The following is a 57,671-nucleotide window of genomic DNA, read 5'->3' as shown; positions in this document are numbered from 1 at the left end:
TGTTCGCTGAACCTCGACATCGGAGTTGTCAACAGACCCTTGGAAATAGGCTCTATACATAACAAAAACAAGACAGGTCGCGAGTTGTTCGCTGAACCTCGACATCGGAGTTGTCAACAGCCCCTTGGAAATAGGCTCTGTACATAACAAAAACAAGACAGGTCGCAAGTTGTTCGCTGAGCCTCGACATCGGAGTTGTCAACAGACCCTTGGAAATAGACTCTGTACCTAACAAAAAAAACTGTCTTGCCCGCGCAGGCGGGCAACTATCTGGCATTAGGCACTGCAGTCAGTTGAGATAACTCATTGACATGCGCCCAAATTATATCATCTTGAACGCCAAAGGGAGGGGATATGTTGTGTATCAGCAAGTTGAAAGAGATTTTAAGCGTGGAAAAAAATCCTCACATTCTCTTTGGCATCGGTTTATTTTGAACAATAGTTGCCCGTCTGCACGTGCATGACAGGTTTATTGTCATGTACAAAGGAAAAAAAATTAAAAAAATGATACCAGTGTTTAAAATATTTACAAAAAACAAAATATGTTCTATTATTCATCAAGTTCTTGCAGCAAAGGTAAAATCAATGACAAAAAGACGAGTTCCTGTTTATGGATTTGATTCAGATGAAAAAAACTTCATTCTGCAATTACTTGCCGAATCGGAACAGTACTCTTTTGAGAATAACTCTCCAGAACAAAAATTCAAATACCTGACTTCATTCACACCTCATTCCATACTTTCATTACAGATTTTCGTATTGAATTTAGCGGATAAGCGATTTAGACAACCTCCTGAAATGGTGAGGCCTTGTTTAGGTTGTTATTTTTCGCGATCTGTACTTTTAATTCTTCATGGTGACGATCCGGAAATTTTAGATAATTATGAACTGAGTTATCATGATAAAGACAACATTCAAATAATTCATAACAAAAATATTAAAGATCTAAATCCTGTGACTATCCATGACGCTCTGAATCAATTGGAAAAAAATGAAGAGATGATAGCTGAACCAACGATTTTTTCTGCATCTTATTAGGGTGTATTGGGAATTGTTCCTCACCCTCTAATAATGTATCCGTATATGTCGCCCCTGATACTCAAATCTCGCCAGGATATAAAAACATACATTTGATTTATATTCTGGTTAGTGCAATTAAGTGAACCATTTATTTATCCATTGCACTTTCTAATCATTTCGCTTTAGGATAGTTAGGTTTAAAGCTTGGTTTTTTTGAATTAATCTTTACCAAACGAAATCGGCTTTTGAACTAATTTCCTTTCCGTCAATTTGAAATGAAAGGGATAAACGAGTGATTAACTGATAAACAAGGAGCGTTTGTGAGTTTAACCAAAGCCAATGTGATTGATTATTTATTACAAGTTAATTCTTTAATGGCGATTAATAATCACCATGTCATTGATGAGAAGGGTAATAAGACGGGACAAACGCCACTGGCAATTCAAATTGGACAAGAATGGATTCAAGAAATTCTGGAAAAGGACAGTCTGTCGGGACACAAAATTATATCAAAGAAAGAACGGAATGCATTAATTGCTTTAGGGGAGGCTATAAACAGAGTCCCAACTTCAATGAGTATCTCATCATTGATGTCAATAATGGACTTGGATGGTATCCAAAATAATTTGTTTGAGTCCATTACTCTCTATATAGCAAGTATTACTCAATTAAATGAACACATGAATTTGCTTAAGGCCGTTGTCCTGGTACTTAAAATCATTGAATACGATTTGAGTAAAAAAGAAGGTCCAATAACTATAGGTTATCGATTTTTCAGCATGGTTGTTTTAACTAATGAACAAAGAATAATAAATCACCTTAAGATTAACACCATTTTAAACGAAATTCTCCAAAAATTTGACTCATGTTGTGAGCAAAATATGAACTACTCAACGAGTATCGATGTTTTGATAGGATAAGGGGATATTCTCTTTAACTGTAATGAAAGAGAATATCCCCCAAATTTAACATCAAGGTTTAAGTTGATGAGCGCTCGGTTTTATCTCTCTGGTTATTGGCGCTGATTTAAACATGCCATAATGATCAAGAGCAGGATATTGGGGACTTTGCATATAAGTTGAACTTGATGAATTCACTATGTCAGTTGCTGTAATTATGCTTCCATCTATCGTTAAAAGCGGGGGAGCAAGCGCCAGGATGCTTTTTCCATGGACTGCAATGCATCGATGCAATTCTTCAAAAAGTTCAGGACTTCCTATTTCAACAATCGATGAACGTGTCATCTTATGTCTAACGATTAAACCGCCTAGCAATGCATACGTCACAGCATCTGCAAACAAGTACTGACTTTTTGGAGAAAGTTGTTTGGTCCAGTGAATGTAATGGTTGGCTATGGCCCAAGTTAATCTCTCCACTACTTTCAAACTGTCAGCCGGCCTGAAGGAATTGAGCATTTCATACAAATAGGCCATACCATTGACATTGCTTGGCAATTTATAGCCCTTGTTTGAATCCCCGGTTGTGCACTGCTTGTAAAATTTAAGCAAGTCTGCAGCATAGGGGAAATGTTTTGACCAGTTACTGTTTTGATTGAGCCACTCCACATCAGCATCAATCAATTTCACTGAATCCGGAATTGATTTACCTGTCTCCTCATCGATTGGAACTTGTTCAAGTACTGGCTTTATAGACTCATCTATAGAACTTGATGCAACTCTTTCGGCAGTAGCTTTTACAGCCATAACTCCGTCCATTGCACCAGGGGACACGTAATTGATTAATTCCAATACATTTGAGTCAAAAGCCATGCCGAACAATAAACTGCTTGACTTTGAATTATGGCTACTGGTTAACATGATTGGTTGCCAAGGTTTTCGGAACTCGTCAAGCCAATTCAGTTTTTTTAAATTGTGTTTTATTGCAGTAATAATGAAACGCTCAACATGGAGGCCAAAAGCTTGTTTGAAAGTCATATTATATTTTTTTTCTAGCTGTATCTCAGTATTTATAAGGAAGTCAATACGATTGCTTAACGGAGTGAGCTTTGCTTTAATTAAGGGTTGTTCTTCTTCTAACGCATCCCTTGCCATAAACTCCAGGCTACGGAGCATTAGACTGGCAACATAAGCAGGAGAATCATCCTGATGTACTTTTAGATTGCCGATTTTACCCTCATGCAGATAGCGTAAAATGTGCTCTTTCATGCGTACCAATCCACCACTGGCACTTTGTGTGATTAACGGGTAAAACATTTGATGTAATTCAAGAGCAAAAGGTTTTTTTTGAAAACGGGCTATTTCAGATGTCCAACGAGTCAATGGCAGCAAACTGCTGCTTTTGACCCACTCAAAACGAGGATCATAAAACGGCTCAATTTTGATGAGGCATTCTTTTCGCGTCCTGACTGAGAGATGAGGATCACTCAGCAGTAATTTGAAATAGACTGAAAGTTGATAGGATTTAAGGCTTCTGGGAAATTCTGCAGGCAGCTCAGTTGACAACAGAAATCCTAGACTATCTACCCAAAAACCTGGAGGTGGGAATAAACCCTTTACATCGCTTTCATTCGAACTCGCATTGTTCAGAAAGTGTCGGTGATAAAATTCCAAGGGGATTAGCTCCTTGCCGCCTTTGTTTGTGCCAAGGGCTTGCTCAATAAATTTTAAGGGAGGATAAGAGGCAAGCTCCAGATTTTCGGCGATCCGCATCCAGTAAAAACCACTGCGACGATGAATTGGTTCCAATGCTTCTATCGTGAGTTTTCCTGCATCACTGTAATAAAAACTGTGAAAGAGAAATGCTGGCGTAGCGCTCTTTCCTAAAATTTTATCAAATGCTTTACTTTTGTGTCGTGGTTCCAGAGTGACATCCAGTGTAGCGTCAGCATGATAAGGCAGAGTGGTTAACCACAAACCGTAAAGGAACGCTCCTTCAGCCATGTAAGCACTGCGCAACTCAAAGGCAATCCTGCCGAGAAGGGCATAACCAAACCAGTTTTTTGTACTAAAGGATGGCATACTCCCTTTTTTGATTGAATTATTTACCGTTTTATAATGCTTTTTAATCTCAGATTCCAGGAACCCCAGATTTATTTTGTGGAGCTGAGATGTGTTTGTTTGTGAAGGTTTTGTTGTTTCTCCTTCAGATGCTACTTCTTGTGGAGGCGTTTGTGTTTGTTCTTCGGACGCACCAACTTGCGAAGACGATTGCGCTTTACTTTCAGCTACTACTTGCAGGTATTCATTCCATAATACACACTCGTAATTAAAAGAGTCCAATAGTTCTTTTGGATCGCACTGAGACAACACTGAATCCAGATGATACAGGTCGCCACATAAAATACGAGCTAGTAGACCCGACGATTGTTTCAAGGTATCTGGAGCCTCTTCTCCGAACAGGATGCAGTACAAGGATGGTGCCGATTCGGGATTGTGTTTTGCTTGCGCTAACAACTTTCGCGCTTCGCGAGTATCATTTTTCGTTTGACTGATAAATTCGTGATTGGAATACATTGTGTTCTACCTCAGTTCCAGTTGGGTTTGTATTTATTATTGGATTCAATCTCATAAAATCCGCGTTGGTCAGCATAAATTTTCTTTGGTGGTGTATACCACGCATGATGATTTTCACGATTTTTTTGTTCGTCTTCATACCATTGGCAGGTTTTTTTATACATATCAAATAAGGCGCCAAGCAGGTCTTGTCCACAATCAACAAAGTGGGTGTACTCCATGAGGAACAACAAGGCTTTGGCACTCTCGATTTTATCTTCTCGCTTATACCCCCCCGTTCCACAAGGTATACCCACACACGTTTAATTGCGTGAGGTACGACTCTTCATTTTGTCGTTTTATGATGTAGTTTTTAAGCTCTTGTTGCGAATAGGGTTCTGGAAGAGAAAATAGGGCACGAGCAGAATGAAAGTTCTGCGGCCAATTGATTAATCGGTTGATTTGTTCGGAAACGGCTTGATTATAGAGCGGGTTTGACGCGTCGTCTAAAGGAGGGCACATATTGATTTCCATTGGCATTATGTGCGCGCAATTTTATCATGACGATCCAAACAATGATAGCATGGTTCGTTTCGTTTCTTTTTGTGCAGAAAACGCACCCTTGGAAGGGGGCATTTTTTGAGTGATATTGCATCTTTTAGGGGCGCAGTTTAGCCCCTTTATAAAAGCTACAGTTTCTTGTTCACAACTCATTGAAATGCCATATTTGGCGCACTTTGAGCGAAAACATGCACGCAAATCTGACTTTTCTCTAAGACTCCCAATTTTGTGACCAAGAGTCAGTTATAAGTTATGAGCTGACAATCAGCGCACTATTTAATATCGGCTGGTGATACCTCCTGAGTCGTAAAAGGATAATAACGCAGGCTGGCAAAAACCATTTGATCATTAGTTTGATAACCAATGTATTGGGGGTTAGTCACATTAGTCTGTCCGCCATTGCCTGAAAAGAGTTTTCGCACGGTGTAGGAATACTGAAGGCCAGCACGTAAATCACCAAAATCTCCTTGATACACTTTATTCCATAAACCGGTTGTCACTTGCCATATTGCCTGATTGTTTCCTTCACAAATACCGTATTCAATGTTGCATCCAGTATTGTTGGCATTAGGGACTCCATAACCAAAGTAATTGTCGTTAACCCTGAAAAACTTGCGCTCTTCTTGTTCCTTGCCACCATAGACATAGAGGTCAAGTTTTGGCGTGGCATGCAATGTTGCACCAGCCATGAATATAACTTCAGGTATTGCTGTTAATGTGCCATTAGAATTTAGCGTCGCATCAGGAAGAAAACCGGAGGAGTAACTTCCTATACCGCGGCCAGCCAGGAAATTTCCTTGAAGATCAAGTAATTTTGGAAGTACTTCAATAACGCCGCTACCGCCAAAACCATAAGCACTTGTATCATGATTTTCATTATAATTAGGCGCGGTTCGAACGCGATTATAGAAATTGCGGTGCAAACCGAAACCTTCAATGTGCACTCTATGGTTATTAATAGTGTCTTCATAAGCCAGCTTTCCAATCACATCAGGAATGTTGTTCAAAGAAAAAATCGCAACATTGGGAAGAGTTTGAATTCCGGGGCTAGAACAAATCTGGTTTATAATTCCATTGCCTAAATTGGTTCCGCAGGGTGTGCCTCCAAAGGTCGTTTGAGCGTTTTCTATTGAGATCGCTGCGGTGAACAGATCGCCCAGATTCTTTACCAGACGCAATTGGGGTTGGCGTTTCCAAACAAAACCAACAACATATTGAGCATCAATGGTTAGTGGTACTAACTCATTGCGAGGAGTTATTCCTTTTAGATTCGTTGTTGCAAGCGACCAGGTTTGACCGGCCAGTACGTGAACTTCCCAATTATTCCAGTCGGTATTAAAATAAGCATGCCTTAATCTCAGATCGAAGGAGTTACTTTCTGTAGAGTTTGCTGAACCGTTACCTAAAAAATCGACCTCGAGATATCCGGATACCAAGGTTTCGGGATTGATTACTCCCTCAAACAGGCTGGATAAACGTGATTGGCGCGCAGAGAGTCTGGTTTCTCTCATATAATGCAAGGGGTTATTGCCAAGTGGAATACCACTGAAGAAGGATCCCACATCGGACTGTTGATAGAGTGAGCGAGTAAAACCTTCGAGAGCAAAAAATCCACCAGGAGTGATCGTCAGTCCTTTTAGATAAATCTTTTTATCTTTGGCAATGTAAGATCCCTTAGTAGAAGTAGAGGATACTGGATGTGCTACAGGTTTTTGCATTACGGGCTGTTTGACATGCGGTTTGTCCGATGTAATCACTTGCTTGGTCTTATGGAGTTGAGTACTGCCATTATTTTTTGATCCATGAGATATCTTGGTAGTTGCTTTGTGCTGCGCGATAAGCAATTGTTCCAATAAACGAACCCTGTTTTCCAATGCTTCAATCTGTTTTTGTTGTTCATTAGACGTAGACGCCGTATGAGCGGGCACGGAGACGCTGATGGTCAGAAGCGTTGCAAGAATAGAGGATGATGCAAGGGTAGAAACGGGGCGGCGTTTTTCTTCAGAGAGTAGTAACTTCATAAAACATGTCCTTATATTCGATTTCAACACTATTCTGATTTATCAGGGTATGTTGACGATGCATGGGTTCAATTCGTCACTCCTAATGTTCGAAATGTACGGATTGACCGCGAAATCAGCCTAATACATTGGAACCCGATGTTAATGCTTGAGCTATTCTCTTAAATAAGAGGGGCTCTCTGGGGCACGCCATGCCTTGTATTGGTTAGCATGCAATGGTTCATAGTTCATGGCTAATAAACAGAGCGTATAAACGGAGTCACCAGTAGCGTTATCAGGGAAGCGATTCTCTATGATTCATTGTTAAAAATCAATAAGATAACGCAAGATATGTATAAAAAGATGAGGGGTGGCTCAAGAGATTGAGTAGTTCGAAAGACGCCTGATGCTTTTGGTTGATTAGTAGTTGCCGGTGAAAGTAAAGGGATAATAGCGCAGGCTGGCAAAAACCATTTGATCATGGGTTTGATACCCAATGTATTGGGGATTAATCAGATTCGCCTGCCCTCCATTGCCTGAAAAGATTTTTCGCACAGTATAGGAATATTGAAGGCCGGCACGTACATCACCGTAATCTCCTTGATACAATTTATTCCACAAACCGGTCGTCACTTGCCATAAGGCTTGATTGTTCCCGTCACAAATACCGTATTCGATGTTGCATCCAGTATTGTTGGCGTTAGGAACTCCATACCCAAAGTAATTGTCATTCACTCTGAAATAAGTGCGATCTTCTTGTTCTTTGCCACCATAGACATAGATGTCGAGTTTTGAAGTGGCATGCAATGTTGCACCGGCCATGAATATAACTTCAGGTATTGCTGTTAATGTACCATTAGAATTTAGCGTTGCATCAGGAAGAAAACCGGAGGAATAACTTCCTACGCCGCGGCCAACCAGGAAATTCCCATGAAAATCAAGATATTTCGGAATAACTTCGAGCATTCCGCCTCCGCCAAAACCATAAGCACTTGTATCATGATTTTCATTATAATTAGGCGCGGTTCGAACGCGATTATAGAAATTGCGGTGCAAACCGAAACCTTCAATGTGCACTCTATGGTTATTAATAGTGTCTTCATAAGCCAGCTTTCCAATCACATCAGGAATGTTGTTCAAAGAAAAAAACACAATATTAGGAAGAGTTTGAATTCCAGGACTAGAACAAATTTGGTTTATAACTCCATTGCCTAAATTGGTTCCGCAGGGTGTGCCACCAAAGGTCGTTTGAGCGTTTTCTATTGAGATCGCTGCGGTAAACAGATCGCCCAGATTCTTTACCAGACGCAATTGGGGCTGGCGTTTCCAAACAAAACCAACGACAAATTGAGATTCAATGGTTAATGGAAGAAACTCATTGCGAGGAGTAATTCCTTTTAGATTAGTTGTTGCAAGCGAAAAGGTTTGACCCGCCAGTGCATGAACTCCCCAATTATTCCAGTCGGTAGTAAAATAAGCATGCCTTAATCTCATATCGAAGGAATTACTTTCAGTGGAGTTTGCTGAACCGTTACCAAAAAAATCGACTTCGACATATCCGGCTACCAAGGTTTCGGGATTGATTACTCCCTCAAACAGGCTGGATAAACGTGATGTACGTGCAGAGAATCTGGTTTCTCTCATATAATGCAAGGGGTTATTGCCAAGTGGAATTCCGCCGTACGAGGATCCCACATCAGATTGTTGATAGAGTGAGCGAGTAAAACCTTCGCCAGCCAAAAATCCGCCAGGTGTGATCGTCAATCCTTTTAGATAAATTTTTTTATCTTTTGTAGTGAATGGTTTCTTAAGAGAAACTGAGGATACTGGATGTGCTTCGGGTTTCTTTACTACAGGCTGTTTGACATGCAGTTTGTCCGATGTGATCGAAGGAGTGGGCTTAATAGTGTGAGTAGCTTTATTTTTTTTTGATCTATGGGATGAATTGGTCGATATTTTTTGTTGTGCAATAATCAATTTTTCCAGTAAACGAATCCTATGTTCCAGTGCTTGAATCCGTTTTTGTTGCTCATTAGAAGAAGATGTTGACGTTGCATGTGCTGGGGCAGAGACGTTAATGGTCAGTAGAGTTGCAAGAATGGAAGATGATGCAAAGGTGCAAACAGGGCGGATTTTTTCTTCAGAGAGCAGTAACTTCATAAAACATGTCCTTATATTACATTCAACACTATTCTGGTTTATCAGGGTATGTTGACAGTGCATAGGTTCAATTCGCCATTCCTAATGCTCAAATTGTACGTATTGACCGCCAAATCAGCGTAATGCATTGGAACCCGAGGTCAAGTCATGCCTCCAATTGGTTAGCATGCATTGGTTCATAGTTCCTGGCTGATTAATGGAGCATATTATATATAAAGTCAACAACAACGTTATCAGTGGAGCGATTTTCTATGATTAGTTTTTAAAAATCAATAAGATAAAGAAAGAGTGCAATTAAAAATGAAGGAGAGCATAAGAGATTGAGTGATGTAGATACATTCTTATTGACTATAAGGATGTTAGTAAATAAATTCCTGACTAAAGCTTAGAGCAGCACTTTGTGTAAGTCCTCACCATTCAACTTTTATCCTTCATTTATGAGAAGACTAAGAGGCTATTCACAGAGATATCCACAGAAAGTGTGGATAAGTAATTCAATACAAATAAAAAATTAATAGTAGGAAAACTCATACAGGGCTTGGGGATACCATTAGATGAGAGTTATCAATTGGGAAATATGACAAGGAAACTGGAAAAAAATATCCACAGGAAAATTAGCAGTTGTTTGGATATTGGGAGGAACATCTTAACAACAAAAAAATAAAAAAAACAGTATTGACTGGAAAAAAATTACTAAATATTTTTCTATTAAAATTTATCTTGATTTATTCACTGAGCGGAGTTGTATTATAGAGGGGATGATTAAGAAAATCAGGCTCTGCTGAATAGTGCTTGATAATTCTGGCGTGGTGCGGTTGTCCGTGCTCACAATAAGATCTTTGGATGTCCAGTTTTTTGCTTTCATCTGTGTCTCAGGCCCGTGGACTTTCGAGGCTTCGATGGTAGATTTTCGCTATTTAGCAGAACAATCAAATGAATTACGTTGTGTTTTAAAATCAGCAAGAAGGAAGAATCAGATGCTTATCTTGGGATATATTTTAGCGCTATTTATGGGTTTGACTCTCGGAATGATTGGTGCTGGAGGAGCAATTCTTACAGTTCCTATTTTAGTTTATTTCCTTGGGGTTATGCCTGTAGTTGCGACCGCCTATTCATTATTAATTGTGGGTAGCACTGCTTTGTTAGGTTCCATTACATACTGGAAAAAAAAGCAAGTCTATTTAGCAATGGCTGTCATTTTTTCAATTCCTGCATTGTTGACTGTTTTTTTTACTCGTTTCTATATTGTGCCATCTCTGCCTGAGTTGATTGTAAACATACCCAAAAATAGTTTTATCATGATCATTTTTGCTGTTTTAATGCTGATAGCAGGGGGATTCATGCTAAAACCAATATCCGTTTCATCCATATCTGAACCTCCTGTTTTAAAGTGTATTGATTATTTTAAATTAATGCTCTGCAGTATCTGCATCGGGTTATTGTCCGGACTGGTGGGGGCTGGGGGTGGTTTTCTTATTATTCCCTCGCTTATTGCTTTTTTTGGTTTGGGCATGAAGGATGCAATAGGAACATCGCTAACCATCATTGCCATTAACTCTATAGCTGGTTTTCAGGGGGATAGGATAGCAGGAACTGCATTTAACTGGCCATTATTGACAGGGTTTATCTTACTTACACTTGTAGGCATGATGTTGGGCATCTTAATTGGAAGTAAACTAAACGATAAAAAACTCAGGACAGTGTTTGGTTTATTTACTTTAACTGTTGGCGTTTTGATTATGATCAAAGAAATTGGTTCTTTGATAAGCTATTAAGCAAGGAGACTATTATGTTAATTCACCATTTCTTTGATAATGATACGGCAACATTTACCTATGTTGTAGCAGACAGTAAAACAAAAAAATGTGCCATCATCGATGCTGTTCTCGATTTTGATATGCCTTCCGGGCGAATTGTGACACACTCAGCAGACAAAGTGCTTGAGTTTATTCAGCTCAATCACTTGGAAGTTGAATGGATATTGGAGACTCATGCCCATGCAGATCATCTCACTGCTGCTCAATACTTAAAAAATAAAGTCGGTGGGCGGATAGCTATTGGAGAGCATATTAAAGACGTGCAGCAATTCTGGATGCCACTTTTTAATTGTTCAGGTGAATCATCATTTGATGGATCTCAATTTGATCATCTGTTTAAGGACGAGGAAACTTTTTATATTGGCACGCTTCCGGTTCGAGTAATGCATACTCCAGGTCATACTCCGGCCTGTGTTACCTATTTAATTGAAGATGCTGCTTTTGTTGGTGATACTCTCTTTATGCCCTATGTGGGCACTGCCAGAACCGACTTTCCCGGAGGAAGTGCCAATCAACTCTATCGCTCCATTCAAAAGATTCTTTCATTACCAGAAAATACTCGCCTGTTTACTTGCCATGATTATCCGCCTTCAGGCCAGGATCCTGATTGCCTATCTACAGTTGGGGCACAAAAAAAACATAATATTATGGTCAAGGGAGATGTTTCAGAAGAAGCTTATGTGATTCAGCGCTTGGCTAAAGATAAAGGGAAACCAGTCCCCAGATTATTACTTCCATCCATACAGGTCAATATTCTGGCTGGAAAGCTGAGTGAGCCTGAGGCCAATGGAATACGTTACTTAAAAATACCGTTAAACAGCTTATAAGGTCTTATTAAATATCACTTATTAAAAGTAGTGGATTTAACGTATTTCTAAAAGTCAGCGATCTTGATACTCTTATATTTAATTAGTGCTCTGATCAGGGATTGATTATGGTTTTGTATAGTGCTTCTTCTTCATATTATTCGATGATTGGTCGTTACGCTTTACTCGAGGCAGGTGTGCCTTTTCAACTCCGGCGTATGGATATTCATTTAGCTAAAGAGCAATTATCTCCCTGGTATATGAAGATAAACCCTTCCATGACGGTACCTACTCTGGTTGATAACGAGCAGATTTGGACAGACAGTCAGGATATTTTAAAGTTTGCGGCTGATAAGGCTGGCGAGCTCTGGATGGATGCAGATGCCGAATGTGCCGTAAGAATCGAGGAACTGGTCCGCGATCAATATTCCATTACAATTGAACGACTGACTTTTGGTAAAGCCTTGAGCAGTATCGCTCCACTTAGATTTTTTGCTCTCAAAATGTTGCGAAAAGCAATTCGCTCTCTGGAAGCCGAGCTGCCGACGTCGTCGGATAAGGCTGCAATTGAAGCCAAAATCAGTCTGAATAAACAGCGTTTGGCTTATTTTACAGAAGGATCTCTTGTTGAAAAACTGGAGATTGAGCGTAACAATATTCGTTGTTACCTCAAAAAATTACCAGTTCCACAAACATTTTTATTGGGTGAGAAAATCAGTTCGGTTGATATTCTTATCGTAGTTTTATTAGGACGTTTAAAAATGATAGGTGAGTATCCGTTAGTGGAATCTGTTGATTTAAAGAGTTGGTTTAAACGAATGCAGTCACGTCCTGCTTATAAAGAAGCAGACATCTGGACCTATTTTCAACCATGGAGAATTCTGTTAAAGCGTTAAGTTATAAGACAGTATCCATTTACATAAACCCTGAAATTCCCTTTGGTGTAGCAGTTCAATGCCTGTGTTAATTGAATCATCTGGAATTGAGTTAAAGATTTTAAACGCCAGGCATATCATAGAGGTTGCTGGGGGAAATTCTTTATTTCATTTTCTGCAATTAAAGGACGTTAATTAATTAGTTCCTAACTTATTGACTTATAAGATTTAATACGTATGATTAATTTTCCTAAAATTCTTTCTGCGCTTTGAAACTTTATTGCTCAGCAAATTGAATTAATAATAATAAACAAGCGATAATGAAAAAAAATTCAATTCTATCTTCATTGACAGCTGCTGCTGTGATGTTACCCGCTTTAAACTTTGCCGCTGTATCAACGAATCAGGCGGAATCGACTAATCAGCTGGGTGTTACCAAAATTGAGCCGCCTGTGTTAAAAAAAACAGCGAGTCTTTCTTTTGGCGCGGACAACGGTAGTCCTGTCCTCTGCGTTGCTCCTTATCTCAAAAAACTTCTTGATTTGAAGCCCATTCAAATATTTTATCTGAATGATTGCCCTGACAAGGTCGTTGACCCTGAAGGAGGGGATGCTGCTCTACTGAACAGTGTAAGTAACTCAGAAAAATTGGATGGGGATACTGGTTCTACGTCTGAAAAGCTGGATGAGGACACCGGCTCTTCCAGTGAAAAGCTTGAGGAAGATGGCGGGACTTCCAGCGACGCTGGTGCGAATTCATCTGATGCTGCGGCCAACGATTCACAATCGGATACGGCCACGGATTCGGAGTACGACCCTCATGCCATTTTTGGCGCGGATTCCAAGGTCTTTACCCGAATCATGCATCCTGTCAAAAATCTTTTTGCTGATGTCGCATTGGCTTTAACCAAAATTACTCACAACAACCAACAATATAATCTGGTACCGTATAGTCCCGACCCTATGATTGATGTTAATGCCATCAATGCGTATTTAGAAATTCCGTTTACAGAAAAGATGGATTTCAAGGTGGCTGTTGGTCGTGATGCTTTAACCAGTGCTTCTCCTGTATATTATACAGTAACCGGCGCATCGCCCGGAGTGGTTGCTCCCGATACCGGAGTTGCCAAACAGGCAGTAACTGGCGCATCCGTTCGTGATCAACGTAATGAAGGGGCGGTCAGTTTAAATTATTATGGAGAAAAAGCGACCACCAAAGTGGAAGTTGGCGCATCGAGAGAATACGATTACAAATCAAATTTTCTCGGAGCAGAAACAAGCATCGATTTAAATAATAAAAATACAGCTTTAAATATTGGAACGAGCTATACATTCAATGACATTATACCCAATCAGCTTGGCGCGATAAACCCTCGGGTGGGCGGAACGAATAATAATTGGCAAATGATGGGCGGGATAACTCAAGTCATCAATACTACCACTCTGGCTCAATTTGCAGTAACGTATTTTTTGGACAGAGGATTTATGAACGATCCTTATAAACCGGATTATATGCCAGACAGGAGAGTCGGTTGGTCATTTGCGGGTAAGTATCTACATTATATACAATCGTTTCATGAAGCTGGGTTCAATTTGGAGTATCGTTATTATACAGATGATTGGGGCGTTAGCTCCTCGACGGTGAAATCCACTTTGCGTATGGATTTGGTGAATGGTTGGGGTTTGGAGCCTGGTATTCGTTATTATTCACAAACGGGTACTAAGTACTATAATCTGTTAACGCCTCCAAACGTTACGCCACAAAGTACGTTTCTATTCTATACCAGTGACTATCGTTTTGCTTCTTATGGTCAGTTGTCTGGTTTGTTGGAGGTGGATAAACAGTTATCTGCCAGTAATACCGCGTATATTGGAGGCTCGTATGGAGTCAGAAATGCCTCCATGCGTTTAGGTGGTACCAAAGTAACGTATCCGACAGAACCTGAATTTACCAAAATCAGGATGGCGGTGGTGTATGTCGGAATTAAAGGCGTTTATTAGTGCATTAACCATTAACAAGGAGAGAGTGATGAGAACATGTGCGTTGGTCAGTTTATTTATCTGTGCCCTGATGCCATCTGTGTTGTTTGCAGTAGGTGCAGGAAGTCCCGTTCCTGCAATATCGTTACCGCTAATGTCTAATCCTGCTACCAAGGTGAATATTGCCAACATCAAGGCAAAATATATTCTAGTTGATTTCTGGGCTTCCTGGTGTGCTTCCTGTCGCCAGTCGATGTCTGAATTATCCAGTTTATCAAAAAGTCTTAATGCAAAGGGTTTTAAAGTGGTGGGAATTAATACTGATAAAGATCCGGCCGCAGCAAAACAGTTTTTGAAAATGTATCCTTCTTCTTTTTCTCATTTGTCTGATCCGGATGGCTCGGCTGCTAAACAATTTGGATTATCAAAAATGCCGACCTCCTATCTCATCGGGCCAGATAAAAAGATAATTCGTGTATTTCCTGGATATGATGCAGGCAATAGTGCAATCATTAAAGGACTGGTTAAATAAAGGGTAACTATGATGCGTGATGTTGCAAGCAAGTATAAACGAATTAAGTTGAATAATAGGCAATGTACGGCAGGTGTTGTGTTGTTACTTGCTTTAATCGATGTTACTTGCATCACAGGGTGCACCAAGGTTGAACCCTGGGAAAAAGGCAACTTCACCAAACCGAGCATGTCACTAGAACCTTGGTCCATTCCAGCATACATGAACAATAAAACCATGGAAAAAGCTCTTGAATCCTCCCGAGGTAGTGTCAGTTTGGGAGGTGGGGGTTGCGGTTGTGGCTAAATCTTCAGCAGTCAGGAAGTTAAAGCCTTTGGCGGTTCGCTTTGTCTCTATGGGATCGCCATGTGAAGTTCGTCTTATGAGTAAAAACAAAGAGCATGCGACCAAGGTCTTGAAACTGGCAGTTCAAGAAGTTAATCGGCTGAATGATAAATATTCCCGATACAAAGCAGACAGTGTTATCAGCAGAATAAATCAATCAGCAGGTAGTGATCGGTTGCTTACCCTGGACGAAGAAACGAGTGCCATACTTAATTATGCCGATGTTTGTTTTCATGAAAGCGATGGGTTGTTTGATATTACTTCCGGAGTATTACGTAAAGCCTGGAATTTTAAAACAGGAAATATAACGACAAAAGCGCCCTCTCAAACCCTACTGGATGAACTCCTGGACCTGGTGGGTTGGCAGAAGGTGTACCGTCAGGGCCAGCAATTTGCCTTACCTCAAAAAAATATGGAAATTGATTTTGGTGGTATTGTTAAGGAATACGCCGCTGACGCCGTTGCCAGTTTATGTCAACAGCAAGGGATTAACAGTGGTCTGGTTGATTTGGGTGGAGACATTCGCATCATAGGGCCATATCCTGACGATGATTACTGGTCTATACACATTCAAAATCCTCAAAAAAAAGGGGCGTCACTCAGGGAATTGCATGTGAAACAAGGTGGGATTGCCACTTCGGGTGTTTATGAGCGTTTTATAGAGCTTGACGGCAAGCGTTATTCCCATCTTCTGAATCCTAAAACAGGCTGGCCAGTGGAAGATTGTCCTGTCTCTCTTACAGTGCTGGCTGCGCAATGCATCATCGCAGGAAGCATCACCACCATGGCCATGCTCAAGGGAAGGGAATGCGCTAAGTGGCTGCAGGAGCACATTGAGTTACCTTATTGGTGCTATCTTTCTAATGGTCAATTGTTAACAAACAGTAAATAAATACCCATATTTGTATACAATATTTGCAAACCGCATTTTGTAGTCTAGAATCTAGACATAACCATGAGAGAATCTCCATGCATCGATTAGTGCAAATATGCAGTGTTTTATTTGTTCTTCTTCTCCTACCCCTGCTCAATTCTGTGTCCGCTTATGCCTCTGATACTCCGGAAGCACATTCTTCTCTTCTGAGTAATAGTGACAGTATAAAAAAAGGACATGATATTTTTGTAGGTGTACAGGTGAAGCTCCCTAAAGGGTGGGAAACTTTTTGGCGTACTCCTGGAGAGGTAGGGTACGGGGCGAAGTTTTCATGGGAAGGCAGTCAGAATTTAAAGCAAGCTGAAGTATGGTGGCCATGGCCAATGCGAATAAAAAGCAATGACTTTATTGCCAATGTTTACAAAAATGAAGTGATGTTTCCAGTAAAGATCGTTCCGATAGATCCCACCAAAACTTTGTCTTTGAATCTAAAACTGGATTATTTATTATGCAACCCTACCGCCTGTGTACCTCAACAGACACAATTAGGATTAATTTTGCCTCCAGGTGATGCTGCGTTATCGCCCAATGCAAAATTAATCGACAAAGCGATAGAAGCCATTCCGAAATCTGGCAATACCGATAATTTGGGAATCCATGATGTGGCTGTAACCCATCAGGATGATACATCGGCCAATTTGAAGGTTAGTGTTAGGTCTGCAGAAGATCTTAAAGACGCACAATTATTTATTGAAGGTGCTGACGGGTTATTGTTTAATGTTCCCACGTTAACACAAATTGATAAGAATCAAGGCTACTATTCTATTCAAGTTAAAAAAAATGCAGCCTCTGAATCTGACCAGACTTTGGCACTCTTGCTAAAACAACCGTTTCAGCTAACCTTGGTGAATAACCAACACGCCGTTTCATTATCGAAACAAGTATACGACTCTCAGGCTTTATCTAAGCTCAATGGGACTAATCAGACTGAGCCAGTGACAAATGATCAGAATGATAGCTATTGGTTAGGAACGATTGTGCTTTTTGCTTTCCTGGGGGGATTGATTTTAAATCTGATGCCTTGTGTGTTTCCTATTTTATCACTCAAAATACTGACGCTTCATTCATTTAAAAATAAACGTATGCACGGTGTTTTTTATACACTGGGTGTACTGGTTTTCTTTTTTATCATTGCTCTGGTAACACTTCTCTTGCAAAATCTGGGTAGTCAGGTGGGGTGGGGATTTCAAATGCAGTCCCCATTCGTTCTAATCCTGCTGATTTTTTTGTTCGCGCTTATTACGCTTAATTTATTTGGCTTTTTTGATATTCCATTTTCGTTAAGCACCAATCTAAGATGGCAAAAAACACATGAATTGCTTTATGCCTTTGGTACGGGTGTTTTGGCTGCAGTGGTCACCACACCTTGCTCAGCCCCATTTATGGCAACGGCGGTCGGTGTGGCCATAAGTCAGGGAAGCTGGGTGGCTTTCTTGATATTTCTGTCTCTTGGATTTGGATTTGCCTTGCCTTATCTGTTCTTGTGTATGCTTCCGAACAACAAGGTTATTTTGCCCAAGCCGGGTGCATGGATGGAGAAATTGAAACAATTTCTTGGATTTCCCATGCTACTGTCGGTTATCTGGTTGTTATGGGTGGCCGGTTTTCAAATGAGTAATGACAGCGTCATGATGTTATTGGTCAGTTTGTGTTTTCTGTTGCTGTTTTTTTGGTTTTTACGCACTGTTCGGCATGGAACATTGCGTTGGATAGCCTTATTGGTCAGTTTTGCTCTTGTGATGTACCCATTGTATTGGATAAATCAGGAGTTGACTCAGAAACATCAACACATACAAACTTATGAATATTCCTCTGGAAAACTGGATGAACTGTTAAAGAACCATCAGAAAGTCTTTGTCTATGCGACAGCGGCCTGGTGCATTACTTGTAAATTCAATGAAAAAATAGCAATAGATACTAGTGAAGTACACAGTTTCTTTAACAAGGAACAAATTATCGTAATAAAGGCAGATTGGACCAATAAAAACGATGCCATTTTAAAGTATTTGCAACAATTTGATCGTGCCGGTGTACCACTCTATGTGTATTACCCTAAATCAGGTAATCCGGTTGTATTGCCTCAGATTCTAACACCATCAACGATTATAGACCAAATTAATAAAAATCCCTGAGCAATTAAAAGGGATGCATTTTGATAGACTCTAAAGAACAGGATAAATTATATTGTGGCAATCAAATAGGAAATTCATCAATCCAGTGTGAAGTTCATATCGAGCTAAGAATAGCTTAAGCCTCTCGCTGTATAATGATCTTATACCAGGAGCATTTAATGGCAATAGAGCGTAGAAATTTTTGGTCTAAACTTTTTGATCTTCCCCGGAACAACGAGTCTTATGTACCTTATGTATTAAGCTTGAAATTTATTTGGGCCCCTGTAACCTATGCTTTATTCTCTTTTATAAACAATGTACGCAGTTTGTTTGTGGATGTAGTCCACACTGATGATGATCTGGATCATGACAATCCGTCAACTTTGATTAGCAATGCGCCTGTATTATACAAGCATACTCAATTAATTCGTGGGCTATCATCTACCACAGAGAGGGATGTTCTTCATTACATGGTGCGATCCTTTAAGTCGAACTCCTATTCTAAAGACGATTTGGGCAATACTCCATTGACTGCTTTTCTGGCACAACATGTTTTTACCAAGCAAAAAGAGTATCTTGAAGTAGGTCACAAGGAAGTTATGTCCGTATTAAGTAAACTAGCTGAGTTAGCTCAAAGATCCGACTCGGCAAAACGGCTTTTACTAACGCCTAATCAACCCTATAGAGAAATAACTGCTGAAGCAGCAACTCTTGGAGTACCGGTAAACACACCATTGATGTTATTGGTCAAGGCAGGCGATATTGAGGGCGTTAATCTATTGCTACCGTTTTATTCAGCTGCAGATTTGATGAAATCAACTCCCCGGGGAAACAGTGTATTTCATATTGCTTCAATTACCGGACAAGAAGAAATGCTGAATTTATTAAAAGGCAGGGCAACTGAACTTGGCATCTGGAATCAGTATCAAGAGAATAAAAACAATGCTGGGTACACTGCTTTTGACCTGTTAGGTGCCTTGATTACTACAAAAGATTTTTTTAAAAATCTGCTCGATTTTTCCGATGCGTATCTAGGCGGGGAGGAAATTAATAAGGTTGCCATTACTAATCAGGGAACACATAGTGTCTGGATGGCTCGAAAAGGCGCTATTAATTTTAATCAGGGTTTAACCAGCGACAATGACTCTGCGGAAATGAATCAAGATGTCTCTGTTACCTTGCCACGGTATTGAATGCCCAGAGCGATGATGTAGTTTCTATTTCCTAAACCAGCGGAACCTCTTGGAAAGTACTCTAGAGCCCCAGTACTGTTATCAATCTTTTCAGTCTCGGCTATAGTATTGGGGAAATAGGTTAGTGAACCTTCTACGAACAGTTTGATCTGCGGCTTTATAAAATAGCCTGCGTTGAGCACGGCATTATAGTATTTGGAGTGATTACTTTGATCATGAAAGGTCAGAGTGCGTAAATAATGCTGATCGACGTCTTTTGCATTGACTCTGTTACTGAACTTGAACAGGCCATTAAACTCAAAGGATCGAACCAGATAGGCTCCAGCAAGCCCAATATAAGGCGATTTATAGACCTGCTTATATCCTATAACGCTTTCGCCAGGAACAAAACAGCCAATATCGCTTCCATTATCATAGGTAAAGCAACCGCCTTTAGCCAGAAAACTAAATAGAGTACGTTGATAGCCTGCCATTCCAGCCACTTGATAGGATGGTTTTTGAATAAACCATGATCTTAAATTCAAATCAAACTCGTTCGCTTGACGTAAATTCGTATCTTCATGATGGGACCAATGAGTCCAGAAGATTTGATTAGGGTTAAACCAGTCATAATCATCCATTACCGCTCGGCCTTGCTGTATAGTGATCCATCCCTGTGCATTAAAATCCAGCCATCGGAACAGATGAACATTAGCTTCTCCACGGATGATGGGTTCCCCACTAATTTTCCAGTCTAACTCACTTACTTTTCGTCCTGTTGGCGCATCATAAACAAACTCTTTTGATTTTCCTGATAAATAGCCTATTGATGCGTTCAAAGTAAAGCTGCCAACGTCATAGGGGTTTAGTTGATCTGGATTGGCTTGTAAGACAGTGGGAATAGAAAGTAAGGGCAATAGCATTAATCGAGAGAATCTTGATGTATTCATTTTGATTTTAAGTCCTTTTAGAAGTAAGAAATATGATGTAAGAAAAGTTGATATTATGTCAATGATTCGAATAGGCAATTCTATTTGATATTAACTGGAATATTGGACTTATTTATTAGTTCATCAACAGTGCATGAATTATGTTCACCAATATGGGAGATAATTTTATTCAGCTCAATGCTGATTTTATCTTTACATTCTTGTGTTAATGGGCCGTTGATTGACAGTTGATATTCCCCATGTTGATTTTTTGAGAAATAAACCCATAAGGTTTTGTTACTGATAGGGCGATCCATGCAGCTGAAATGACTGGGATAAGAATAATTCAGATGGCCAAAATTCATGTCCTGTTGTTCTTTAGTAAATAAACTGGGTGTAATACTGATGAGTACTCTAAGTCTGTCGGGTTTTTGGATCGGCAAGTTCAAATTAAACAATTCATTGATTTTTTGTTTAATCAACAGGCTGTTTTTAAAGGTTTTTGTCCTGCTTAAATATTTGAGATAATATTTGATTACAAGAGAATTGATTTTACTTTCTTTAAATTGCTTTGTGAGAAGCAGTTTGTTTATTGCATAGGAAAGATATTGGCTAAAGGTCAATTTTGAATTTTTAAATCCCAGATCTTTGATGAAATGAGAACATTGTTGATAGGGTGCCGTTTTAAGAATGTGTTCTTCTATGGTATGTATGCAATCAATAAATCGACTTTTTTCATCCAAAGCCAGATTAATGCGTTTGTATTCAGAAAAAAGACCCACAACGGATTTATATCGGCTGCCTTCTCTTCCGCTACGAATCAAAATTACAGGAATTTTACTCTGGTGGCTGATTGTGTAAAACGCGATTTGGCAAGCGGCAATCAAGCCAGAAGTTACGTTGATATTCTTTTTTTTATGCCACTCAAAAAATGAATCCATGATGCGATTGGGAATAGGGTAGTGGCATAAAAACTGTGATTGAATGGCTGCATCAGGCAAATGATTTCCATGTCCAAAGCTTAATAATTCAAATCCGCGATTGTAGTGTTTCCAAAAATCAATTTTAGCAGTCAGATTATTTTCATAATGTTCATTGTTGTGTTTCACATAATTAAAGAACGATTCTCTTTCTGGAGAGGGCAGTAATTTTTTTCCCTGGACAAGCTGCTCATAGCTGTTTTTAAATTGGCTCCAAACCAGTTCACAAGAGGTATCATCTACAATGATGTGAGGGATTAACAGATGCAATTCATGCAGATCGTTATTTATTTTATACAGATATACTCTGATTAAGGGTTGTTCTGATAAGGGAATAAGACGCATCAGGTTTCTGTAAAATTCCATATGAAGTACATCTCGCTCATTATTCAAAGAGATGTCATGAAATATTAATTGAAAATGACCGTGTCGATTAATGGTTTGTATGGGGTCCTCTTTGTTAAATTGAATCCAGAATGCGCTGTTTTGTTCTACAACATAATGAAAGGCCTGGGCCAGATAATCTTTATTAAGGGGACCATGTATTTGCACTTGCATGCCAATATTAAAGCTGTAATTGAGTTTATTCATCACCCAAAAAATGTACTGAAAATCACACAATGGAACGGTTTGTTCGGATATTGGTGCACTTGTCGAATCAATAGTTTCAGAGTGGAGCAAAGGATATAGATTATTGGCAATTTCGGTCGCAATTTTTTCAATAGTCGGACTATTGATGAAGTACTCTATGGGTAAACTCAGTTTGGGAAAGTGCAGCAAATCGTGAATACGATTTCTTACTTCTATAGACATGAGTGAGTCCATTCCGATGGAAAATAGATTATCTTTTGTAGTGATTTGATTGCCGCTGTCCAGCCTCAGAACTTCAGCGGTGATGGAACATAAAGCCTGACTTAGTTTTGCAATGATCTCTTCTTTAGTAACCTGTTTCAAAGAATTTAAAAAGTGATTATCCGGTGTTGTGGGCATTTTGACACGCTCTTCAAACAGGGCTTGTTTGGGCGAGTGTTTGAAATAGACAGTCCAATCCATAGGGCATGGAGCAATTTGGGTTAATTGACTGGTTAATAACACATCGAGTATCTCAATGTTGTCTGGTTCCATGGGCATAAAACCATGTTGTTGCATGGCTTGGGTCAGGTTTGATGTCATTCCGGTGTTTTGAAAAGGTCCCCAGTTTATTGCAATTGCGGGCAAACCTTCATGGTGTCGCCGATGCGCTAATCCGTCCAAAAATCCATTTGCTGCTGCATAGTTTGCTTGTCCTTTTGCTCCCAGAATGGATGCCGAAGAAGAAAAAAGAACAAACAGTTCAAGAGGAATAGTTTTTGTTAACTGATGAAGAATCAGGGCGCTCTCCATCTTTGCGGTGAGTACGTTTTCTATTTGTTCTTTGGTTAAATTGATTATCAAGCCATCCTGAACGATTCCAGCCAGATGGAATACTCCCTTAAGGGGTAAAGAATCTTGAGTAAGGGATTTGATCAATTGCTCCATGTGTTGATAATTGCTGGCATTGATTTGATGATGTTTTATGTGGATCTGTTTTTGTTTTGCACTTTCAATTAAGGATTGAATGGAAGCTGATGGTTCTGAACGACTGGTCAGATGGAGGTTTCGTGCACCTCTTGAGATTAGATAGTGTATTAATGGTGTTGCTAAACCACCTGTTCCGCCAATAATCAGATAACTGGCCTGAGAATCAAATATTGATTTTTGTTGTGACTGATTTATGTGCAGATGTTTGTTTTTCAATCTGGATACATAGAGTGCCTTTCTCTGAGCGCATTGTGTTTCGGCATTATTGGCATTAAATAAATAATGAAATGCATCTTCCAGGTTGCTCTTGGCATCACAATCCACGGTGTAATTTTGTTTTAAATCGAGTTCGTTTCTAAAACTGTTCCAGAAAGAAGTGGCCATGGTGTGGTAGGGATTGACTGCCTCATTCTCGTCCAGGGCAAAAGCCTGTTCTGTTACCAAGGTAAAGCTTTCCGGGCGTGATTTAAAGAGCATTTTGCAGCAATGTACCAATTCATAAAATTGACTTTGATCATAGAGAAACACGATATGTTTATGCTCTATATCGGCCAGAGATCTGACTTCTTTTATGAGTTGGTAACGGAGCGTTCCTAATCGTATTTTAGCTTTTTCGGGATCGCTTGAAATGACCAATAGTTCGGGTAATCTCTGATCGACTGGTTGTTGGTGTTCAACCTGCTTCCATTGAATTTGATACAGATGGTTCAGAACGGATTCATAGGAAATAAATTGATTGGGTGTGACTTTTCTTAATTTCAGCTCTTTGATAGACGCAATCAATAACCCTGAGTCATCGTAGATTTTTAAGTCAAAGCACAGATCGCGTTCGTCTTTCGTTCTTCTTTTGAGCAAGTGCACCCAAATAGTTCGCGGCGCATGGTGAAAGGTGGTCATCTGATCCAGAGAATAGGGAACGTAAGTTGAATGCTCCACTGAATTCATACTGAGCAGAACAATGCTTTGAATGGCACCGTCAAGTAGTATGGGGTGATAATGATAATCAGTCGTCTGAGTTGCCTGGGTTAAGGTTATTTTAGATAGTATGCTGTCCGTGCCAATATATCCTTCCTGCATCACCTGAAATTCTTTGCCATAAAATAATGAGCGATTTTTAAAGTGATCATAAATTTGCGACAGATCCAGCTTTTTATCAAAGGATGATTTGAGCTCGTTAATGTTGATGTATACGGGGGTAGAACTGGTTTTGGGGCAACATTCCATTTCGGCATATTTCTGCCAACTTGAATCATGCTGTGCGAAAAAGTTGATTTTGTATCGTCCATTTTGGATTGGTTTTGCCAGAAGTTGAATCTCTTGACCTTGTCGAGGATATAATGGACGTTCGACATGAACGTGTTCAATACTCAGCTCATTGCTCTTGAGTAATTCCTTTGCAGCGGTTAATCCACACTCAAGATAGGCCGTCGCCGGAACAACCACTTTATCAAATACCATGTGGTGTTTTATATAACTTAGATTATTCAAATCCAGTTTGTTTCTGAACAGGAATTCATTTCCTGGCATGGAGAGCATTTGTCCTAAAAGAGGATGGATTAGGCTTTCTGGCGGTGCGTATTCACTTTTTTTATCCGGCCAGAATTCAACGCGGTCAAAAGTATAATGAGGTAGCACAACGGTGTGAAACTCAGTGCCTAGTGATTTATAATACTGTTTCCAGTCGATTGATTCGCCATTTAGGTACTTTATCAATAAGTCATTAAGCAATGGTTTGTGTGTGCGTTCGAAGCTTTTTCCTGGAGCAGAGGATAAGGTAAAATGCCCTGAATTAAGAAGTTGCGCGGCTTCGGTGGTACTTTTTGCTGAGAGAACCAAACGATAAGAATAATGATCGCGGCATGTTGCGGCAGTAAAACATACATCGCTGAAATCCTCTTTGGTGTGTTCCAGATACTGTTGATACGCCTTGGATAATTGAATGAGTGCTGTACTGGATTTTGCTGATAAAACAAGCACATGAAGCTGGTCTGTGTGTGTTGATCTGCTCATGTCCTGCTGAGGAAATTCTTGAAGAATGACATGAGCATTGGTGCCGCTAAATCCGAAGGCATTGATGCCTGCGCATCGTGGTTTAATACTGCTTTTCCAGTCCATATTCTGCAAGGCTATGCGGGTATTATTTAAGCTAATGTTAGGGTTTAAATGATTAAAATTGAGTATCTTATAAATTTTTTGATTTTTTAAACTGATAATTGTTTTTATAATGCCGGCAATCCCTGAAGCACTTTCAAGATGACCTATATTGGTTTTAACAGTACCCACATACAACGGATTTTCCTTGGTGTGATGGGGCCCATACACCTGATTAATGGCATGAATCTCTATCGGATCACCCAGTGGGGTACCTGTGCCATGCGCTTCAATATAGCTGATATCCTCGCTTGACAGATTGGATTGGCTCAGCGCCGTTTTCATCACTTCTTCCTGGCTTGTACCATTAGGAACAGTTAAACCTGCTGACTTTCCATCATTATTGACTGCTGTTGCCTTGATTACCGCTAAAATGGAATCTTTATCACGCAGGGCATCGGATAATCTTTTGAGCAAGACAACACCACATCCTTCGGCTCGGGCATATCCGTCTGCTCGTTCATCAAAGGTTTTGCATTGACCATCGGGTGCCAGGGCTTTGGCCTTGCAAAGGGTTACGTTGGATTCAGGCATCAACAGGATGTTCACGCCACCAGCAAGTGCATAATCCGTTTCATGATTTTTTAAACTTTGGCAGGCGTAATGAAGTGCGACCATAGAAGAGGAACAGGCGGTATCTATGCTTAATGAAGGGCCTTTAAAATCAAAAAAATAGGCGACTCGACCTGGGATCAAATTCAATACATTTCCGGTAATCGAGTATGCGCTCAATTCTTCATTGGAAAATCCTGATTTTTCCAATAGGGCATAATACTCATTAGGCCCTACACCTGCAAAAACTCCAGTCAAGCTGCCGCGCAATGAATCAGGAGGGTAGTTTGCATATTCCAGAGCTTTATAACACTGCTCTAAAAAAAGGCGCTGCTGTGGTTCTATTAATTTGGCTTCGCGTGGACTAATGCCAAAAAAATTCGCATCAAAATCTTTGATGTGCTCTATAAATCCCATTTTAGTGACGTAGGATTTGCCCGGGGCATCCATATCGGGATCATAATATTTGCTGTTATCCCAACGCTCAATGGGAATATCCTTAATACCGCTGAGTCCTTGTTCGAGCAACGTTTCGAACGCTGCAATATCGGAGGCATCAGGAAGGTTGCAGCTCATTCCTATAATCGCTATGGCTTCTTCATTTTTGGGCGTTGATGGTTGTTCTGCCTGTTTTTGAATGAAATTCGCATCCAGCTCTGATTCAATATGACCTGCCAATTTATTAATGGTGGGATAATTAAAGCCAATATTGACCATGATCTTCATGGCAGGATCTAATTTTTTCTTTAGCTCGTTCGCCAGTTCGGCAATCATGAGCGAGTCCAGGCCAATTTCAAAAAAACCTTCGTCTTCATCCAGATCGTCAGTTGAGGACAGCTCCAATATCTCTTTGCAGATCCCTGACACCATGTCTTTACAGGCTTTAAATCGATTTTCTTTATTAATATTGAGGTAATGACTTAACCACTGGGACCAATCTTTATTAGCTGTTTGATTGGTCAGACGGTGCTCATCCAGCAGAAGATCGTCAGAAAGCACTTTATAAAATCCGGTCAAGGGATTTGGAACAAAATCCAGCATGAACTTGAGATAATCTGGCGAGATGATGCTTGCTTGAGACAGCTGACCATTGAGCACTACTTTAATAAAGGAATGACCTTGTTCATTGGTGATCAATGCCTCTTTAAGCCCCTGATCTCGAGAACGTTTATTAGCCATTCCAACCTCGCCCCAAGGCCCCCATTGGATGGCTGTTCCCGGAAGCCCCAAGCGTTGACGCTCGGCAATCAGCAAATCAAGAAAACTGTTGGCGGCACTGTATACGGATTCTTTGTTGCTTCCGAATACTGAGGAGATGGACGAATAAACGACAAAGAAATCCAAATCACAGTGTTGACTTAGTTCATGTAAATGCCATGCTCCTTTGACTTTTGCAGAAAATAAATAATCCACATCTTCGTCTTTATGATCTATTAACGGAGCTTTTATTGCTGCTCCTGCTGCATGAATAATGCCTTTTAACAGATTATCTGCATTAAGATCCGCTATGAGTTTTTGTACTTGCTCTCTATTGCTGACATCCACACTTCTCGTTTGTATGGTCTGTTCCGGGAAGTCGATTAGAATTTTTTTTATGGCTGCTTTCAGTTCAGGCTTATCTGTTACTCTGGAGATTATCACTACTTCCCTGGCTCCTGCTGAAAGCAGTGCCTGCGCGGTTACCAGACCTAGTCCTCCTGTGCCTCCTGAAATCAGGTATCGTCCTTTGCCTGAAATTAGAATTTTCTCGTCAGCTAAGGTGGCTCTTTTTAATCGAGACACCATTCTAACCCCATTGCGATAAGATACCACATGCTCATGCAATGGACCGTGGTTATGGCTCATCTCATCAAATACCTGATTGGTGATAATGGTTGATTCTGATGGCTCCAAATCAATCAGAGTGGTATTAAATTGGGGTAACTCCAGACCAAGGGTTTTGCACAGTCCAATGAGCGGGCTATTGCTCAGATTAAGTTTGCCTAAGGGAAGTTCAGCTATAGCATTAGTTGTAAGAACTACTAACTGGGGGGCAAGCGCTTTTTTATTGAACTCTTGAATTAAATGCACCAGTTTTTTGGTAAGGTGCTTTTGGAAGTCGATGTTGGCGCCAGTGTCTTTAGTCGCAGTTGAATCCAGGCCTTCAGCAAAAATTATCCCATACAATCGATCTAAAGCAATGCCATCTTCCTCAACGAAAATCCTCAATCCTTTCGCTTTAAAATCAGATGCCAGATGCTCAGCACCAAGGAGCAGCCAATTCATCCCCTGAATTTTACGGTTTTTTTTGTCACAGGGTTGAATTTGCCACTGTAATTGGAAACACCAATGATCAGGAATTGGAATGTCATTCAATTTGTCTTTGGATTTTGTCCAATATTCTTTTCTGTCAAACTCATATAAAGGTAATTTAACCTTTTCAAAAGGGCTATTTAAAGACTGATAAAAATTAGTCCAGTTAAGAATAAACCCGTCCTCATAAGCTCTTTGCAACTGCTCCAGAGCAAGTCCTTGTTGCGCTGTTTCTCGGGATTTTTTTAATGTATGAATGGTGTATTCTTTTCTTTCAATTTGTTCCGCTGCTTGTTGGGCTGATTTGGCTCTAATGACAACACGGTGGAGGAAATGGCTGCGGCAGGTTGCGGCAGTAAAGCATATGTCTGCAAATCGTTCATTGGTATTCGTTAAATACTTTTGGTAACTTGCCAGCAATAATTCAAGAGAAAGTTTGCTCTTTGCTGACAACACCAGCAGAAAATCTTGCTGGGGAAGGGCTGGGAGCTCTTTACGCTGCTGTGGCGCTTCTTGCAGAATAATGTGCGCGTTGGCGCCACTGAATCCAAAAGAACTGACTCCGGCACAGCGTAACTTTGTATGTTCAGACCAATCGATAGTTTTTAGTGGAATTACTGCATTTTTTAATTCGATTTCAGGGTTCAGTTTTTTAAAATTGAGATGTTTAAATAATTTGTGAGTTTTCAGGCTTAAAATGGCTTTGATTATTCCAGCCACACCGGATGCACTTTCGCAGTGACCAATATTGGTTTTTACTGAGCTAATATAGAGTGGTTGTTTCATGCTATGGCTGTCACTGAATATTTTAGTCAGCGTATTGGCTTCTATTGGATCTGCTAACGGGGTACCTGTTCCATGCGCCTCGATATAATCAATATCTCCAGGCGATAATTTTGACTTGGCCAAGGCACTACGGATCAGTTCTTCCTGAGCAGTGCCATTGGGTACAGTGAAACCGCCACTTTTACCATCGCTGTTAATGGCGGTTCCTTTAATTACGGCAAGGATGTTATCTTTATCCTTTAATGCGGTACTTAACCGTTTTAACACAATAGCCCCACAGCCTTCACTTCGCGCGTAACCATCCGCGTCTTCGCTAAATGTTTTACAGCGACTTTCGGGTGATAACATTCGGGCTTTGGATAAGGTGATGTTCGACTCAGGAGCTAACAAAGTGTTTACCCCTCCTGCCAAAGCCATGTCGCAGTCACCTGCTTGCAGGCTGAGACAGGCATTGTGAATGGCTGTCATCGATGAGGAACAGGCGGTGTCGATGACCTGGATTGGGCCGTGAAAATCAAAGGCATAGGCTACCCGGCCAGCCAAGGCATTTAGGACATTTCCAGTGGCAAGGTAAATACTCAGATCTTCTAATTTGAGGCCATTATCAATCAGTACGCGTGGGTATTCATTCGTTCCAACGCCAACAAATACTCCGGTATTGCTGTCTTTAATAGAATCCAGAGAAAGATTTGCGTCCTCTAATGCGTGATAACATACCTCCATAAACACGCGAAGTTGTGGCGACATGAATTTGGCTTCTCTGGGGCTGACATTAAAAAAATCGGCATCGAACTTTTTAATATGATCCATGAACCCTAATTGTTTGATGTACAGTTTGCCCAAGGTATTTAAATCGGGGTCATAATATTTATCGTTATCCCAACGTTCCAGAGGGATATCACTAATACCGCTTTCCCCTTGGTCTAATAAGGATAAAAACGCATCAATATTTTCGGCTTTGGGAAAACGGCAGCTCATGCCGATAATTGCGATTGGTTCAATGTTGAGTACATTAATAGATGGCTGTCGTTGTACGGTTTCCGGAACGATAATGGAGCGAAGATGACGAGCCAGTTTTACCACATTTAATTGAAGAGACGTTAGGGTTGATGGCACTTTAAATCGAGGAGCAAAAGAATCCTGAATGAGTTGATCCAGAGCTGCCAATGATTCGGTGGTGAGGCCTAATGAATTAAAATCTTGGTATTCGTCTATACGTTCTTTATTAAGTAACGTTGCTATAAGACCAGCAATTTTTTCTTTGATGACCTCATCCTGTTGGGTTGGCGATTTTTGATAAAATCCATCCAGCCAATGATTATTGTCCGATTTATTTCTTGGTTCGTGCCAAAAGGATTTTCTATTAAATCGATAGAGTGGCAAATCGGTTTTATTAAACGGGGAGTCGTTGTCCTCAATTCGCACGTTATCACCAGACAAATAATATTCAACAAGATGTTTATCTGTAAAACTTAAATATTTAGGTGGGTGATTTATGCTGACTTTTATGATTTCATAATCTTCAGATTCAATTTTTTGAATTAATGAATCTTTATCTTTTGCGATGATGGCGCAGCGGTATTTAAAGTGATCTCGACAGTTGATTAGAGTCTGGCAAATATCACTCAGGTTAGCAGCGGTGTTCTTCAAATAAGAAACAAAATCTGTCAGCATCATTTTAAGGGATTCTGAGTTACCTGCTGAAAGCAAAAAACATAACTCGGTGTCTTTGTCGATAGGGGATGCATAAACTTCTGAGTCTGGAGATTCTTCAACGATAAGACTGACATTGGTACCACTAAAACCGAAATTGGAAACCTGGGCATACCTTTTTTTATTGTTTTGTTTCAAAAAATCGACGGCGTGAATCGGGAATAGGGCTGGTATGGCTTCTGGGGTAATGGTTGCATTAGGGATTGAATAATATAAGTTGGGTGGTATGGTTTTGTTTTTCAGAGCGCCGATTACTTTTATTAAGGAAGCGATACCTGATGAAGAAATGGTATGTCCAATAGTGCTTTTTAATGCCCCCAAGATGAGCGGTTTTTCAATGGAGTGTTGGCCTTGGTGTATGTGTTGAATGGCATTAAATTCAACAGAGTCGCCAATCACAGTACCTGTGCCATGTGTTTCAATATAATCAATGTCTTGTGGGGTGATGTTTGCTTGCTCCAGTAAGGCCTGATGCATAGCAATTTGCGCATTAACATTGGGAGCAACAAGACTTCCCTCGTCTCCATCGTGATTCATGACGATGCTTTTTACAAGGGCAAGTATATTATTTTTGTCTTTAATTGCGTCGCTTAACCGTTTGACAATAACTACAGCGCAACCTTCACTGCGCACAAAACCATCCGCTTCAATATCGAAACTGCTGCAATGTCCTTTTGCTGACAGCATATTTGCTTTACTCAAACCGATAAAGTTTTCAGGGCATAAATTGAGGTGGACTCCACCAACAATTGCCGTGTGGCATTGTCGTGTTCGCAGATCGGTTGCTGCAACGTAAAGGGCTGATAAGGAAGAGGAGCATGCTGTATCAACAGTCATGCTGGGACCTCTAAGGTTTAAAAAGTGACACAGTCTTCCTGGCGCTGCGCTATTGGCCGCACCAATTTGCGTGTATTCGTTAAACTGTATGTTGTCTTTATAGTTGAGGTGACTGTAATCCTGGGAGGAAATACCACAATATACACCAGTCTTGCTGCCATCGAGTGATTCATGAGTTATGTTTGCATGGTTTAAGGCTCGTATGGCTACTTCAAGGAACAGTCGATGTTGCGGGTCAATTTGTTTGGCTTCAGCTGGCGATATTCTAAAGAATTCGGAGTCAAATAAATGAGCATTACTTAAAAAACCACCCAATCGGCTGATGATTTTATCTGCTTTTCTTCTGTCTGGATCGTAGTATTGATCAATATTCCAGCGATTCTCCGGGACTTCTCTGATTGGACTTTGTCCGCTTAGCAATAGATTATAAAATGTGTCAACATGTTCTATATCCGAATCAATACCAGGGAATTGGCAATTCATTCCTATAATTGCCAGAGGTTCATTCATGTCGATAGCTTCGTCATGTTGCTGTTTCTTTAACACTTTTTGCTCCCTGTAATGCCTGAACACTCTAAATTACATGGTCGTAGAGGCGGTACTGACAGAAATTATAAATCGCAAGGATGATTAATCGTCTGGTCGTGTTGATTGTATTTATTTTAAAGAAAAATAAATATTCTCATATCAATTATAAACCATCAAGGCATAGTTGAGATAATGAGCGTGTTGTTGATTTATAAGTATATTTTTAATAGAGGAGTGTTTTTTTCTATAAAGGTTAGATGTTGTATTAAGTTATTGTGGATTTTTATAAACCATGAGGGTTGCTAATCAATTACCACACTCTCAAGTAAATTTAAAACAAGCCCCACAATCCCCAGGATGTTTTCAAACACTTTTTAAGGTTGGGATTGCGAAGCGGGATGTTTTTTAATATCCTGAATTATCACACTATTTTTGAATGAATAAATGATAAAGTCTTGGCTCAACGCATGGTTTAAAAATGGAAAAACCCAGGACATTATTAAACAACCGGTGTCTTCATCTGTACAACCTCGACCTAATGCCGCTTTTTATGCGAATTATTTCACCCTGATTGCCAGTGGCGCTCGTTTAAAGCTGGTTGAGGCGATGTTTAATCTCGATTTATTTTCCTTGTTTGAACAACAAGACTGTGTTGCAGAGCAGGACATTATTGAACAATTACATTTAATGCCAATTCGAGCGAAGAAGTGGCTTCATCTGCTCAGTTCGGAGCATTTTTTAATTAAAACAACGACCAGAGATTATCAGCCCGCCTATAGACTACCCGAAGAGTTTGTTGAAATGATGCGCAGCGACAGATGGTGGGCTATTCGGTTCTTTTTTGGCACATGGAGAGTTGGAGCGGAAGAAAATTTAACCGATGTACTTCGCTATGGCCAGGTTAAAGTCCCCGTATCCTGGCCGCCCAAAACGGATGAAGAAGCCCTTTGGCTTGAAAACTGGATGGCAAAAACAGCAGAACAACCTATACAGAATATATTGGAGCAAATCGATTTTAGTAGAGTGAGCAATGTATTGGATGTAGGAGGAGGGGATGGAACCATGGCCTGCGAATTTGCTCGAGCTCATCCTCACCTTAAGGTCACAGTCTACAATCTTCCCAAGGCGGCAGAACTGGCGAGACAAAATATCGAAAAGCAGGGATTAAGTCATAGAGTCAGCGTATATCAGGGAGATTTTATCAAAGAAGATGCATTTCCATTAGGGTTTGATCTGGTGTTATTTACTCGTGTGTTGTTTGATTGGAATGAGCAAGTCGATAGAAAATTATTACGCATGGCTTATCAATGTTTACCTGAACATGGTCTGGTAGGTATTTGCGAGTTTTATAAGGAGGAGAATCATGCACGATGCCTCTCTTCTGAATACCGATACATATTTCATGATGATTTTGCCCCGCATGTGATGAAAACCGCAGCCTCTTATCGCGCTATGCTAGAAGATATAGGGTTTACTGTTGTCATACCCAATACGGAACCTAAAGTTGGGTTTATATATACATCATTGATATTGGCTCAAAAATAACACGCGTTCATTCTATCGGGCTTTTCTATATGATGATTTCATGGTTAAAAAAATGGTTTTCCAAAGACGATAAGCATACGTATTCGGAACATAGCTCATCTTCAGTAGCGTCCAAAAAATACAATACTGACTTTTATAATAATTATTTCTCCCTGATTGCCCAAGGCGCACAACTTAAATTGATAGAGGCCATGTTCAGCCTCAACCTGTTCTCATTGTTTGAACACCAGAATTGTGTTTTGGAACGAGACATTATTGAGCAATTAGGATTAATGCCCAATAGAGCGCTTAAATGGCTCCATCTTCTTGCTGATGAGCACTTTTTAGTGAAAATAACCACAGAGGATGGGCAGGTAGCCTATCAGTTGCCTGATGAATTTATTGCTTTGTTGCAAGGAGACAGTAAGTATTGGATGACTATGTTCTTTGCTTCCTGGAGCGAGATTGCTGATGAGAATTTAACAGACGCATTACGTTTTGGCTCCATAAGAAAACAGGTTTTCTGGCCTCCCAAAACCGAAGCGCAAGTTAAGTCGGTTGAGGAATGGATGACTTATACAGCAGATCAGCCTCTTCGTTGTATATTAAATCACATTGATTTTAGCAGGGTGACGCAACTTCTGGATGTTGGGGGCGGCGATGGAACCATGGCCTGTTCGATTGTAAACACTTATCCTCACTTACAAGCTACAGTATATAATGTGCCTCTTGCAGCCGAGTTGGCCAGAAACACGATTGAGGCCAAGGGGTTAAGTGGAACAGTAGCTGTATTAGAAGGAAATTTTATTGACGAAGATTCATTTCCCTCCGGATATGATTTGATTTTATTTTCCCGGGTATTGTTTGATTGGGATGAATCAATATGCAGAAAATTGTTACGAATGGCTTATCAGGCATTACCTGAAAAAGGCATGGTTGCTGTTTGCGAATTTTTTAAGGATGAGGCTGATCCTGCGTGCCTTGTTGCAGAATATCGCTATATTTTTTTTGATGCATTTGCAGTAGATATAATGAAAACTCCAGAGGAATACCATGCGATGTTGAAGGAAATAGGCTTCACAATTATTATACCTAATACTTCAAAACAGCAGCCTCTTTATGATTGTACTTTGATATTGGCTCAGAAATAGACAATCATTTATGATGCCACTTGCAGTCGTTTTAAAAAATCAAGAATAAGCTTGGGTCATACATCCATACACTAATCGCTCGCCTGAGTGGGCTTCTTTTCCATGCATAAAGGCAAAGTTATCAACGATCATGAAGTCTCCTGCGTGCCAATAGATTGGGTAGGTATGTTGGTCAATCACTTGATTAATTTGGAGGATTTCTGCAGAAGAGAATGGGGTATTATTACCGTAATGGCAAACTATGGGTAACATGTCTTTAGCGATGAGATATCGGTTCACGAGGTAGGAGTATGTCGGTAATGCCTTTAATTCACCGTAGAGTAAATTGGAATAATAATTTAAATATCCTGCTGAATTAAACCACAGCGTTTGATGGGTCACTGGATGAGTCACTGCTCCAGGTAAAAAATTCAGGACAATTAAATCAGTGCCTCCTTTGACCCATTCCCATTGCAGTCCCTCGATGTTTAGACGCTCTTCAATCTGTTTTTTTTTTACTGTTCCAAAATAGTCCATCCAGGTTCGAGCACTGCTGGCATTTAACATTGATTTTATCAGGTATTGTCTGATGGATTTGCCATGGAAAAATTGCTTGTAGACTATGCCATGGTTCATGATTTTTTGCTGTATCTCCTCTGGCATATCGTGCCAAATGGCTCCCGCATTTCCAAAAAGCGTCGCACCACCTTCACGTGCTGGGGTATTGCAACAAAAGTAGATATGGCTGGGCGGGTTTTTGGTTCTGGGCTTTTCATGATGAAGAGGTAAAAATATATGGGCTGGGAGATCGCTCGAAGTATAAATTTCATTGGCCAATATTGTTCTTGCGATTTCATAATCTTTAGTACTGCAACGGTCACCCAAATTGCATGCTTTGATAGCCTGTGAAAAGTGATCCACATCCTGACAGGCAAAACCTCTAAATAAAAGAGCACCGTATTCTGCAAGCAGCTTTAAAAATTCCACTCGATGCTGATGAATGAGCTGAATTAAGGTTTCAGGGGTATTAAGGGGCGCGGCAAGAGAGGGCGTGATGATGGGGATGTTTAACTCGGGATGATTTACTATTTTAAAATCCATTCTATCCCCCGCATGGTTATTTAATTGCTTCTAAATATATGGGGCGGGTTTCATAATATAATTTGCCCCCATATTTACGATGACAATGTTCCTGGAACACTTCTAACAGATCTTCAATGATATCGTTAACTTCATCAGGTGGAAATGTTTTGATGAAAGGCATGGTTAATAATAAATTTTTAAAATAACTGATATCAGGAAAGTACACATGAGTCGTCTTTAGGTTCAGTTTCAATTGTTTGAAAGGGAGTTGCAACAGGGTATTGAGAACACGATAAAAATAATATTGATATTCATTACTGGAATTAATGTAGCGTTCTGTTAAAAAATCATAGCGATGCTGTCTGGCTAATTCATAACACGTTTGATAAATGCTGTTGCTGGAAAAAGAGGAAAACAAAGCATATATTCTGCCGCCCTCAGCCAAGGAATGAAACATATTGGGAAAAGATAAGCTGATGTCAGTCCAATGCAAACACCAAAATGAAAGGATGAAATCAAATGGGGCAGTTGGTTGATACTCTTCAATATTGTGCAGTTTAAAACTGAGCGTTTTATTGGCCCAATGCTGATTCGCATGCTTGATCATTTCTGCTGAACTGTCTATTCCAATGACATGTCCATTTTTTACATGATCTGCCAGAAAACGGGTGTATTGTCCATCGCCACAGCCGACATCCAAAATTCTCCCAAATGGCTGCACCGGGAAGCTTTTTCGAAACGCTTCACTGGTTTCATTTTGAAAGTAGTTTCCCTTGGTATAATTTTCGGGATTCCAATCCATATTAGTCCTGAACGTAATTCATAGTGTTATTCAACATACATAGTATATGGGAAACCTATCTAATGAAAAATAATTTTTACCAGGGCTCTCTGTACATGACAAAAAAACTGTCTTGCCCGCACAGGCGGGCAACTATTTGGCATTTGGCACGGCAGTAATTTGATATAACTCGTTGACATACACTAAAAATCATATCACCTTGAACGCCAAAAGGAGGTGATATGGAATGTATCATCGAGTTGAAAGAGAGTTTAAACGTAGAGAAAAATAATCCCCACTGGCTCTATGGAATCGGTTTATTTTGATGAATGGTTGCCCGCCTGTGCGGGCAAGACAGTTTTTTGTCATGTACAGAGCCAAGGCCTTTGGGCAATTGGCTACTTCAATTGCTAACAAACGCTTACCTGAAGCAGCTTGCCCCTGTCTTTTAGCCTATGGCTGCGTTAAAACTTGGGATCCCGAGTTGATGCGCGGGACGTTGAAAACGAATTGTCATCACACTTTAGGAGGTTAAACGAGGGGGCGTACTATGAGGCTCGGGGGATTCAATCAAGAGTTGAGAAATTGCCGCTTTGTTTAAAGTAGTATCGATTTGATAGCTGAATTTTACTTCAGGACGTTCTAATGATGCAGTCAGGTTATGTTTTAATTCAGCACTAAAACGCTCAAATAAATGTTTATCACCGGCGATTAAGCTTTTTATTTGCCGCTCGAGTGCTAAAGCAAACCAAGGAGTAGTGTGTGGAAGTATTGCTTCTACTATTTGGTGAAATCGCGCTTTTTCATCGGGACTGTCTTTGGGTAGCTGGGTGAGAATTACAGCAAAATCAGCATGTCGCTCGATAGGCGCATTTGCTATTATGAGTTCAAATTGCCTTGGGCTTAATTCTGCAGCGGCCATTTTGCAATAAGGTTCCTGGATGTTTCTAAAAATCTCCCAAAATTTATTTTCTTTGATGGACTGCATGAGCTGATCTTCTGATATTTTGTGCAACATGAGGCTCAGACGGTGTTCTCTGTTCTCAATGTCTGACTTATGATTCAACGGTTTCGCTTCGATCCGCCAAAAATGAGTGAGCAAATTTTTAAACTCGGGTAAAGCCGCTCGCTCAGTAATCATTATAATTCGATTGTCGGGCAATGCATTCAAGTCACCCATGAGTTTTAGTTCATTTATAATATACGTTGTTGCATCCAGTTCCTGAATGAATGCGGCAAAAGCCTCATCGGTCCAATCCGTTTTAATCACAGGTTTGGAAGATGCATAGACTGGGGCTATTGAAGCGTTTACTGTTGCCCATTTGGATGCTTGAGGTTTGCTCTCCTTGGTACTTGAGGATGGCGCTGTTTGTTTGATATTTTTCTTGGTATTAATGGCAATAAAATGTTCGGCCAATTTGGCCAGTTCAATTTTAAAAGAAGCAGGATGGGCTAAATGAGTAATCTGATCGATTAACGCTGTTTTTATAGTTACTGTAGCATGAGGCAGAATAGAAACCAGTTTCCCTAGCAAATAAGGATCTGGTTGCAATTTTTTAATCATGTAATTTAGCGCATCATGATTTTTACTGTTCGAAGCAAATAATGCGAATTGATTTCGGTTCAAGGTGTTTGCCGCAGCTTCAATGTAGGTGTCTATATTGAGCAGTTTTAAAAAATCAGGGGAAGCAAGCGATGCAGTTAATTGAGCATCAGAGAGCGATTCAAGAACTACTGTAAATTTGTTCTTTTTATACTCTCTTTTGGATGGCTCAAATTCAAAACCACTAAATTGTCGCCACAGAGAATCCAGCTCCGTCAGGCTGTGAGCTCCTTTTCCTTTGACCGAGCTGAGTCTTCCGACAAGTAACTGAATGTCTTTGTCGCTCATTTGACCCAGTCTGTCCCAAAACTCATCGCCTGATAATTTGGGATTTTTAATTACTTCAATCAATTTGACGATATAAGGTTCTTTGACTTTGGGTGTAGAGCCCTCTTTTGGGGGTTCAGCCTTTGCTTCATCCTGAGATATTAACTGATTTATGGTTTCTGTAAATGTTAAGACGTCTTCAGGGCTATTAAAATCATGTGACTTTGAAAATTTAAATGGCTTCGATTGGGGTTTTGTTTGGGATTTTGCAAAAAAGACATCCTGACCTTTAGTGACTCCAGGTTGAGTTGACGTGGTTGAGTTGGTTTTCTTTTGTGGCTTCAGAGAAACATCCTGATTTTTAGTGTCTCCTGGGTTGGTGGACAGGGTTGAGTCCGCTTTCTCTTGAAGATTGATAGTAATATCCTTATCACTGGTTTGAGCAGGTGCACTCGCGTCGTTTTCTGATAACTTTGAGTGTAGCTGAGTAGTGCTGTTGGATTCTATAGTTGCCCTGGTTAATTCCAGGCCAAAATTGAAGGCAGATATAGAGCCCAGTGAACCGATTTTTGCTCCATTCAAGCTTGATGCGCCAAGCTCTTTACCCTGGATTGCTCCACTAAGGAAACCCAATACACTACCCAAAAAGGCTAATGGAGAAGTTACTACAACGAATGGAACAGAAATCAAAATCAGCATAACTCCACTCAAGATTTTAGGATAATCGGGTTGTGCAATGCGATTCTTTTTAGTTTGTTCTGATGCTAACTGTTCGGATTCGTCAGAGTTAAACTGGGATGTTTTTTTTGGAGGGGGGGGAGTTGTATGGGATTTATTTTTAGGATAATCATTCATTGTAATCTCTATCGATTAAAGCGGTTTTCTAATGTTAATTTTAATGCACAAATATAGGCTTAACAAGTTATTTTTTGATCAATTTCTAGTGAGTGTTAGTTTATGAAGTACATTTGGAAAGAGATGATGACTTCGGCAAAATGATTACTGCATTGTGAGGGATATAAGGGTAATGCGGTACATTAACCTCAAAATTGGCAAATGTTCCTAATTATTCATAAACTTAATATCATAAGCGCGTCGCCACAAAACAGGCTCTAACCAAAGGATTTTCATCATGAGTTACTTCAAAACAAAAACACCTGTGTGCGAGAGTAAAAAGTGCCCTCAGCATATCAGCCTTGAGATTATTCCTCGTACTGTTGATCTAGGTGGATTTGAAGTAGGGCGAGTATTACCGTCCAGAGAAAAAAGGACAGTCGGCCCCTTTATTTTTTGGGATCAAATGGGCCCCGGAGAACTATTGACTGGCAAGGGTATTGATGTTCGTCCTCATCCTCATATTGGTCTTGCTACTATGACTTATTTGTTCTCTGGTTCACTTGAACACAGAGATACGTTGGGAACGTATCAAGCTATTGTTCCGGGTGAGGTCAATTTGATGACGGCAGGACGGGGGATTGCTCATTCGGAACGAACTCCGCAAAAGGATCGTCATAATCCACAGCAATTTTGGGGTGTACAATGTTGGTTGGCTTTACCGTTAAGCAAAGAAGAAATGGCTCCTTCTTTTAATCATTATTCCAGAATGGTTATCCCTGCTCATTATGATGAAAAAGACTTCAATATGCGGGTAGTTGCTGGAGAATGGATGGGTTTAAAATCACCGGTGGCGACTCATTCAGATGCTTTGTTTGTTGAATGTGGGCTTCATGCATCACGACAAATGAGTATTTCTGGATCTGTAGAAGAGCGGGCCATTTTTATTTTAAGCGGTGAAATAAGAATCGATGATGCTGATTATGGCAGTAATAGAATGCTCATTCTAAAACCAGGTTCTGATATTCAAATCACTGCTATTTCCAATTCCAGTTTCATCGTGCTTGGAGGAACCGCTCTGGAAGAGCCACGCTACTTGTGGTGGAATTTTGTATCCAGCAATAAAGAACGAATTGAACAAGCGAAACAAGATTGGTGTAATGGTGCTTTTGGGTCGATTCCTGGTGATGACAAGGAATATATACCTTTACCCAAATAAGTGATACTTCTTTTAGGGGCAGGTAACAGTCTATCTATTTATCCTTGCTTCCTATGCTTTGTGCGCGGCTCTATAGGGTTCTTACTAAAATGAACCTATTTTTAATGAGACCATTTCAAGTCGTTTTTGTTTTCATTGACAGTACTAAAATGGTGCAATTACATGGATACCCAGTATTTTGTGAAGAAAATAATATATGAATCGTAATAAATAATGATAAATTGAGTCATTCTAATTTTATAGTATTGAAAATGAATAAGAACAAACTGGCGCCAGCTATCAGGATGGCTGCTTTAGAAGACGCACAAGCAATCGCAGAAAATCATATTCGTTCCTGGCAGGAAATGTATAAAGAGTTCATTCCTGAGTCTATATTGCAGGAACTGTCCATTGAAGAGCGAACGCAACAATGGTCAGACCTTATAAAACAGAACGTTAAAGTATTAGTTATTGAGGTGCATCATAAAATTGTTGGATTTGCGAGTATTTGCGCCTTTAGAGATGCACATGGTGATGGAGGCAAAGGTGAAATTAGTGCCATTTATTTGCATCCTGATTATTGGCGCTTGGGTTTAGGAACTCAATTATGTCTTGCCGCATTATCCGAATTATCCTCTTCTGGTTATAAAACCATATACCTTTGGGTATTATCTGATAACCATCAAGCACGAAAGTTTTATGAATCTCTGGGCTTTCATAATGCAGGGACAACCAAAATGGAGGAATTTTATGAGGGGGGCGCTTTGTTAGAGGAAGTTCTTTACATGAAAAAGCTTTAGTTTTGTTGGGCGTGAGCTTATTAAATGGTAATGAACCTTAATCTGGAGTGGTTAAGTCAGTAAATAATGTGGTTGACATTTCACTCCATAAACAGGTGGACAACTGATGGTCCTTGAAAGGAAATGTCCATGAGTAGGAGCAAAATACATTGTGAATAAATTTGGGGGAGTAGTGGAGCATCGTTACGTTAAGAATTAATTTTTTCGGTGATTATTGAATTTTTTTAATCACTTACCGATACTGATTTGATTTTTTTATCACCACCATGTGTTTTTTAAGGGCATTTATTGTATAATATTCGTCCTTTTCATATGTGTAGGAAACTTCATGATAAGATCAACCTCAGTTCTAAATTTTCGCAGTATTTCGTCTGAATCACAAGCAGCTTCTTCCACGCCGTCAATCGGAGAGTTAAAATTAAAACATTCCCTTTTTATGGAAAGCCAAAAAGGCACTCCAGCGGATTTGTCTGAGGCATACAGTAAAATAAAGAAACAATTGTTTGAAAATCGCTCTGTAGAAGTGGCTCATTATGCCATAGAACAACTTAAAAAAATTTTAATTGAAGTTGAATCCACTCATAAAGACGTGTTTATCAATTCTCTAAAAGCCAAATGCAGGTATTTATTAGCATGTTGTCTGCTTTATGCAACAGCTCATTCCGGAGAAATAGATCTGGACGTCAATAAGGCAGCTCTTGGATTAATTGAAAGCGCACGGATGCTTGGATTATCAGGTTTGGAAAAAGCACAGGAAATCAGTAATGATTACTATAGAAGAGCCATCCAGCTTACTAAATACTATGAAGCATATTTACACCGATTAAATACCCCATTGCCCGAATCTCCTTGGGGTTCTAAAATAGAAACTCCATTGCGTAAAGTGGTTGGCGAATCTCTGTTTAATCATCAACTCGATGCGGCAAGAATCTATTTGATGGAGGAAATGCCGAAGTTAATCGATGCGATACTTTCTAATGCTATTGATTTTGACTCAAGAATGGGAAAAGACCGATATCTGTCCCCAAGATTACATACTCAATAACTCCCGTTCTTTTTAGGTGTTAGTTGACGTTTGTTTAAAGAACAGAGATGATGCTTTAGCTTGTTTTTGGACAGTGCAGTGATGGTGTCTAACTCGCTAAAGTTCATTCTGTTAATCAATCCTTAAGCTTTAATGTTTTAAACTAAAAAAAAGCCTAGAGGAGACTATCATGTCAAACAAGAAACTTAATGAGCGTTTGAACCATGAACTGGATGAACTTGGTGTACCTGCTTTAATGACGGAGCGCGTTCAAGTATGTTCCAAACTTTTTAAACTTCCCAGGTTTAAAGTAGAGGCATTGCTAAATGGGATAATTACCTTTGATAATTATTCCATGCAAAAAATAGCTGATGAACTTGAAGTCAGTATAGGGTGGTTGATGGGTGTTACAAAAAGTAAAACCAGGCACTAAGGTCTGTTGATAGTTCATCTAATTACCCCTACTTCCCGCGCTTTTTGCGCGGGATCTATCTGTTCTCATTAACGCTGGTGCTGGAAAAATAATTTTTTATCACCGTACTCCGATGCCAATAACGAACTTTCCAACATTAACGTGCCTATGTGGTATTCTTTGCCCTGGTAGTCACCGTAGACTTCATATAGTGGTCCAAAAGGTACTTTTGATAAGGAAAGTCTGAAATCTTCACGTGAGGTTTCTGGAATGATGTTTTGTACTGTACTGGCAGGTTTGAAGTAAATTCGTTCTGGATAAACTGGAATGCCATTATATCTGCCATCGCTTGTCCAGGCAGCCAAATGCCAAAGTGGCAGATTATTAGCTGGGTCACGAGCCCATTCAAATATTTTTTCTATTGCTTTTAAAGTCCAGCTTGTGGGGTGGGGTATCTGATTGGAAAATTCCTTTGCAAAATAATTCCAATTTCCCTGTTGCCCTTCAAGCTGATTCATAACCTGTAAATTTAGAGAGGGATTTTGAGATACCAGGAATTTAATAGCCATTCCGGGAACATAACTGTCATCAGAAGGTGCCGCTCCTAAAGACAGCCTGGCAATACCTATTGCGCCAGTTTCATATATGCCTGTAAAAGGATGGTATGCTGCAGGTATAAAAGCGACTTTACCTACTGAACCGTTGGCATGAATAATTTTCACTCGACCTTTCGGGAGTTCATCACTGGAGTAATCAAAAGTAGGTTTTAAGTTAAATAGGCCATTCAATTTTTCGAGTATTTCTGAAAAACTGTTGCCACTTAGTGGGGGCAAAGGATCCAGTTCATTGCTCAGGGTAATTTCATGCCATAGTAACTCCTGTTTTTCCCCTGCAGGCAGATTTTGGTAATTAGCAGGTAATTGAGCGTATAAAGCCGAGCTTAGGATTAAGTACAAGAGACTGCTAATAACTAAATTGATACAACGGCGCATTTAAACCTCTCCTTGTTAATTTTCAAGACGTAGGAAAGACCCCTGGGTCGAGGTAAAAGGAATTTCAAACGAAGGAGTTAAGTTAAACTCAATACCGATTTAAAAATTCCTTTTAACGAATTGAGTGGGCGTTGTTCCCAAGTCCTGATTCTGTTGAATTCGGTGACAGAGTATACGAATTAGAGATTTTGATCCAGATTCAGCGTGTTAAAGATCATTTATCTTCTGGACTCCATTTAACTTCTTCACCTATCATTACCGCATGTTCGCAGCATGACGAGTTGCAATGGATCATTCCAGATAGACAGCGCTTGAGGCTCTGGTAGAGTGATTAATTCATGCAGACGACAATGATAAGTGAGAATGCAGCTAACAGTACAATTGGAGGATAGAATGATTGATAACAACCCAAATCCAGGCGATGATGAATTACATGAAATGGCAAATCAGTACATAAACACAGCAAGTAAACTGATATTTCAGGATTTGCCTCTCGTCATTTCACAAATTATTGAACATGAAATTTGGAATAAAAGATCTCATCCGTATAAAAATTTTGGCGAGTATGCGCTTGGTCAGTCGCCAGATGGGCTTGGTATTACTAACAATGACTTGTTGTGGCTGTTGAGAGCTGCAATGAACAAAAGTAATCAACACGCTGCTCATTGGGGGGATGTACTTGGTGAAGTAGATACCAGTGTTAGAATGTTAGCAAAAGAAAAGAAAATTCCGATTCGAGAATTACATCGCGATCTGACCGAACAGGATGTTATGAGTATGGAGTTGGCTCAGGAAAATACGATTACTTATCTTCCTTCTCGTTCCAAATCAGCAGATGGTCAACTTTTGAAATTAAGAGCGAGCGATCCTGAAGCTTATGATAATGTAGTCCAAGGAAAAATGAAGCTTAAAGAAGCGATGCCTCAACCGACACGGAAAAAACTACATCCCATTGAGTCGGTAAAAAATAAGTTTTCAAGTTTATCCAAATCAGATCGCGAGGCATTTTTAGCCTGGCTCGAGCAGGAAAGAGAGAATATGGCTTAACCTGGACTGGTCTTATATCAGTTCAATGAGTTTGTTGTTTAATGATGAAACAGGCTCAGGAACAACTGAACATCAGTTAACAAGGTACAGATAAGAGATTTCAGTTGTTCTTCTTCTTGAATGAGTAGTGGTCTGGTTTTTAGTGGTGAAATTCCACCCAGTTACTAAAAGTATCAAGGAATTTTTGTAAATAATTTTTAGTACTTTCATTGGTAATATTATAGTGTTCATCAATCAAGTCTTCTTTATACATGAGGTAGACTTCAGGTTGTCCCATGACGAACATATCGATTCCAACCAAAATGCTGCGCAGATGCGATTGAGCGACTGCAGTGCCTATAACTCCTGGGCTTGTACCGATGATGGCTACAGGTTTATTAGCCCAGGAATTACTACCGTAGGGTCGAGAACCCCAGTCTATGATATTTTTTAAAACTCCGGGAATGGAGCGATTATACTCTGGGGTGGCTATTAAAATTCCATCGGCATGAGCAACTTCATTTTTCAGATCAATCACTGATTGAGGCGGGCTTAATTCAATATCCTGGTTATACAACGGGATTTGGTGCAAATCCAGGATTTTAAACTGAAGCTTGGGGTGATTTAATTTGTCTAGCGCGAGAATAAGTTTTTTATTAAATGATTCGTTTCGTAAACTGCCTATGATTACCTTAACTGTTAACATAGTGAATATCCCTATAGGTTTAAAATAAACAGTATATGCTATATTTAAAAGTTCTCAAAAGCTCCGAGATATACTATCTCAGGTCAATTCACAACAAGATTTTCACCATGGATGACATTGCCTGGTTTAATAGGTTTGGATTCAGTTACTGTTCTGCTTGAAGACTCTTGGGTGCCGGGCTTTTCGACCAGAACCTGGCTGTGGGTTGACTGTTGGAAGAGCATGAAAAAGCATGCGATAAACAAGATGCTGAACCGATTAATAACCATATCAATTACCCAAATAAAATAAAATTTGCACTATATTAACACAAATGCGAACTGTGTGCATTAAAATTGTTCTGTTTTTTAAGGTGGATAAAATCTGTCAAGTTATGAAATCTGGGCTAATCTTAATGTATATCAGCTACAATTCATAAAAATAAATAATTCAGAGGGAATTGAATGAGCAGATTGTTAATGGTGGTGCTGGCCATATTAAGTCTATTGACAGTTTCTTGTAATAACTCAACTTCCAATGTACCAGCTACGCCTGTTGAAGTGGATGTGGCATTACCATTAATAAAAAAAATTGTCGAATGGGATGAGTATACAGGTCGTTTTCAGGCCATTGAAGATGTTGATATCCGATCGCGCGTTACAGGTTATTTAACTTCAATTAATTTTAAGGACGGTCAAATCGTTAAAAAAGGAGATGTATTGTTTGAGATTGATCCCAGACCGTTTCAATATGCCTTGGAGGTCGCTATTGCTGAGGAAGATTTGGCCAAAAAACAATACGATAGGGCTCAAAAACTTAAGGCATCCAGTTTTATTTCTGCCGAGGCGATTGATCAACGCTATAAAGAGATGCAAGTAGCTACTACCAAGGTTAATGAAGCCAAATTAAATCTGGAGTTTACTCATATTACTGCTCCCATTGGTGGCCGAATAAGCCGTTACTATGTCAGTGTTGGGAATCTGATTAAAATGAATGATACCATTTTAACCAAAATTATATCCCTGGATCCCATCCATTTTTATTTTGAATTCAGTCAAAATGATTTGCTTAAATACATCAGGCTGGATAAGTCAGGAAAACTTCCCAGGGCAGATGCTCATTCGAATACCATTATGGTCAAATTACAGGATGAAACTCAGTTTGTTCATAAAGGCAAAATGGATTTTATCGACAACGTGGTCGATCAGGGCACTGGAACGATACAAGGGCGTGCTCTTATTCCCAATCCTGATAACATCCTTTATCCTGGCTTTTTTGGCAGGGCACGATTAATCAGCAGCGGTGAGTATGAGGCCATTTTGTTGCCTGATAAAGCAATCAACACCGATCAATCCAAGAACTATGTATACATTGTTGATAAGCAAAATAAGGTTCAGCGTGTGTATATTGAACTCGGAGCCTTGCGTGATAGTGGTTTTTATGTGATCAAATCAGGTCTTAAAGGGAATGAACATGTTGTTATCAGCGGCATTCAACGAATTCGAGTACCTGAACAGGAAGTGAAGCCGGTTCTGATTAAATTGTCTGAATAAAAATAATCCTATATAACGGGACTCTATTAATGAAAATGCCTCATTTTTTTATAGAAAGACCGATATTTGCTTCTGTACTGTCAATTATCATCGTAATTGTCGGTTCTTTAGCCTATTTTAACTTGCCTATAGAGCAATACCCTCAAGTCGTTCCTCCCACCATTCAGGTGACTGCATCGTATCCAGGAGCTAATGCAAAAATTGTGGCAGAAACCGTAGCTACACCCATTGAGCAAGAAATGAATGGTGTAGAAAACATGCTCTATATGGATTCGCAATCAAGCGATGATGGACAAATGCGATTGACGATTACCTTTAAAATGGGTACCGATTTGGATATGGCCCAGGTTCTTGTTCAAAACAGGGTGGCGATAGCGGAGCCACGATTGCCAGAAGCGGTGCGTCGTATAGGTATAAAAACAGTAAAAAATTCTCCCGATTTGTTGTTGGTTATTAATATGTATTCACTGAATAAAAAGTACGATCAAACCTATTTGGGTAATTATGCTGTACTGCAAATCAGGGATAAAATAAAACGTATAGACGGAGTGGGCGATATTCGGTTGGTGGGTGCCAGTGAATATGCGATGCGAATTTGGCTTAATCCTGATTTAATGAATTCTTATGATTTGACCGCCAATGAGGTGATCAACGCACTGGCGTCGCAGAACGTCCAGATTGCCAGCGGTACCCTGAATAGATCGCCGCAAAAGTCCCAGTTGGGTATTGAGTACACGATAGAAACTCAGGGACGCCTGATAAAGCCAGAACAATTCGCTCAAATCATCATTAAATCGGGAGAAAATGGCCGCCTTGTCCGTTTGAAAGATATTGGCAGGGTGGAATTAGGGACACAAGAATATGCTACAAAAGGATATCTGGGAAAAAATCCTGCCATTGCATTGCCTGTTTTTCAGCGTCCGGGAACTAACGCGATTGAGGCCGCAAATGAAATAAAGGCGACCATGCAAGAGCTGTCAAAATCATTTCCGGAAGGGGTTGTTTATGACATTGTTTATAATCCGACGAATTTTGTTGCCGAATCCATCAATGCTGTAAAACGCACAATTTATGAAGCTGTTTTATTTGTGGTTTTAGTGATTTTACTGTTTTTGCAATCCTGGCGTGCTGCGATTATTCCTATTATTGCAATTCCAATTTCATTGATTGGAACGTTTGCTGTCATGGATGCAGTAGGTTTTTCGTTAAATTATTTAACTTTATTTGGTTTGGTTTTGGCAATTGGAATTGTTGTAGATGATGCCATCGTGGTTATTGAAAATATGGAGCGTAATATCCGTTCGGGCATGAGCCCGCGTGAAGCGGCACACAAAACCATGTCAGAAGTAGGCTCCGCCTTGGTTGCAATTGGTTTGGTTCTGGTCTCTGTGTTTTTACCCACCTTGTTCCTGGAAGGATTATCCGGACGATTTTATCAGCAATTTGGAGCAACGATTTCTATTGCAACGATTATTTCCGTTTTTGTCTCTCTAACCTTAAGCCCTTCATTGGCTGCTTTATTGCTTAAATCCCATGAACATAATAATGAGAGATTTAATCGGGAAAAGTGGAGGAATCCCATAAGAATGGGTCTGGAGGGATTTAATCGTTTCATTGATTCCATTTCAAGGTTTTATGGCCGATTCATCGCTAAATTAATCCATCATACCGGCAAGATGTTATCTATTTACATTCTTTTTATTTTAGTCACTGTATTATTATTTGGCTCTGTACCCAGAGGCTTTATACCTAAACAGGATCAGGGATATTTTATCGTTTCCATTCAATTACCACCCGGAGCGTCCCTTAGCCGTACCGATGCGGTAGTCCAAGACGCAATCAATAAAATATTAGCGATTCCCGGGATTAAAAATGCGGTTGCTTTTGCTGGATTTTCCGGGGCAATTTATATTAATTCATCAAATTCTGCTGCGATTTTTTCAGTATTAAAGCCTTTTGAGGAGCGAAGAAAACTTGGATTGAGTTACAATCAGATTTTGACTCAGTTAAGGAAGGAGCTGGGCTCGATTAAAGATGCGTTTATTGTGGTCATTCCGCCTCCTCCTGTCCGTGGTATCGGTAATGCAGGGGGATTTAAGATGATGATTGAGGATAGGGGAGGGCGAGGTACGCAGGTATTATATGATGCTGTAATGACCCTTGCGCAAAAAGCGAATCAGGCTAAAGCAACCACATCAGTATTTACCTTGTTTGAAAACAGCACGCCCAAAGTTTTTCTGGATTTTGATAAAGAGAAAGCCGAGCAGCTTGGAGTACCTGTTGCCCGAGTGAATGAAGCACTAGAAGTGTATCTGGGTTCGGTATTTGTCAATGAATTTAATTATTTGGGACGAACTTATCGAGTGATTGCTCAGGCTGATGATGAATACCGTAAACGAACAGAGGATATTTATCAAATCAAAGTTCGTAATAATCAGAATGAAATGGTTCCAATCGGCTCCCTTGCAACAATCAAGATTACAGAGAGCCCTGCGAGAATGCCTCGATACAATCTGTATCCAGCAATTGATTTATTGGGAGACATAACACCTGGCTACAGTACAGGCGACGCTCTGGCTACGATGGAGCAATTGGCTAATGAATATTTACCGGAAGGGATTAGTTATGAGTGGACCGACATTGCTTACCAACAAAAAACAGCTGGTAATACCGCTGTTATTGCTTTTCTCCTGGGAGTGGTTTTTGTCTATCTGGTCTTGGCTGCTCAATATGAAAGTTTGACCTTGCCTTTGGCGGTGATTCTGATTGTTCCCATGTGTTTGTTTTCTTCGATGTTAGGGATAAAAATCCTGGGTATGGAAAATAATATTATGACTCAAATGGGGTTTATTATACTAATAGGACTGGCTTCGAAAAATGCCATTTTGATTGTTGAGTTTGCTCGTACCCTTGAACAGAATGGCGCCAGTCGTTGGAAAGCGGCTATTCAGGCAGCCAAGCTTAGATTACGACCAATTTTAATGACTTCTGTTGCCTTTATTCTTGGTGTATTCCCTCTGGTCATTGCAGAGGGCGCTGGCGCTGAAATGCGTCAAGCGCTTGGTGTGGCGGTGTTTAGCGGCATGATCGGCGTAACCTTTTTTGGCTTGATTTTTACTCCGGTTTTTTATGTACTGACCAGTAAATTGGCGAGCATGTTTTCAAACAATAAAAGCCAAAATAAATCGGATGCTCTTTAAACTCAATCTCTGAATTAGTAGTGAATGAACGTAAGGGTTTCCAAGAATCAGATACTGATTTTTGAAAAGGAATAGACATGGGACAACAAAGGACATTTAAACTGTTAATTACTACCGAGCTTGTTACCGAGGGATAGCGGGTTGATGTATTGAATTAAGATGAGGATAAAATTCAGTTTAGAACCACTTTTTGTTGCATGGAGCACCTGACAGGTTTTGAGTGTTCCATATGTTTTACATGACCACAGCTTTTTTGCCGCAAATTGTCCTTGATATGGTAAGATTGGCGCTGATTTTAAAAGTGAGTTATATATGATTAAAGTAGGGCAGTTTAATAAATTAAACGTGATTAAAGAAGTACCCTTTGGTTTTTATCTTGATGGTGACGATTGGGGCGAAATCTTGTTGCCGAACAAATTTGTCCCTGAAGGTACTAAAGTAAATGATTCATTAGATGTGTTTATTTATTTTGACTCCGATGACAAGATTATTGCCACCACACAGCGGCCTCGCGTCAGATTAGATCATTGTGCCTTTTTAAAGGTTATTGATGTCAATCGTGTAGGTGCTTTCCTGGATTGGGGTCTGGATAAGGATTTATTGGTCCCTGTGCCGGAGCAGCAAAGGCTAATGGAATTGGGTAAATCTTATATCGTTTATGTCAAACAAGATAGTAAAGGCCGCATTATTGCCAGTTCGAAACTGGATCATTTTCTGGATAAAACTCCGTTTAATTTGAAACGAGGGGATGAGGTGAGTCTGCTTATTGCTGAAACTACCGATTTGGGAACCAAGGTGATTATCAATGATCGTCATTGGGGGCTGATCCATTCCGGGGATATATTTCAAACTTTAAATTACGGCAGAAGAATGCCTGGATATATTAAGACGGTCCGGGATGATGGGAAAGTTGATGTTGTTTTAAGAAAATTGGGGCGTGACAGCGTTCATGAACTGGCAGGGCGTATCCTTGCTCAATTAAATCAAAACGGTGGCTTTCTACCCCTGCATGATAAAAGCTCTTCACAAGAAATTATGCGTGCATTCGGTGATAGCAAAAAAAGTTTTAAAAGTGCGATTGGCCAGCTTTATAAAGAGGGTGTGATCTCTATCGAGGATAATGGAATTCGATTACGCAATAAACCCAGCAACATCAAATGATTTTGTTTCTATATACGGAGAGATAATCGCTACAGGATAAAAACGTTAAAGCATCGGATCAACTAAGTCTTAGCATCAGGTAGCTGCCGTTAAATAAATTTAAGCCGAATTCCCGCGGCGAAGACCGCGGGAACTAATGCTTGAGTGCCACCTTCATGGATCCCGCGGTCACAGCCGCGGGAATTCGCTTGAGATTTGAGTACATGCTGTTTTCGAATTTCCGCGGCTGTGACCGAGGAAGGGTAGAACAGGTCTTGTTTTTAAAAATGAATAGACGATTTGGCATTGCATTCGGGATAACTTTTCCCATGAGTATCGAGAGATCCCCCTTAACTTTCTATCCACTTGATTCCTTAAGATAACAGTGTACTATTCATTTTTTTGAAACAGGGAAGGTTATGAAAACATATCATGTATTAAAAGGGATCTTTTGTGTTTGGTTTTCTATTGTGTTCTGCGTAAATGGTTACGCGGCTGCTGCGTCAAATCAAACTCTGGTACGGTACGTCTCAATGGGGGAGTTTTCCAAGAAAACAGCTCAGGTTGCATTAAATAAAATGCCCCCGCTGGATACTCTCACCGTTCATCATAAACTGCAATTGTATAAAATTCTTTACAGAACCCCCGCTCCCGATGGAAGCCTGACGATTGCTTCCGGACTGGTTGCTATGCCAGTATCTCCAACCACCAAGGTTGGGATAGTCAGTTACCAGCATGGCACACGGTTTGAACGTAATGATGTACCCTCTCGTAATAATGAAAAGAACTATATGTATCTGGCTGCATTGGGTAGTAGTGCAGGTTATATGATAGTCATGCCTGACTACCTTGGTCTTGGGGATAATGAACTGCCTATTCATCCTTATGTGCAGAGTGACACACTCGCCAGTAGCAGTGTGAATATGCTAATCGCCGCAAAGGAACTGGCTCATACTTTAAATTATCCAATCAGTGAAAAGCTGTTTCTTGCCGGTTATTCTGAAGGAGGTTTTTCTACCAATGTCATGTTTGAATTACTGGTAAATCAATATCCCGATCTTCCAGTTACCGCGGTTGCTTCCGGATCAGCTCCATATGATTGGGATGAAACCATGAGTTTCATTATGCTTGACCCAGGCCCTCGTGCAACAGCCTATCTGGCTTATTTCTTTTATACATTACAAACTTACAGACATTATTGGGCTGATTTTAGTGAACTTTTTGTGCCGCCTTATAATACACTGATTCCTGTTTTATTGGATGGTAATCATACCGCAGCCGAAATTCTCCAGGCCTTGCCTTTGAATCCACAACTCATACTACAACCTGCTTTTTTTAGTGGAATTATTAACCAAACGGATGAACATCTCGATATACTCAAAGCCAATTTCAATCACTATGATTTTGTTCCTAATGCTCCATTTTTGATGATAGGAACTAAGGGAGATCGCGATGTTCCTTATCATGGCGCTGAAACTGCCTATGACATTTTCAGGCAAAAAAGCGATCAAGTTTTTATTAAGTCAATCAGTGACACCCTGGATCACATACAGGCTCACCCCTATGTTCTTAAGGAGCAAGTAGAGTTTTTCAGGCAATTTGAGGATTGATTGATACAATGAACAAAGAGGTTGAATTGAATGGTGTTACACTTGAATTCAATTCAATGAGTATAGCGCATCACAATGAGGCAGAGCTCAAAATTCAGCAACCAAGTCGTCATCAGAAGATCGTGTTTGGTATTGAGGATGATAAAACATCTTGATTTTGAGATGTTTCATCATCCAAAGGAAATAGGGGCCAACTTTAGATTTTATTGCCTGGTCCTTGATCCAGCTTGTCCTGGATTTCGTCCACGATTTTTGATGATTCTGTTTTACGCACAAAGAAGAATGATCTATTGTTTGCCAGATTAATTGCTCCTTTAACCAGCAATCCGACACCGGCAGTTGGTATTGCGATAGCTAAATTGATTAAAAACTCAGACCAGCCTCTATGTTTTTGCAGTTGAGGACGCTCTTGATTAATAACATCAGTACAGGTTTTATTGAACGTCTGGCGATCCCCATCCTTTTGCAATTGTTGAAACGCATCAGTCAAGGTGCTGTGTATGTTCATTGCACTTTGATAGGCATTTAAATGACCATCTCGCAGCAACTCCATGGCCTTGGTTCTAAGTTTATATAATTCACTATGAAAAGGACTTACTAAATCTTGAGGTTTTTGTTGAGGTTTAGATATGATTTGAGGTGTAATGGGGGGCTCAACGCGTACTTCCGGAACAGATGATTGGACAGGAGTTCTTTCTGATTGCTCTTTTTTATCAGATTGAATTACACGTCCCATCTCTTCAACTGCATCCGCTTCCAGCTGTGCTAATGGTCCACCTTGAACTCCTAACACCTTATAAGTTCCTGTATTATTTGTTGCCCCTTTTCCTAGCATGTTATCCAGATTAATGATGTTTTTTTGTGTAGGTTCACCTGAGTCATGACCATGAGCATAAAACATTCGATATCCATTATGATCTTGTTCTCTGTTTAAATAATAATAATCACGATTCCATATTAAAAAGGTTACGGGATCATTTTTAAAGTCTCTGGGATTTGACATGTTTTTTGTCAGGGTATGAACTGTTCCTGCTTTAACGTGTTTGTCAAATACTGCATTAATCGCTTCTATGGTTCTTGCTAAATTTTCAGCAGTATCGTCTTTGTAAACGACCCCATCATCTTTAAAAAGTTCTGTCAGAGAACGAATAGTTTCTAATCCTATGCCCGCATGACTGTATACTGTAAGGTTGTCGCCATTGAGAGTATAGGAGATTAATTTCAAGTTGGGTAAGTAATTGGCTTGAACCAATTGAGCGACTTCATCTTTTGTAATAACTCCACGTTCAATCAGAGCTCTCATGTTATCCATTGATCTGGATTGCCCCATAAAACCAATATTGGGAGCATATAACTCCTGATTTTGTTCATATGGAATCATAAATTCAATACCATGATTTGAAAGCAGTATTTCTGTTTGAACACCTGACTTGTTGAGTTTCTCAAGAATTTTAAAAATGAAATAGTCGTTTTGGCCGCGGTCGCAGATTTCATCGCCAACAAAACGTATGAGAGGTTTTTCTCCAATTTCCAAATTATCAACAATAGCATTAAAGGCTTGAATATCTTCTTTAGTTAGATTGTCCTTCAGATAGATATCTTTTAATTGAGTGTATTGAGCGTCACTTATCTTTACAACACCATTCGTCACTAAAAAATACATCATCAACATTGCGTTAGCATGCAAGTCCCCGATGGTGATCTCCGTTGCTGTGGTAATGTCTGCTTGAGGACATTTATAAATATCAATTCCAGGTTTTTCAATTTTAGAATGGGTCATTTTGCACCGCCGTCACGTTGGTTTTATTTAGAGTTGTTCTTATTATAGACAAGGTATATTAAGAAATTATTAAGCTGGTCTATAGTAGCATGACTGAGGAGATTATTTGGGTCGCACAAGGGGAGCATCATTGTGTTGGATTATACTCAAAATTAATTGGTGTAGTGAGTACAGATAATGCCAATTGAATCGTATTGTTTATATCTTTTAATGTGCTAAAGCCTACAAGGGTTTCCTGGTTCATGATTTCTTTAAAGGGTTCTAGATTAGAAAGTGGCTCACTAACTTCCGCATAATGTTCGGAATATTTTCTAAGCAAATCAAATGAGTCTGCTGTAACGGAGTTGCGAGGGAGTATTTCTGTGTGCCAATGGCCCATTTGATGGGAATCGGGATTAATTTTGTATGCGCTGATCCTGTTTTTTGTTTCGATGAAAACAGAGAGTTGGGACTTACGTAGATAAATACCAATAATACCATTAAAATCAATAGGATGGGTTCTAGTAATCACTGACGATTCAACTGCAGTTGTTGGATATGTATTAGCTGCTGTTAATACACTGAAACTGGTATCATACATTGTTATTCCTGATTATTTTTTAATAATTTTAATTAGGGTCTGTTGACACTCGAAATGACGTATTTTTTACTCTATAAATAGTGTTTACATAACCCTAGGTGTGTTGACAATTTATCAATTAACTCTCAACGTCCCACGACTTCGTATGTATTAGTTATTGTACAGGAGTAAGCTTAGGGTTTACTTAAAGAGTTAAATAAAATGAACAAATCAGTCATAAAAGTTTAAAATAAAAGAGTGTATTTTAAGCACGCTATTGTACAGTGTGTTGTGCCTTATGAATCAAACAATCCCTTTATCCAAATAATCAAGGGGAAGGGCCGTAGTGTCATTAATCGTCCGTAATATAAAACTTGAGTGAACCGTTTCAACTCCATGGATGGCCGATAACTTACCCAGTAAAAATGCTTGATATGCCTGGAGATCAGGTACAATGATTTTTAACAGATAATCTGCTGATTGTCCTGTTATGAGGTAACATTGTACCACCTCAGGCAGAAAACGGACGGTTTCTTCAAAGGCATTCATAATGGCAGGCTTATGACTGTTTAATCCTACAAGCACTATAACCGTTAAATGCAAGCCTAAATGTTCAGGCTCGAGAAGCGCAACTTGCTTTTTTATATACCCTTGAGCCTCCAATAATTTAACTCGCCGCAGGCAAGAGGAAGGAGAGAGTGCGACCAAGTCAGCTAATTCCTGATTGCTGATCTGAGAATTTGTTTGTAGAAGTTCAAGAATTTTCTTATCTGTACGATCCATCAAAATGCCTCTTTTCAATAAAAAATAGGAGATACAATTAATAGTTTAGAATTTACTATCAAAAATATCTATTTTAGTGAAATTAAAATTCATTATCACGCATTTATAGTCTCATTTTGCAATTTAATTTCAATGATAATCAGTTAAAATCAGTGTTTGTTAATAATTTGGACACCATGTTCGCGTTAATCGCTTTTTTGAGAGGAATTATGTCAAACTCACGAATTCTTGCCTGGTTTGTATGGATTATTGTGTCCATATTTTACGCTTATCAATACGTTCTCAGAGTGATGCCTAGTATTATGATGGGTGATATTACCACTCAGTTTCATATTGATGCTGCTGTATTTGGCCAATTTTCAGGAATTTATTATCTGGGGTATTCTTTGATGCATTTACCTATAGGCATCATGCTCGATCGCTTTGGTCCGCGTAAAGTTATGTCGGTATGCATTTTACTGACTGTTGTTGGATTATTGCCAATATTATTTGCAGAGCATTGGATTTATCCCTTGATTGGTAGAGCATTAATCGGGATTGGTTCTTCTGCTGCTATTTTAGGAACATTTAAAATAATCCGTATGACGTTTAAGGAACAGCATTTTCCTCGGATGTTGAGTATTTCCGTTATGATTGGGCTTATAGGTGCTGTTTATGGTGGAGGGCCTGTAAGTTATTTGTGCTCTACCTTGGGTTATCAGGTGGTCGTTGAGTTGTTCGTTATTCTTGGCCTGGCACTGGCTTGTATTACTTATTTTATTGTTCCTGATGTTGAGGCAACGCATCAGGATTCTGTTATAGCCAATATAAAGGCCGTATTTACCAATAGTGATGTCATCCTGTTGTGTTGTTTCGCTGGTTTGATGCTTGGACCTCTTGAAGGCTTTTCTGATGTATGGGGATCAGTTTTTTTAAAACAGGCTTATGGTTTTGATGTGACGACTGCCAATTACCTTCCATCAATGATTTTTATTGGGATGTGTTTTGGTTCCCCTGTGTTAAGTTTGATCGCTGAAAAATCAGGTTATTACATGGGTACTATTATCGCAGCAGGCGCTGTAATGTGCCTTATATTCAGTACCCTGGTGATGGGGGTCTTAACAGTAACGTCTATTTCCGTGAGTTTTATCTTAGTGGGTATGTGTTGTGCTTACCAAATATTGGCGATATACAAAGCGTCTACTTATGTGCCGGATAATCTGGCGGGTCTTACCACTGCAGTTGCTAATATGATCATTATGAGTTTTGGCTACGGTTTCCATTCTGTCATTGGTTATGTCATTAACGCTAATGGCGGAACTGAAGTGGTTCGGGCTTTTACTTATGGTATAGGGATCATTCCAGTGACCCTGGCTTTAGGTATTATTGGCTTTGTAATCATGGCATATAGAGAACGAAATAGGGTACCTGGTCGTTTGGATGTGCAATTTAATTGATTGAGGGGAACTGATGCTTTGTTCCTCGATAATCCACGGCTGTCCCATTAAAAATATGCCGTCTTTCCGAGCGTAGCGAGGAATCTCCTGCAAGGTTGCACGATCCCATTAAAATGGGGCCATTAAAATCATATCAAGAGTTGAGTCTCCCCAGCCAGCCTTTTTCTGCAGGCGCCTAAT

The 57,671-nt window shown here is 39.8% G+C and carries 39 protein-coding genes; 24 read left to right on the top strand and 15 right to left on the bottom strand.

The features are described 5' to 3' along the window. The first annotated feature begins 585 nt into the window (after positions 1 to 585). Entirely contained in the window at positions 586 to 1,038 is a 453-nt protein-coding gene (locus ELY21_RS12900) for a hypothetical protein (RefSeq protein WP_127110083.1), read from the top strand. 302 nt (positions 1,039 to 1,340) lie between these two features. Continuing rightward, positions 1,341 to 1,940, top strand: coding sequence for a hypothetical protein (locus tag ELY21_RS12895; RefSeq protein WP_127110081.1), 600 nt, complete (start codon positions 1,341 to 1,343; stop codon positions 1,938 to 1,940). Between the two features lie 51 nt (positions 1,941 to 1,991). Here the strand turns inward: ELY21_RS12895 and ELY21_RS12890 are convergent, their stop codons facing one another. The 5 genes from ELY21_RS12890 to ELY21_RS12870 all read right to left on the bottom strand — a co-directional run bounded on the left by ELY21_RS12890 (position 1,992) and on the right by ELY21_RS12870 (position 9,193). Further along, entirely contained in the window at positions 1,992 to 4,493 is a 2,502-nt protein-coding gene (locus tag ELY21_RS12890) for a hypothetical protein (RefSeq protein ID WP_127110078.1), read from the bottom strand. An 11-nt stretch (positions 4,494 to 4,504) separates the two neighbouring features. Next, positions 4,505 to 4,714 carry a hypothetical protein gene (locus ELY21_RS12885; RefSeq protein WP_158618563.1) on the bottom strand — a complete coding sequence of 70 codons (210 nt, stop codon included), beginning with the start codon at positions 4,712 to 4,714 and terminating at the stop codon, positions 4,505 to 4,507. Between the two features lie 43 nt (positions 4,715 to 4,757). Further along, positions 4,758 to 4,994, bottom strand: coding sequence for a hypothetical protein (locus ELY21_RS12880; RefSeq protein ID WP_127110074.1), 237 nt, complete (start codon positions 4,992 to 4,994; stop codon positions 4,758 to 4,760). A gap of 311 nt (positions 4,995 to 5,305) precedes the next feature. Beyond that, positions 5,306 to 7,054, bottom strand: a complete 1,749-nt coding sequence (locus ELY21_RS12875) for a hypothetical protein (RefSeq protein ID WP_127110072.1) — start codon at positions 7,052 to 7,054, stop codon at positions 5,306 to 5,308. 399 nt (positions 7,055 to 7,453) lie between these two features. Then, entirely contained in the window at positions 7,454 to 9,193 is a 1,740-nt protein-coding gene (locus tag ELY21_RS12870; RefSeq protein ID WP_127110070.1) for a hypothetical protein, read from the bottom strand. Between the two features lie 899 nt (positions 9,194 to 10,092). Between ELY21_RS12870 and ELY21_RS12865 the strand changes: the two genes are divergently transcribed. The 9 genes from ELY21_RS12865 to ELY21_RS12825 all read left to right on the top strand — a co-directional run bounded on the left by ELY21_RS12865 (position 10,093) and on the right by ELY21_RS12825 (position 19,764). Beyond that, positions 10,093 to 10,968, top strand: a complete 876-nt coding sequence (locus ELY21_RS12865; RefSeq protein ID WP_127110068.1) for a sulfite exporter TauE/SafE family protein — start codon at positions 10,093 to 10,095, stop codon at positions 10,966 to 10,968. Positions 10,969 to 10,982: 14 nt separating this feature from the next. Then, positions 10,983 to 11,837 carry an MBL fold metallo-hydrolase gene (locus tag ELY21_RS12860; RefSeq protein ID WP_127110066.1) on the top strand — a complete coding sequence of 285 codons (855 nt, stop codon included), beginning with the start codon at positions 10,983 to 10,985 and terminating at the stop codon, positions 11,835 to 11,837. Positions 11,838 to 11,944: 107 nt separating this feature from the next. Further along, positions 11,945 to 12,712: a glutathione S-transferase family protein gene (locus ELY21_RS12855; protein ID WP_127110064.1), complete on the top strand. Its 768-nt coding sequence runs from the start codon at positions 11,945 to 11,947 to the stop codon at positions 12,710 to 12,712. Between the two features lie 299 nt (positions 12,713 to 13,011). Continuing rightward, positions 13,012 to 14,691 (top strand): DUF3570 domain-containing protein, encoded by a 1,680-nt coding sequence (locus ELY21_RS12850; RefSeq protein WP_127110062.1) that lies wholly within the window; start codon positions 13,012 to 13,014, stop codon positions 14,689 to 14,691. Next, positions 14,666 to 15,202, top strand: a complete 537-nt coding sequence (locus tag ELY21_RS12845; protein ID WP_127110060.1) for a TlpA disulfide reductase family protein — start codon at positions 14,666 to 14,668, stop codon at positions 15,200 to 15,202. The genes ELY21_RS12850 and ELY21_RS12845 overlap by 26 nt, the downstream gene beginning before the upstream one ends. Positions 15,203 to 15,211: 9 nt before the next feature. Further along, entirely contained in the window at positions 15,212 to 15,487 is a 276-nt protein-coding gene (locus ELY21_RS12840; protein ID WP_081675683.1) for a DUF4266 domain-containing protein, read from the top strand. Beyond that, a complete protein-coding gene (locus tag ELY21_RS12835) occupies positions 15,480 to 16,418 on the top strand; it encodes an FAD:protein FMN transferase (protein WP_199741714.1) in 939 nt (312 codons plus the stop codon). The genes ELY21_RS12840 and ELY21_RS12835 overlap by 8 nt, the downstream gene beginning before the upstream one ends. 77 nt (positions 16,419 to 16,495) lie before the next feature. Beyond that, positions 16,496 to 18,592, top strand: coding sequence for a protein-disulfide reductase DsbD (locus ELY21_RS12830; protein ID WP_127110058.1), 2,097 nt, complete (start codon positions 16,496 to 16,498; stop codon positions 18,590 to 18,592). Between the two features lie 158 nt (positions 18,593 to 18,750). Further along, positions 18,751 to 19,764 carry an ankyrin repeat domain-containing protein gene (locus ELY21_RS12825; RefSeq protein ID WP_127110056.1) on the top strand — a complete coding sequence of 338 codons (1,014 nt, stop codon included), beginning with the start codon at positions 18,751 to 18,753 and terminating at the stop codon, positions 19,762 to 19,764. Here the strand turns inward: ELY21_RS12825 and ELY21_RS12820 are convergent. Both ELY21_RS12820 and ELY21_RS12815 read right to left on the bottom strand, forming a co-directional pair. Continuing rightward, on the bottom strand, positions 19,731 to 20,693 hold the full coding sequence (locus ELY21_RS12820) for an omptin family outer membrane protease (protein WP_127110054.1): 963 nt from the start codon (positions 20,691 to 20,693) through the stop codon (positions 19,731 to 19,733). The two genes, ELY21_RS12825 and ELY21_RS12820, sit on opposite strands and share 34 nt — an antisense overlap. 80 nt (positions 20,694 to 20,773) lie before the next feature. Continuing rightward, the gene (locus tag ELY21_RS12815; protein ID WP_127110099.1) at positions 20,774 to 32,053 is read right to left on the bottom strand and encodes an SDR family NAD(P)-dependent oxidoreductase; all 11,280 of its coding nucleotides are present in this window, start codon (positions 32,051 to 32,053) and stop codon (positions 20,774 to 20,776) included. Between the two features lie 462 nt (positions 32,054 to 32,515). Between ELY21_RS12815 and ELY21_RS12810 the strand changes: the two genes are divergently transcribed. Continuing rightward, a complete protein-coding gene (locus ELY21_RS12810) occupies positions 32,516 to 33,616 on the top strand; it encodes a methyltransferase (protein ID WP_127110052.1) in 1,101 nt (366 codons plus the stop codon). A 29-nt stretch (positions 33,617 to 33,645) separates the two neighbouring features. Beyond that, positions 33,646 to 34,746, top strand: coding sequence for a methyltransferase (locus tag ELY21_RS12805; protein WP_127110050.1), 1,101 nt, complete (start codon positions 33,646 to 33,648; stop codon positions 34,744 to 34,746). Between the two features lie 39 nt (positions 34,747 to 34,785). Here ELY21_RS12805 and ELY21_RS12800 read toward each other — a convergent pair whose 3' ends face one another. From ELY21_RS12800 to ELY21_RS12790, 3 genes are all read right to left on the bottom strand, one after another. Continuing rightward, positions 34,786 to 35,826 (bottom strand): TauD/TfdA family dioxygenase, encoded by a 1,041-nt coding sequence (locus ELY21_RS12800; protein ID WP_127110048.1) that lies wholly within the window; start codon positions 35,824 to 35,826, stop codon positions 34,786 to 34,788. 16 nt (positions 35,827 to 35,842) lie between these two features. Next, a complete protein-coding gene (locus ELY21_RS12795) occupies positions 35,843 to 36,610 on the bottom strand; it encodes a trans-aconitate 2-methyltransferase (RefSeq protein ID WP_127110046.1) in 768 nt (255 codons plus the stop codon). A 502-nt stretch (positions 36,611 to 37,112) separates the two neighbouring features. Next, a complete protein-coding gene (locus ELY21_RS12790) occupies positions 37,113 to 39,314 on the bottom strand; it encodes a hypothetical protein (protein ID WP_127110044.1) in 2,202 nt (733 codons plus the stop codon). A gap of 277 nt (positions 39,315 to 39,591) precedes the next feature. Between ELY21_RS12790 and ELY21_RS12785 the strand changes: the two genes are divergently transcribed. The 4 genes from ELY21_RS12785 to ELY21_RS12770 all read left to right on the top strand — a co-directional run bounded on the left by ELY21_RS12785 (position 39,592) and on the right by ELY21_RS12770 (position 42,748). Continuing rightward, positions 39,592 to 40,512: a pirin family protein gene (locus ELY21_RS12785; RefSeq protein WP_127110042.1), complete on the top strand. Its 921-nt coding sequence runs from the start codon at positions 39,592 to 39,594 to the stop codon at positions 40,510 to 40,512. Between the two features lie 251 nt (positions 40,513 to 40,763). Continuing rightward, on the top strand, positions 40,764 to 41,291 hold the full coding sequence (locus ELY21_RS12780) for a GNAT family N-acetyltransferase (RefSeq protein ID WP_127110040.1): 528 nt from the start codon (positions 40,764 to 40,766) through the stop codon (positions 41,289 to 41,291). A gap of 328 nt (positions 41,292 to 41,619) precedes the next feature. Then, on the top strand, positions 41,620 to 42,336 hold the full coding sequence (locus ELY21_RS12775) for a hypothetical protein (RefSeq protein WP_127110038.1): 717 nt from the start codon (positions 41,620 to 41,622) through the stop codon (positions 42,334 to 42,336). A 169-nt stretch (positions 42,337 to 42,505) separates the two neighbouring features. Continuing rightward, entirely contained in the window at positions 42,506 to 42,748 is a 243-nt protein-coding gene (locus tag ELY21_RS12770; protein ID WP_028384983.1) for a hypothetical protein, read from the top strand. Positions 42,749 to 42,816: 68 nt separating this feature from the next. On the opposite strand, the gene ELY21_RS12765 is transcribed toward ELY21_RS12770, so the two are convergent. Beyond that, a complete protein-coding gene (locus tag ELY21_RS12765; protein ID WP_127110036.1) occupies positions 42,817 to 43,719 on the bottom strand; it encodes a hypothetical protein in 903 nt (300 codons plus the stop codon). Positions 43,720 to 44,112: 393 nt separating this feature from the next. On the opposite strand from ELY21_RS12765, the gene ELY21_RS12760 reads away from it, so the two are divergent. Then, entirely contained in the window at positions 44,113 to 44,766 is a 654-nt protein-coding gene (locus ELY21_RS12760) for a hypothetical protein (RefSeq protein WP_233588713.1), read from the top strand. Positions 44,767 to 44,905: 139 nt separating this feature from the next. Here ELY21_RS12760 and ELY21_RS12755 read toward each other — a convergent pair whose 3' ends face one another. Beyond that, the gene (locus tag ELY21_RS12755; protein ID WP_127110032.1) at positions 44,906 to 45,451 is read right to left on the bottom strand and encodes an NADPH-dependent FMN reductase; all 546 of its coding nucleotides are present in this window, start codon (positions 45,449 to 45,451) and stop codon (positions 44,906 to 44,908) included. Between the two features lie 443 nt (positions 45,452 to 45,894). Here ELY21_RS12755 and ELY21_RS12750 point away from each other — a divergent pair, with 443 nt between their 5' ends. The 5 genes from ELY21_RS12750 (at position 45,895) to ELY21_RS15645 (ending at position 53,088) form a co-directional block, all read left to right on the top strand. Further along, entirely contained in the window at positions 45,895 to 46,983 is a 1,089-nt protein-coding gene (locus ELY21_RS12750) for an efflux RND transporter periplasmic adaptor subunit (protein ID WP_127110030.1), read from the top strand. A 29-nt stretch (positions 46,984 to 47,012) separates the two neighbouring features. Further along, positions 47,013 to 50,183, top strand: a complete 3,171-nt coding sequence (locus ELY21_RS12745; RefSeq protein ID WP_127110028.1) for an efflux RND transporter permease subunit — start codon at positions 47,013 to 47,015, stop codon at positions 50,181 to 50,183. Between the two features lie 312 nt (positions 50,184 to 50,495). Further along, positions 50,496 to 51,344: a S1 RNA-binding domain-containing protein gene (locus ELY21_RS12740; RefSeq protein ID WP_127110026.1), complete on the top strand. Its 849-nt coding sequence runs from the start codon at positions 50,496 to 50,498 to the stop codon at positions 51,342 to 51,344. Positions 51,345 to 51,742: 398 nt separating this feature from the next. Continuing rightward, entirely contained in the window at positions 51,743 to 52,933 is a 1,191-nt protein-coding gene (locus tag ELY21_RS12735; protein ID WP_127110024.1) for a S9 family peptidase, read from the top strand. An 8-nt stretch (positions 52,934 to 52,941) separates the two neighbouring features. Then, a complete protein-coding gene (locus tag ELY21_RS15645) occupies positions 52,942 to 53,088 on the top strand; it encodes a hypothetical protein (protein ID WP_158618562.1) in 147 nt (48 codons plus the stop codon). Positions 53,089 to 53,129: 41 nt separating this feature from the next. Here the strand turns inward: ELY21_RS15645 and wip are convergent, their stop codons facing one another. From wip to ELY21_RS12720, 3 genes are all read right to left on the bottom strand, one after another. Next, positions 53,130 to 54,713: a Dot/Icm T4SS effector Wip gene (gene wip, locus ELY21_RS12730; protein ID WP_127110022.1), complete on the bottom strand. Its 1,584-nt coding sequence runs from the start codon at positions 54,711 to 54,713 to the stop codon at positions 53,130 to 53,132. Positions 54,714 to 54,840: 127 nt separating this feature from the next. Further along, positions 54,841 to 55,293, bottom strand: coding sequence for a hypothetical protein (locus tag ELY21_RS12725; RefSeq protein WP_127110020.1), 453 nt, complete (start codon positions 55,291 to 55,293; stop codon positions 54,841 to 54,843). Between the two features lie 282 nt (positions 55,294 to 55,575). Next, on the bottom strand, positions 55,576 to 56,061 hold the full coding sequence (locus ELY21_RS12720; protein ID WP_127110097.1) for an Lrp/AsnC family transcriptional regulator: 486 nt from the start codon (positions 56,059 to 56,061) through the stop codon (positions 55,576 to 55,578). 203 nt (positions 56,062 to 56,264) lie between these two features. On the opposite strand from ELY21_RS12720, the gene ELY21_RS12715 reads away from it, so the two are divergent. Then, positions 56,265 to 57,491: an MFS transporter gene (locus tag ELY21_RS12715; protein WP_199741712.1), complete on the top strand. Its 1,227-nt coding sequence runs from the start codon at positions 56,265 to 56,267 to the stop codon at positions 57,489 to 57,491. Positions 57,492 to 57,671: the final 180 nt, after the last annotated feature.

It is taken from the genome of Legionella sp. km535 (genome assembly GCF_003990085.1).
In the GTDB taxonomy this organism is placed as follows: Bacteria; Pseudomonadota; Gammaproteobacteria; order Legionellales; family Legionellaceae; genus Legionella; species Legionella moravica.
This window is presented reverse-complemented; position numbering and strand designations above follow the sequence as displayed.

Bases quoted from the DNA above. Each gene is read 5' to 3' on its own strand.
- ELY21_RS12900 (WP_127110083.1), top strand. From the start codon at position 586: ATGACAAAAAGACGAGTTCCTGTTTATGGATTTGATTCAGATGAAAAA.
- ELY21_RS12890 (WP_127110078.1), bottom strand. From the start codon at position 4,493: ATGTATTCCAATCACGAATTTATCAGTCAAACGAAAAATGATACTCGC.
- ELY21_RS12885 (WP_158618563.1), bottom strand. From the start codon at position 4,714: ATGGAGTACACCCACTTTGTTGATTGTGGACAAGACCTGCTTGGCGCC.
- ELY21_RS12880 (WP_127110074.1), bottom strand. From the start codon at position 4,994: ATGTGCCCTCCTTTAGACGACGCGTCAAACCCGCTCTATAATCAAGCC.
- ELY21_RS12875 (WP_127110072.1), bottom strand. From the start codon at position 7,054: ATGAAGTTACTACTCTCTGAAGAAAAACGCCGCCCCGTTTCTACCCTT.
- ELY21_RS12870 (WP_127110070.1), bottom strand. From the start codon at position 9,193: ATGAAGTTACTGCTCTCTGAAGAAAAAATCCGCCCTGTTTGCACCTTT.
- ELY21_RS12865 (WP_127110068.1), top strand. From the start codon at position 10,093: ATGGTAGATTTTCGCTATTTAGCAGAACAATCAAATGAATTACGTTGT.
- ELY21_RS12860 (WP_127110066.1), top strand. From the start codon at position 10,983: ATGTTAATTCACCATTTCTTTGATAATGATACGGCAACATTTACCTAT.
- ELY21_RS12855 (WP_127110064.1), top strand. From the start codon at position 11,945: ATGGTTTTGTATAGTGCTTCTTCTTCATATTATTCGATGATTGGTCGT.
- ELY21_RS12850 (WP_127110062.1), top strand. From the start codon at position 13,012: ATGAAAAAAAATTCAATTCTATCTTCATTGACAGCTGCTGCTGTGATG.
- ELY21_RS12845 (WP_127110060.1), top strand. From the start codon at position 14,666: ATGTCGGAATTAAAGGCGTTTATTAGTGCATTAACCATTAACAAGGAG.
- ELY21_RS12840 (WP_081675683.1), top strand. From the start codon at position 15,212: ATGATGCGTGATGTTGCAAGCAAGTATAAACGAATTAAGTTGAATAAT.
- ELY21_RS12830 (WP_127110058.1), top strand. From the start codon at position 16,496: ATGCATCGATTAGTGCAAATATGCAGTGTTTTATTTGTTCTTCTTCTC.
- ELY21_RS12825 (WP_127110056.1), top strand. From the start codon at position 18,751: ATGGCAATAGAGCGTAGAAATTTTTGGTCTAAACTTTTTGATCTTCCC.
- ELY21_RS12820 (WP_127110054.1), bottom strand. From the start codon at position 20,693: ATGAATACATCAAGATTCTCTCGATTAATGCTATTGCCCTTACTTTCT.
- ELY21_RS12815 (WP_127110099.1), bottom strand. From the start codon at position 32,053: ATGAATGAACCTCTGGCAATTATAGGAATGAATTGCCAATTCCCTGGT.
- ELY21_RS12810 (WP_127110052.1), top strand. From the start codon at position 32,516: ATGATAAAGTCTTGGCTCAACGCATGGTTTAAAAATGGAAAAACCCAG.
- ELY21_RS12805 (WP_127110050.1), top strand. From the start codon at position 33,646: ATGATGATTTCATGGTTAAAAAAATGGTTTTCCAAAGACGATAAGCAT.
- ELY21_RS12800 (WP_127110048.1), bottom strand. From the start codon at position 35,826: ATGGATTTTAAAATAGTAAATCATCCCGAGTTAAACATCCCCATCATC.
- ELY21_RS12795 (WP_127110046.1), bottom strand. From the start codon at position 36,610: ATGGATTGGAATCCCGAAAATTATACCAAGGGAAACTACTTTCAAAAT.
- ELY21_RS12790 (WP_127110044.1), bottom strand. From the start codon at position 39,314: ATGAATGATTATCCTAAAAATAAATCCCATACAACTCCCCCCCCTCCA.
- ELY21_RS12785 (WP_127110042.1), top strand. From the start codon at position 39,592: ATGAGTTACTTCAAAACAAAAACACCTGTGTGCGAGAGTAAAAAGTGC.
- ELY21_RS12780 (WP_127110040.1), top strand. From the start codon at position 40,764: ATGAATAAGAACAAACTGGCGCCAGCTATCAGGATGGCTGCTTTAGAA.
- ELY21_RS12775 (WP_127110038.1), top strand. From the start codon at position 41,620: ATGATAAGATCAACCTCAGTTCTAAATTTTCGCAGTATTTCGTCTGAA.
- ELY21_RS12770 (WP_028384983.1), top strand. From the start codon at position 42,506: ATGTCAAACAAGAAACTTAATGAGCGTTTGAACCATGAACTGGATGAA.
- ELY21_RS12765 (WP_127110036.1), bottom strand. From the start codon at position 43,719: ATGCGCCGTTGTATCAATTTAGTTATTAGCAGTCTCTTGTACTTAATC.
- ELY21_RS12760 (WP_233588713.1), top strand. From the start codon at position 44,113: ATGATTGATAACAACCCAAATCCAGGCGATGATGAATTACATGAAATG.
- ELY21_RS12755 (WP_127110032.1), bottom strand. From the start codon at position 45,451: ATGTTAACAGTTAAGGTAATCATAGGCAGTTTACGAAACGAATCATTT.
- ELY21_RS12750 (WP_127110030.1), top strand. From the start codon at position 45,895: ATGAGCAGATTGTTAATGGTGGTGCTGGCCATATTAAGTCTATTGACA.
- ELY21_RS12745 (WP_127110028.1), top strand. From the start codon at position 47,013: ATGAAAATGCCTCATTTTTTTATAGAAAGACCGATATTTGCTTCTGTA.
- ELY21_RS12740 (WP_127110026.1), top strand. From the start codon at position 50,496: ATGATTAAAGTAGGGCAGTTTAATAAATTAAACGTGATTAAAGAAGTA.
- ELY21_RS12735 (WP_127110024.1), top strand. From the start codon at position 51,743: ATGAAAACATATCATGTATTAAAAGGGATCTTTTGTGTTTGGTTTTCT.
- ELY21_RS15645 (WP_158618562.1), top strand. From the start codon at position 52,942: ATGAACAAAGAGGTTGAATTGAATGGTGTTACACTTGAATTCAATTCA.
- wip (WP_127110022.1), bottom strand. From the start codon at position 54,713: ATGACCCATTCTAAAATTGAAAAACCTGGAATTGATATTTATAAATGT.
- ELY21_RS12725 (WP_127110020.1), bottom strand. From the start codon at position 55,293: ATGTATGATACCAGTTTCAGTGTATTAACAGCAGCTAATACATATCCA.
- ELY21_RS12715 (WP_199741712.1), top strand. From the start codon at position 56,265: ATGTCAAACTCACGAATTCTTGCCTGGTTTGTATGGATTATTGTGTCC.